54 protein-coding genes and 2 riboswitches (1 of these 56 cut by a window edge) are annotated in these 56,068 nt (G+C 66.2%); of the genes, 29 read left to right on the forward strand and 25 right to left on the reverse strand.

The features are described from left to right. Window positions 1-157 precede the first annotated feature (157 nt). Window positions 158-670, forward strand: coding sequence for a hypothetical protein (locus tag K289_RS0133125; protein ID WP_027555388.1), 513 nt, complete (start codon window positions 158-160; stop codon window positions 668-670). Window positions 671-747: 77 nt separating this feature from the next. On the opposite strand, the gene K289_RS0133130 is transcribed toward K289_RS0133125, so the two are convergent. The 5 genes from K289_RS0133130 to cobU form a co-directional block, all read right to left on the reverse strand. Beyond that, complete coding sequence (locus tag K289_RS0133130) at window positions 748-3,426, reverse strand: hybrid sensor histidine kinase/response regulator (RefSeq protein ID WP_027555389.1); 2,679 nt, start codon at window positions 3,424-3,426, stop codon at window positions 748-750. Beyond that, complete coding sequence (locus K289_RS0133135; protein WP_027555390.1) at window positions 3,423-4,466, reverse strand: ABC transporter substrate-binding protein; 1,044 nt, start codon at window positions 4,464-4,466, stop codon at window positions 3,423-3,425. The genes K289_RS0133130 and K289_RS0133135 overlap by 4 nt, the downstream gene beginning before the upstream one ends. A gap of 107 nt (window positions 4,467-4,573) precedes the next feature. Further along, window positions 4,574-5,206 carry a 5,6-dimethylbenzimidazole synthase gene (gene bluB, locus K289_RS0133140; RefSeq protein WP_027555391.1) on the reverse strand — a complete coding sequence of 211 codons (633 nt, stop codon included), beginning with the start codon at window positions 5,204-5,206 and terminating at the stop codon, window positions 4,574-4,576. Window positions 5,207-5,210: 4 nt separating this feature from the next. Then, on the reverse strand, window positions 5,211-5,996 hold the full coding sequence (gene cobS, locus K289_RS0133145; RefSeq protein ID WP_027555392.1) for an adenosylcobinamide-GDP ribazoletransferase: 786 nt from the start codon (window positions 5,994-5,996) through the stop codon (window positions 5,211-5,213). Next, entirely contained in the window at window positions 5,993-6,496 is a 504-nt protein-coding gene (cobU, locus tag K289_RS0133150; protein ID WP_027555393.1) for a bifunctional adenosylcobinamide kinase/adenosylcobinamide-phosphate guanylyltransferase, read from the reverse strand. Before cobU ends, cobS begins: the two co-directional genes overlap by 4 nt. A gap of 128 nt (window positions 6,497-6,624) precedes the next feature. Between cobU and cbiB the strand changes: the two genes are divergently transcribed. Beyond that, a complete protein-coding gene (gene cbiB, locus K289_RS0133155) occupies window positions 6,625-7,566 on the forward strand; it encodes an adenosylcobinamide-phosphate synthase CbiB (RefSeq protein WP_027555394.1) in 942 nt (313 codons plus the stop codon). An 11-nt stretch (window positions 7,567-7,577) separates the two neighbouring features. Continuing rightward, a complete protein-coding gene (cobD, locus tag K289_RS0133160; protein ID WP_027555395.1) occupies window positions 7,578-8,543 on the forward strand; it encodes a threonine-phosphate decarboxylase CobD in 966 nt (321 codons plus the stop codon). Window positions 8,544-8,547: 4 nt separating this feature from the next. Here cobD and K289_RS0133165 read toward each other — a convergent pair whose 3' ends face one another. Continuing rightward, window positions 8,548-9,996 (reverse strand): cobyric acid synthase, encoded by a 1,449-nt coding sequence (locus tag K289_RS0133165; protein WP_027555396.1) that lies wholly within the window; start codon window positions 9,994-9,996, stop codon window positions 8,548-8,550. Between the two features lie 13 nt (window positions 9,997-10,009). After that, window positions 10,010-10,645, reverse strand: coding sequence for a cob(I)yrinic acid a,c-diamide adenosyltransferase (gene cobO / locus K289_RS0133170; RefSeq protein ID WP_027555397.1), 636 nt, complete (start codon window positions 10,643-10,645; stop codon window positions 10,010-10,012). A 40-nt stretch (window positions 10,646-10,685) separates the two neighbouring features. Further along, window positions 10,686-10,906: riboswitch (cobalamin riboswitch) on the forward strand. A gap of 89 nt (window positions 10,907-10,995) precedes the next feature. On the opposite strand from cobO, the gene K289_RS0133175 reads away from it, so the two are divergent. From K289_RS0133175 to cobJ, 7 genes are read left to right on the forward strand one after another with little or no spacing between them, the layout of a single operon-like run. Continuing rightward, entirely contained in the window at window positions 10,996-11,370 is a 375-nt protein-coding gene (locus tag K289_RS0133175; RefSeq protein ID WP_027555398.1) for a DUF1636 domain-containing protein, read from the forward strand. Continuing rightward, window positions 11,367-12,401 carry a cobalamin biosynthesis protein CobW gene (gene cobW, locus K289_RS0133180; protein ID WP_027555399.1) on the forward strand — a complete coding sequence of 345 codons (1,035 nt, stop codon included), beginning with the start codon at window positions 11,367-11,369 and terminating at the stop codon, window positions 12,399-12,401. The genes K289_RS0133175 and cobW overlap by 4 nt, the downstream gene beginning before the upstream one ends. Beyond that, window positions 12,401-15,649, forward strand: a complete 3,249-nt coding sequence (gene cobN, locus K289_RS0133185) for a cobaltochelatase subunit CobN (RefSeq protein WP_027555400.1) — start codon at window positions 12,401-12,403, stop codon at window positions 15,647-15,649. The genes cobW and cobN overlap by 1 nt, the downstream gene beginning before the upstream one ends. Further along, window positions 15,646-16,809, forward strand: a complete 1,164-nt coding sequence (gene cobG, locus K289_RS0133190) for a precorrin-3B synthase (RefSeq protein WP_027555401.1) — start codon at window positions 15,646-15,648, stop codon at window positions 16,807-16,809. Before cobN ends, cobG begins: the two co-directional genes overlap by 4 nt. Beyond that, window positions 16,809-17,438, forward strand: a complete 630-nt coding sequence (locus tag K289_RS0133195) for a precorrin-8X methylmutase (RefSeq protein WP_027555402.1) — start codon at window positions 16,809-16,811, stop codon at window positions 17,436-17,438. Before cobG ends, K289_RS0133195 begins: the two co-directional genes overlap by 1 nt. Window positions 17,439-17,440: 2 nt before the next feature. Continuing rightward, window positions 17,441-18,172, forward strand: a complete 732-nt coding sequence (locus K289_RS0133200) for a precorrin-2 C(20)-methyltransferase (protein WP_027555403.1) — start codon at window positions 17,441-17,443, stop codon at window positions 18,170-18,172. Next, window positions 18,169-18,903 carry a precorrin-3B C(17)-methyltransferase gene (gene cobJ, locus K289_RS0133205; protein ID WP_027555404.1) on the forward strand — a complete coding sequence of 245 codons (735 nt, stop codon included), beginning with the start codon at window positions 18,169-18,171 and terminating at the stop codon, window positions 18,901-18,903. The genes K289_RS0133200 and cobJ overlap by 4 nt, the downstream gene beginning before the upstream one ends. On the opposite strand, the gene K289_RS0133210 is transcribed toward cobJ, so the two are convergent. Beyond that, complete coding sequence (locus tag K289_RS0133210) at window positions 18,879-19,625, reverse strand: cobalt-precorrin-6A reductase (protein ID WP_027555405.1); 747 nt, start codon at window positions 19,623-19,625, stop codon at window positions 18,879-18,881. The two genes, cobJ and K289_RS0133210, sit on opposite strands and share 25 nt — an antisense overlap. Between K289_RS0133210 and K289_RS0133215 the strand changes: the two genes are divergently transcribed. From K289_RS0133215 to cobT, 7 genes are read left to right on the forward strand one after another with little or no spacing between them, the layout of a single operon-like run. Beyond that, window positions 19,624-20,805 carry a bifunctional cobalt-precorrin-7 (C(5))-methyltransferase/cobalt-precorrin-6B (C(15))-methyltransferase gene (locus tag K289_RS0133215; RefSeq protein ID WP_027555406.1) on the forward strand — a complete coding sequence of 394 codons (1,182 nt, stop codon included), beginning with the start codon at window positions 19,624-19,626 and terminating at the stop codon, window positions 20,803-20,805. The two genes, K289_RS0133210 and K289_RS0133215, sit on opposite strands and share 2 nt — an antisense overlap. Further along, window positions 20,802-21,170 (forward strand): cobalamin biosynthesis protein, encoded by a 369-nt coding sequence (locus tag K289_RS0133220; RefSeq protein ID WP_027555407.1) that lies wholly within the window; start codon window positions 20,802-20,804, stop codon window positions 21,168-21,170. The genes K289_RS0133215 and K289_RS0133220 overlap by 4 nt, the downstream gene beginning before the upstream one ends. After that, window positions 21,167-21,949, forward strand: coding sequence for a precorrin-4 C(11)-methyltransferase (cobM, locus tag K289_RS0133225; protein ID WP_027555408.1), 783 nt, complete (start codon window positions 21,167-21,169; stop codon window positions 21,947-21,949). The genes K289_RS0133220 and cobM overlap by 4 nt, the downstream gene beginning before the upstream one ends. After that, the gene (locus K289_RS0133230) at window positions 21,949-23,259 is read left to right on the forward strand and encodes a cobyrinate a,c-diamide synthase (RefSeq protein ID WP_027555409.1); all 1,311 of its coding nucleotides are present in this window, start codon (window positions 21,949-21,951) and stop codon (window positions 23,257-23,259) included. The genes cobM and K289_RS0133230 overlap by 1 nt, the downstream gene beginning before the upstream one ends. Then, window positions 23,256-23,990, forward strand: a complete 735-nt coding sequence (cobA, locus tag K289_RS0133235) for a uroporphyrinogen-III C-methyltransferase (RefSeq protein ID WP_027555410.1) — start codon at window positions 23,256-23,258, stop codon at window positions 23,988-23,990. Before K289_RS0133230 ends, cobA begins: the two co-directional genes overlap by 4 nt. Next, window positions 23,984-24,733, forward strand: coding sequence for a precorrin-6A synthase (deacetylating) (cobF, locus tag K289_RS0133240; RefSeq protein ID WP_027555411.1), 750 nt, complete (start codon window positions 23,984-23,986; stop codon window positions 24,731-24,733). Before cobA ends, cobF begins: the two co-directional genes overlap by 7 nt. Before the next feature lie 14 nt (window positions 24,734-24,747). Continuing rightward, window positions 24,748-25,800 (forward strand): nicotinate-nucleotide--dimethylbenzimidazole phosphoribosyltransferase, encoded by a 1,053-nt coding sequence (cobT, locus tag K289_RS0133245; protein ID WP_027555412.1) that lies wholly within the window; start codon window positions 24,748-24,750, stop codon window positions 25,798-25,800. Between the two features lie 3 nt (window positions 25,801-25,803). Here cobT and K289_RS0133250 read toward each other — a convergent pair whose 3' ends face one another. After that, entirely contained in the window at window positions 25,804-26,376 is a 573-nt protein-coding gene (locus tag K289_RS0133250) for a histidine phosphatase family protein (protein WP_027555413.1), read from the reverse strand. 70 nt (window positions 26,377-26,446) lie between these two features. Beyond that, window positions 26,447-26,648: riboswitch (cobalamin riboswitch) on the forward strand. 115 nt (window positions 26,649-26,763) lie between these two features. Here K289_RS0133250 and K289_RS51845 point away from each other — a divergent pair. Further along, entirely contained in the window at window positions 26,764-29,118 is a 2,355-nt protein-coding gene (locus K289_RS51845; RefSeq protein ID WP_027555414.1) for a TonB-dependent siderophore receptor, read from the forward strand. Between the two features lie 10 nt (window positions 29,119-29,128). Next, window positions 29,129-30,547 (forward strand): PepSY domain-containing protein, encoded by a 1,419-nt coding sequence (locus K289_RS0133260; protein ID WP_027555415.1) that lies wholly within the window; start codon window positions 29,129-29,131, stop codon window positions 30,545-30,547. Here K289_RS0133260 and K289_RS0133265 read toward each other — a convergent pair. Next, the gene (locus tag K289_RS0133265) at window positions 30,534-31,667 is read right to left on the reverse strand and encodes an MFS transporter (RefSeq protein ID WP_027555416.1); all 1,134 of its coding nucleotides are present in this window, start codon (window positions 31,665-31,667) and stop codon (window positions 30,534-30,536) included. The two genes, K289_RS0133260 and K289_RS0133265, sit on opposite strands and share 14 nt — an antisense overlap. Window positions 31,668-31,908: 241 nt before the next feature. After that, a complete protein-coding gene (locus K289_RS45985) occupies window positions 31,909-32,826 on the reverse strand; it encodes a DMT family transporter (RefSeq protein ID WP_035686729.1) in 918 nt (305 codons plus the stop codon). 116 nt (window positions 32,827-32,942) lie between these two features. Between K289_RS45985 and K289_RS0133275 the strand changes: the two genes are divergently transcribed. The 3 genes from K289_RS0133275 to K289_RS45990 all read left to right on the forward strand — a co-directional run bounded on the left by K289_RS0133275 (window position 32,943) and on the right by K289_RS45990 (window position 34,194). Further along, a complete protein-coding gene (locus K289_RS0133275; RefSeq protein ID WP_156918326.1) occupies window positions 32,943-33,122 on the forward strand; it encodes a hypothetical protein in 180 nt (59 codons plus the stop codon). A gap of 96 nt (window positions 33,123-33,218) precedes the next feature. Continuing rightward, window positions 33,219-33,494: a LysR family transcriptional regulator gene (locus K289_RS53160; RefSeq protein WP_371260885.1), complete on the forward strand. Its 276-nt coding sequence runs from the start codon at window positions 33,219-33,221 to the stop codon at window positions 33,492-33,494. 7 nt (window positions 33,495-33,501) lie between these two features. After that, window positions 33,502-34,194 (forward strand): LysR substrate-binding domain-containing protein, encoded by a 693-nt coding sequence (locus K289_RS45990; protein WP_371260886.1) that lies wholly within the window; start codon window positions 33,502-33,504, stop codon window positions 34,192-34,194. Window positions 34,195-34,226: 32 nt separating this feature from the next. Here K289_RS45990 and K289_RS0133285 read toward each other — a convergent pair whose 3' ends face one another. The 11 genes from K289_RS0133285 to K289_RS0133335 all read right to left on the reverse strand — a co-directional run bounded on the left by K289_RS0133285 (window position 34,227) and on the right by K289_RS0133335 (window position 45,096). Then, the gene (locus K289_RS0133285; protein ID WP_027555418.1) at window positions 34,227-34,514 is read right to left on the reverse strand and encodes a YciI family protein; all 288 of its coding nucleotides are present in this window, start codon (window positions 34,512-34,514) and stop codon (window positions 34,227-34,229) included. Between the two features lie 61 nt (window positions 34,515-34,575). After that, on the reverse strand, window positions 34,576-35,553 hold the full coding sequence (locus K289_RS0133290; RefSeq protein WP_027555419.1) for a sugar ABC transporter substrate-binding protein: 978 nt from the start codon (window positions 35,551-35,553) through the stop codon (window positions 34,576-34,578). A gap of 43 nt (window positions 35,554-35,596) precedes the next feature. Next, a complete protein-coding gene (locus tag K289_RS0133295; RefSeq protein WP_027555420.1) occupies window positions 35,597-36,574 on the reverse strand; it encodes an ABC transporter permease in 978 nt (325 codons plus the stop codon). Then, window positions 36,571-37,521 carry an ABC transporter permease gene (locus K289_RS0133300; protein WP_027555421.1) on the reverse strand — a complete coding sequence of 317 codons (951 nt, stop codon included), beginning with the start codon at window positions 37,519-37,521 and terminating at the stop codon, window positions 36,571-36,573. The genes K289_RS0133295 and K289_RS0133300 overlap by 4 nt, the downstream gene beginning before the upstream one ends. Then, a complete protein-coding gene (locus K289_RS0133305) occupies window positions 37,514-39,040 on the reverse strand; it encodes a sugar ABC transporter ATP-binding protein (protein WP_027555422.1) in 1,527 nt (508 codons plus the stop codon). The genes K289_RS0133300 and K289_RS0133305 overlap by 8 nt, the downstream gene beginning before the upstream one ends. Beyond that, a complete protein-coding gene (locus K289_RS0133310; protein ID WP_027555423.1) occupies window positions 39,037-40,431 on the reverse strand; it encodes an FAD-linked oxidase C-terminal domain-containing protein in 1,395 nt (464 codons plus the stop codon). Before K289_RS0133310 ends, K289_RS0133305 begins: the two co-directional genes overlap by 4 nt. 61 nt (window positions 40,432-40,492) lie before the next feature. Continuing rightward, a complete protein-coding gene (locus K289_RS0133315) occupies window positions 40,493-41,380 on the reverse strand; it encodes an intradiol ring-cleavage dioxygenase (RefSeq protein ID WP_027555424.1) in 888 nt (295 codons plus the stop codon). Window positions 41,381-41,395: 15 nt separating this feature from the next. Continuing rightward, window positions 41,396-42,298 carry an NAD(P)-dependent oxidoreductase gene (locus tag K289_RS0133320; RefSeq protein ID WP_027555425.1) on the reverse strand — a complete coding sequence of 301 codons (903 nt, stop codon included), beginning with the start codon at window positions 42,296-42,298 and terminating at the stop codon, window positions 41,396-41,398. Window positions 42,299-42,318: 20 nt separating this feature from the next. Further along, window positions 42,319-43,692 (reverse strand): amidohydrolase family protein, encoded by a 1,374-nt coding sequence (locus K289_RS0133325; protein ID WP_027555426.1) that lies wholly within the window; start codon window positions 43,690-43,692, stop codon window positions 42,319-42,321. 4 nt (window positions 43,693-43,696) lie between these two features. Then, window positions 43,697-44,776 carry a maleylacetate reductase gene (locus K289_RS0133330; protein ID WP_027555427.1) on the reverse strand — a complete coding sequence of 360 codons (1,080 nt, stop codon included), beginning with the start codon at window positions 44,774-44,776 and terminating at the stop codon, window positions 43,697-43,699. Then, complete coding sequence (locus K289_RS0133335; protein ID WP_027555428.1) at window positions 44,773-45,096, reverse strand: Dabb family protein; 324 nt, start codon at window positions 45,094-45,096, stop codon at window positions 44,773-44,775. Before K289_RS0133335 ends, K289_RS0133330 begins: the two co-directional genes overlap by 4 nt. 108 nt (window positions 45,097-45,204) lie before the next feature. Between K289_RS0133335 and K289_RS0133340 the strand changes: the two genes are divergently transcribed. The 6 genes from K289_RS0133340 to mdlC all read left to right on the forward strand — a co-directional run bounded on the left by K289_RS0133340 (window position 45,205) and on the right by mdlC (window position 52,931). Further along, window positions 45,205-46,128 carry a LysR family transcriptional regulator gene (locus K289_RS0133340; protein WP_027555429.1) on the forward strand — a complete coding sequence of 308 codons (924 nt, stop codon included), beginning with the start codon at window positions 45,205-45,207 and terminating at the stop codon, window positions 46,126-46,128. A gap of 49 nt (window positions 46,129-46,177) precedes the next feature. Continuing rightward, window positions 46,178-46,645 (forward strand): MarR family winged helix-turn-helix transcriptional regulator, encoded by a 468-nt coding sequence (locus K289_RS0133345; protein ID WP_027555430.1) that lies wholly within the window; start codon window positions 46,178-46,180, stop codon window positions 46,643-46,645. A gap of 46 nt (window positions 46,646-46,691) precedes the next feature. Beyond that, window positions 46,692-48,401, forward strand: a complete 1,710-nt coding sequence (locus K289_RS0133350) for an FAD-dependent oxidoreductase (RefSeq protein ID WP_027555431.1) — start codon at window positions 46,692-46,694, stop codon at window positions 48,399-48,401. A gap of 79 nt (window positions 48,402-48,480) precedes the next feature. Further along, on the forward strand, window positions 48,481-49,806 hold the full coding sequence (locus K289_RS0133355) for an MFS transporter (protein WP_027555432.1): 1,326 nt from the start codon (window positions 48,481-48,483) through the stop codon (window positions 49,804-49,806). Between the two features lie 28 nt (window positions 49,807-49,834). Beyond that, complete coding sequence (locus tag K289_RS0133360) at window positions 49,835-51,283, forward strand: aldehyde dehydrogenase (protein WP_027555433.1); 1,449 nt, start codon at window positions 49,835-49,837, stop codon at window positions 51,281-51,283. A gap of 40 nt (window positions 51,284-51,323) precedes the next feature. After that, window positions 51,324-52,931, forward strand: a complete 1,608-nt coding sequence (gene mdlC, locus K289_RS0133365) for a benzoylformate decarboxylase (protein ID WP_084788816.1) — start codon at window positions 51,324-51,326, stop codon at window positions 52,929-52,931. Window positions 52,932-52,942: 11 nt separating this feature from the next. Here mdlC and K289_RS0133370 read toward each other — a convergent pair whose 3' ends face one another. Further along, window positions 52,943-53,761 (reverse strand): helix-turn-helix transcriptional regulator, encoded by an 819-nt coding sequence (locus K289_RS0133370; protein ID WP_027555435.1) that lies wholly within the window; start codon window positions 53,759-53,761, stop codon window positions 52,943-52,945. Between the two features lie 116 nt (window positions 53,762-53,877). Here K289_RS0133370 and K289_RS0133375 point away from each other — a divergent pair, with 116 nt between their 5' ends. Then, the gene (locus tag K289_RS0133375; protein ID WP_027555436.1) at window positions 53,878-55,329 is read left to right on the forward strand and encodes an MFS transporter; all 1,452 of its coding nucleotides are present in this window, start codon (window positions 53,878-53,880) and stop codon (window positions 55,327-55,329) included. A gap of 86 nt (window positions 55,330-55,415) precedes the next feature. Here the strand turns inward: K289_RS0133375 and K289_RS0133380 are convergent, their stop codons facing one another. Beyond that, entirely contained in the window at window positions 55,416-55,922 is a 507-nt protein-coding gene (locus K289_RS0133380; RefSeq protein ID WP_027555437.1) for a YkgB family protein, read from the reverse strand. A 41-nt stretch (window positions 55,923-55,963) separates the two neighbouring features. After that, window positions 55,964-56,068, reverse strand: the 3' end of a protein-coding gene (locus K289_RS0133385; RefSeq protein ID WP_027555438.1) for a carboxymuconolactone decarboxylase family protein. The gene runs 432 nt beyond the window's last position; only the last 105 of its 537 coding nucleotides appear in the window; its start codon lies beyond the right edge, outside the window — the gene reads right to left on this strand; its stop codon occupies window positions 55,964-55,966.

Here is a 56,068-nt window from a genome sequence, read left to right on the forward strand (position 1 = left end):
CAACCCCGTTGCCCACGTCACGAGGGCCGCGTAACATTCATTCCGGCAACGTCGGCCCGACCTAGTTCAACAGCGATCGGGACATCCCCTTCGGCGCGCGCAAAGGATACAGTGTTTTGATTTCGGTTGCTGCCTTTCCGCGTATCAGGAGGAAACGATGCGGTTGCCCGTTGCGCTCTCTATCGTGCTGATTCCGGTCACGTCGGTTATTGCGCGTGAGCAGGATCAGACCGTGTCCATTGGACCATGGACGATAGCAACCTTTTTCAAGGCGGAGAAGTTTGACAGGTGCACGATGAACCGATCCGCCAATGATCTCGACATAACGTTTGCAAGATCGGATAACGGCTTGCTCCTGTCTCTTGATTCATCGAAATGGAAGCTCGAGAGAGGCAAGACGTACGATGTCACCCTCGCGGCGGGTGCGCGATCGGTTCAGGCAAAAGCGTTGGCGGATGCGAGGAGCGTAACGATCACTCTATCGGACCGCCCGCTCGGCGAGAGAATGCGCACGGCCAATGTTCTCGAAGTGAGAGGAGAAGGAGCGACGTTGAAGGTACCGCTCGACGGAAGTACGGCGGCCCTTGAACGCCTCGATTCATGTTTCGAGAAAAACAGCCACGCCGGAGTTGAGAGTAACCCGTTCGTCGCCCCCAGTCGGAAGCCTTAGCACTTAAGCAGTCGATGCCGGCCAAGCCGCGCGACTTTCATTTTGCTCTCGAAAGCTGACGTTTATGAGTGCACGTCCTACTCGGCGGGCAGGATCAGGCCACTCAACGCGTCCATCGATGCCCCCTGAAGCGCGGCCAGTTCGCGCACGGCATCTCGGCACTCGGCAGGAGACATCGCGGAAGCCGTTAGCTCGATCCCGCTGCAGCGCTCGAACAGGCGGACGAGCCCGAGCGCGCTGGCGGCGCTGCCGAGCTGGTGCGCGGACCGCGCGAGCTGCGCACGGTCACCCGCTGCCGCCGCCTTGACGATATCCTCGATCAGCGTCGCGCCGGTCTCTTCCAGCAACCGGTGCAGCCTGGCGATCTGCGAGGCGCCCAGCAGCTCCGTCTGATCGTCGAGAAAAGCGCGGTCGATCAAGGCGCCCGCGGCCAGTTGTGCTGCGGCCGGTTCTCGCGGAGGATCGTCTTCGATCGCCTCGCGCAGGGCGTTGATCAGGATCGGCTTGCCGACGACCTTGGCGATACCCGCGCTTGCGAGCCGCTCTCGGGCAGTCCCCGAGACATCGGCGGTGACGGCGATGATCCGCGGGGTCCGTTGCAATTGGAGCCGCCGGATTTGCGCGGCCGCCTCCACGCCGTTCATGTCAGGCATGTGCAGGTCCATCAGGATGACGTCGAACGGCTGGGTGCGCGCGAGCTCGATGGCCGAGGCGCCATTCCTTGCGATCGTGGGATGATGGCCGAGCCGGTTCAGCATGGCTTCGCCGACCTCACAATTGACGGGATCGTCATCGACCAGCAGCACGCGGAGCTGGCGCGAAGGGGCGCGCTCGGCTCGCTCTGAGATGTCGTTCCCGGCATGTCCGAGCGGCACGGTGAGCGTGAACACGCTGCCGTTGCCCGGCGAGCTCTCCACTGTCAGCTCGCCGCGCATCAGGCGCGTGAGGCGCTGCGCGATCGCGAGGCCCAGTCCGGTGCCGCCGAACCGTCGCGCGATGCTGTCGTCGGCCTGGACGAAATCTTCGAAGATGCGCTCGTGCATGTCGGGTGCAATCCCGATGCCGGTGTCCTGAACGATGAAGCGAAGCCGCGTCTGGTCCTGTTCGGGCATGGCGGCCGCCTTCAGGGAGATCCCGCCGTGTGGGGTGAACTTGATGGCGTTGCCGATCAGATTGAGCAGCACGCGATTGAGCCGGACCGGATCGCCGTGGACTGACACGTTGACCGTCGGATCGCACGAGAGATCGAAGGTCAGCCCCTTGGCCAGCGCCTGGGGGCGCATCAGGTCGGCGGCGGCCTCGATCAATTGGTCGAGGCGGAAGTCGCGGGGCTCCAGCGTCTCGGCGCTGGCCTCCAGGCGCGCATATTCCAGGATGGCATCGACCAGCGCGATGAGCGTCTCGCCTGAGGCGGCGGCGGTCGCGAGGTAGCGGCGCTGGGCCTCGTTGAGGCTGCCGTCGTCGAGCAGTTGCAGCACGCCCATGACGCCGTTGAGAGGCGTGCGCAACTCGTGGCTGACGACGGCGAGAAAGCGCGACTTGGTTTCGTTGGCCGCAACGGCGGCGCTCCGGGCGCGCTCGGCGGCGTCATGCTCGGCAAGCGCATGGTCGCGGGCCTTTTCCAGTTCGGCGGTTCGCTCTGCGACCTTGCGCTCCAGCGTCGCGTAGGATTCGCGAAGGTGCGCGGCCATGTTGTTGAACTGGTCGCCGAGCGCCTCGAGTTCATCGCCGGTCTTGATTGCGAGCCGCAGGCCGAGATCGCCGCTTCCGATCCGCTTTGCACCCTGCGTCAGCATCTGGATCGGCACGGTCATGCGCCGGCTGAGCAGGAACGAGACCAGCACCGCGCAGGCCAGCAGCACCAGCAGCAGAAACGCCGAGCGCCCGATCGATGCATAGATCGGCGCATAGGCTTCGCTGAGCGGGAGCTCGACGAACACCAGCCAGCCGAGCGAAGGTACCGTTGCATAAGTCGACAGCACGCGCTGACCGGCCAGGTCCTCCTTCATCACGCCGCCTGCCTGCGGCGGCGCGCCGTCGAGCGCGGCCCGCACGTCGGGATTGCCGGAGAGATCGGTGTGGCGCAGGGCCGGCCACAGATCGGGATGCGCGATCAGTTGTCCCTTGCGATCGACTACGTAGGCCTTGCCGGTGCTGCCGACCTTGATCTTGGCAACGAGGTCCCAGATGAAGCGCAAATTGACTTCGGCGATCGTGACGTCGGGATCGCGTCCGGCGCCGCGGATGGCGAGCGTCATGAAGGGTTCGGTGTCGCCGAAGAAATAGACCGGCCCGTAATAGATCCCGTTCGCCTTGGCAGCCTGGAACGCCGGCAAGGCGGAGAGATCGACATTGCTGCCGACCCTGTCGGCCACCCGGCGCGACACGCGGACCTGCTCGCTGCCGGCGGAATTGAGCTGCGCGATTTCCGCGATCGCGGGCGACAGGCGCAGAAGACGGATGGCGTTCAGTCGCTCGTCTTCATGCGTCGACAGATCGGGGGGCAGGCGCGACAGCCATTTGAGCTGGTTCTCGATCTGGCCGATGAACGCGCCGATCTGGATGGCGGCCGAGGCGGCCTGTTCGCTCTGGATCGCTGCGAGAAGCTGCTTCTGTTCGCGATAGGAGAAGCCGACGTCGAAAGCGGTGTTGACGGCGAGCGCGGTGAAGGCGAGCGCCACGATCGAGTAGAGATATTTGCGGAACAGCCGGCCGGGGGGCGTGCGCGAATGACCCTGGTCGGCCGGCTCGTTCACTCGCGGATCTCGTCCGCACGCGCGAGCAGCGTGGCCGGAAGCTTCAGGCCGAGCGCGTCGGCGGCCTTGCCGTTGATGAGGAGCTCGTATTTCCGCGGCGATTGCACCGGCAGGTCACCGGCCTTGGTGCCGCGCAGGATGAGGTCGACGTAGTCGGCCAAGCGGATTTCCAGCGCGGCGCCGTAGCTCATCAGCCCGCCCGCGTCGATGAAATAGTGGAAGGGATAGATCATCGGCACGCGGTGCTTTGCCGCTGCTGCGACGACCGCTTGACGGTTGACCACGAGGAACGAGTCGACCAGCGCAATCATTCCGGCGGGAGGAGAGCCCGAAAAGCCGGCGATGGCCTCGTCGATCATCGATGCTTTCTGCACCGGGGCCGGTATCAAGGTGACGCCCGCGGTCTTGGCTTCCTGCTCGATCGCATCGAGGAAGAAGCGTCCGCCGCGCGGCGTCGTGACCGGATTGAAGATGACGCCGACGCGCTCGATCGCGGGAACGGCTTCCTTCAGGAGCTGCAGCCATTTGCTGCCCATCTCCGCGGTGCTGTTGGTGAAGCCGGTGACGTTGCCGCCCGGATGCGCCAGGCTCTCGACGAAGCCGTTGCCGACGGGATCGTTCGCCGTCGCAAACACGATCGGGATCGTCTTGGTGGCCGCCATGACGGCGGCGGTTTCGATCGTCGAGGCCGTCACGATCACGTCGGGGTTGAGGTCGACAGCCTCCTGAACCGTGGCCTTGAGCTTCTCCGGCCCTCCGAGGGTCGAGTGGATCTCGACGCGGACGTTGACCCCGTCGACCCAGCCGCGCTGGTTCAGCCCCTGGACGAGCGCGCTCAGCCGCGACGCCGCGGTTTCGTTGGTCGTCTTGGCTGCCAAGGGATCGCTGAGCGGAAGCCCGGACAGCAAGCAGACAATCCGAACCCGATCCGGCGATGCCCCTAGCGCGAGCCATCCCGCAGCACTTGCACCCGCAAGACGCATGAAGCCGCGGCGGTCGACCGCCGTGGGGGCGGAGTTGCGCGCAGACTGCTTAGTCATGAAATGGATTGCACGATGGCCCTGTCCCAAGGTGCTTGGATAGCGCGAAAGCTGGGTAATCACAATTGATGAAAAGGGCGCCTGTGAATGCTCGTTCGCAGCCTGTGTTAGCGCCGCAACGTGAATTCCTCTGCGCCCCGCCGATGTTCCCATTTCGCCTGCTCGAGCTCGGGCTGGTCGCACGCGGCCTCGGGATAGCCGACGCAGAGATAGGCGATGAATTTCCAGGAGCTTGGCACGTCGAGAATGGTGTGGATGCGATCCGGATTGAGGATCGATACCCAGCCGAGCCCGATACCCTCGGCGCGCGCGGCGAGCCACATCGCAATGATCGCCGCGACCACGGAATATTCGGTCGTCTCGGGCATCGTCGCGCGGCCGAGGCCGTGGCCGATATCGCTTGCCTTGTCCGCGAACACGGCGAGATGGCCGGGCGCCTGTTCGAGTCCGGAGAGTTTCAGCGCCGCGTAGCGGCCAGCGCGCTCGCCGGCATAGGACTTCAGCGCATCATCGTTGCACGCCTTGAAATCGTCGATCACGGCGCGGCGTCTCGCGCCGTCCGCGACGATGACGAAGCGCCAGGGTTGGCTGAGGCCGACCGAGGGTGAGAGGCACGCCGTCTCGATCAGCCGCTCGATGGCGCCGTCCGGCAGCGGATCGGTCCGGAAACGGCGCACGTCGCGGCGCCACACGAACAGCTCGTGCAATTGCCGGCGGAAGAGGTCGTCGAACTCGACCATTGGGTCATCGTACCATGTGCAGGGCCGAGGCGGCCAGCAGCAGGATCGCGATCTCGCCGATCTGCTCGAACGCGCCGAGGATATCACCGGTCTGCCCGCCGATCTGGCGCGTGGCGAGCCGCGCCAGGATCAGCCCCGCCAGCGACAGCAGGATCAGGCCGATCAGCGCCTTCCCGGGGCCGAGCGCGATGACGAGGCCGAAGGTGCCGAGACCAAAGGCAACGGCCACGCTCGGGCCCGCTGGCTGGCCCGCACCCGCCGACAGTCCGTCCGGCCGTGCCGACGGCACCAAGGACATGAAGGCCGGCAGGCCGGCGCGCGAGGCGACATGCGCGGACGACAGCGCGAGCGCCACCAGCCACGGATCGGCGATGGCTGCGAGCGCGCTCCAGCGCAGGCCGAAAGACAGGATCAGCGCGCAAACGCCATAGGTCCCGATCCGGCTGTCGCGCATGATCTCGAGCTTGCGCTCGCGCGTCCGTCCGCCGCCGAGCCCGTCGGCAGTATCGGCAAGCCCGTCCTCGTGCAGCGCGCCTGTAATGAGGACAGTCGAAGCGAGCGCCAGCAGGGCGGCCGCGACAGGCGGCAATCCGGCCCGGCTCGCGATCGCGTAGGCGGCCGCGCCTGCAAGGGCGACCAGCAGGCCGGCGACGGGCAGCGCCCAGCTCGCGCGCGCCATCGCGCCATCGCCGGCGGGCTTGGATGGTCCCACCGGCAGGATCGTGACGAACGACGCCGCGATCCGCAGGTCCGTGACGACGTCGTGCAGGAGCTCGGTGCGCAGCATCATTTCAGCTTCATCGGTAGTCCGGCGACGACGAACTCGACCTCGTCGGCGACCGCAGCAATGGTCTGGTTCATGATCCCGGCGGCGTCGCGGAAGGCGCGCGCCAGCGCGTTGTCTGGCACGATCCCGAGGCCGACCTCGTTGGTGACGATGACGACCGGACTCTTGAGGCGGGGCAGGGCATCGGCGAGCTCTGCCACCTCGCGCGACCAGTCTCGCTCCGCATGGAGCAGGTTGGAGAGCCACAGCGTCAGGCAGTCGACGAGCCTTGCGCCGCCGCCGTCGGTCTCGCTCAGCGCCCGCACGAGATCCAACGGCTCCTCGCGCTCGCGCCAGTCGGTTCCGCGCCGCGCGCGATGGAGGGCGATGCGCTCCGCCATTTCGGCATCGAGCGCCTCTGCCGTCGCGATGTACACGGGCTGCCCCGGAAAGCTGCGCGTGCGCGCCTCCGCACGGCGGCTCTTGCCCGATCGCGCTCCGCCCGTGATCAAAATGACGGCCATCGAAGTCTCCTGTCGGCCAGCACTAATCACCAATCGCGGGCAAAGACAAAGCCGAAATCAGGCGGGCAGGGGCTTGCGCTCGGCCGGGGTCTTGCGCATCAGGGGGCGGGTCGAGACAGGAGAGGTGTGTGGGTTTTGCGGGCGCGATGGTGGTGGCGATGGCGGTCGATGCGCTGGTGGGCTGGCCGTCGCCGCTGTTCGCCCGGATCGGCCATCCCGTGACCTGGCTGGGCCGGTTGATCACCGCCATTGATACCGCCTGGAATCGGCCGTCCGATCCGCCGTCGCTTCGCCGCGTCGCAGGCATTGCCGGCGCACTCACCGTAATCGCGCTGTCCGCCGCGCTCGGCTGGGTGCTTCAGTCCATGCTCTCCTCGGGCTGGATTGCGGTCGTGCTGGCGGGCGTGCTCGCCTGGCCGCTGGTCGCGCTGCGTTCGCTGGGCGACCATGTGGCGGCTGTCGCGGGACCTTTGCAGGCCGGCGACATCGCCGGTGCGCGCGCAGCCGTCTCGCGCATCGTCGGTCGCGATCCGGCAGCGCTCGATGAGGCCGGTATCGCGCGCGCGGCGATCGAGAGCCTGGCGGAGAACGCCTCCGACGGCATCGTGGCGCCGGTGTTCTGGGGCGCACTGCTCGGCTTGCCCGGCATCCTCGGCTACAAGGCGATCAACACGCTCGATTCGATGATCGGCCATCGCACCGAGCGGCACGAGGCCTTCGGCTGGGCTGCGGCACGCATCGACGATGTCGTCAACTTCATTCCGGCGCGCCTCACCGGCTTTTTGTTCGTGTTGCTGGCGCCGCGGCCGTCGGAGGCGCTGTCATGCATGACGCGGGATGCGCGTCGTCATCGCTCGCCCAACGCCGGTTGGCCGGAGGCTGCCATGGCCGGTGCGCTCGGCGTGCGGCTCAGCGGTCCGCGCATCTATCACGGCAGCATCACCAACGAGCCCTGGCTGAACGCGGGCGCGCGCGATCCGATTCCAGCAGACCTCATGCAGGGACTGACGATCTATCGCCGAGCCATGCTGCTCCTCGCCGGCGTCCTTGCGATCCTCGCCTTCGCGTGAAAGAAGGGGACATGCGTGAGCATGGTGGCAATATCGATCAGGCCCGGCAGCGTTTCGGCGGCCGCGCGGAGGACTGGATCGATCTCTCGACGGGGATCAACCGGCTGCCTTATCCGGCGGTCGAGGTGAGCTTGCCGCAGTGGAGTGCTCTGCCGTCGCGATCCGAGATTGAAGCCCTGCATCAGGCGGCACAGCATGCCTATGGCACGACAGCGCCCATTGTCGCGCTTGGCGGCGCGCAGGCCGTCATTCAACTGCTGCCGCAACTTGCGCCGCTTGGCCGCGCCCGCATCCTCGCGCCGACTTACAACGAGTATGCTCCAGTCCTTTTGGCCGCCGGTTGGGAGGTCGAAGAGGTCGGCGAGCTGGATGCACTCGCAGGCGCGGATCTCGCCATCGTCGTCAATCCCAACAATCCCGATGGCCGGTGCCACAAACCCCGCGAGCTGCTGGCGCTGCTGCCACGCGTCGGCCGCCTCGTGATCGACGAGAGCTTTGCCGACGCGCTTCCGCACCTGTCGCTCGCGGGCGAAGCCGATCGGCCGGGGCTTTTGATCCTGCGTTCGTTCGGAAAGTTCTACGGGCTTGCCGGCCTGCGGCTCGGCTTCGCGGTTGGCAATGCCACTGACATTGCAGCACTCGCGGCGATGTCCGGCCCGTGGCCGGTCTCGGGCGCCGCGATTGCCATCGGGCAGCGTGCCTTGCTCGATGACGCCTGGGCCAAGGCGACCTCAGTGCGGCTTGCGCGCGACAGCGTTCGGCTCGACGCCATGGTGCAGCAGCAGGGCTGGCGGCTCGTCGGCGGCACGCCGCTGTTTCGTCTCTACGAGACCGGCGACGTGTTGGCCGCGCAGGACAAGCTTGCGCGCGGTCAGATCTGGTCACGCGTCTTCGCGCAGAAGCCGACATGGTTGCGCCTGGGACTCCCCGGCAGCGAGACGGAATGGACGCGGCTCGCGGAGGTCCTTTCGCGCTGAGCGCTCAGCGCGCCAGCGCGAGCAGCCCTTTGACATCGAGATGTGTCTCGATGTGATCGGCGAGCGCATCGAGCGCGCTCTCGACCCTGGCATGGTAGGGCTCGTCGCCTGCGGGAATGTCGAGCTTTGCGAGAAACGCCTTGCGAAAATCGTCCGAGGTGAAGAGGCCGTGCAGGTAGCTGCCTTGGACGCGTCCATCGCTTGAGGTAGCGCCTTCCGGCGCGCCGTCGAGCATAGCAAAGGCGCGCGCGCGATCGGGCCCTTCGGTGCGGCCGATGTGAATCTCATAGGCCTCGATCGGCGCACTCGTCGCCGCATGCACGGCCGACACGCGCGTCAGCGTCTTCTGCGGGCTCATCTCCGTCGTCACGTCGAGAAGCCCGAGGCCCGGCGTCTCGCCCGCAGGCCCTTCGATTCCGTCGGGATCGGCGACGCTGCGCCCGAGCATCTGATAGCCGCCGCAGAGGCCGAGCACATGGCCGCCCCTGCGGTGATGCGCAAGGAGATCGATGTCCCAGCCCTGCGCGCGCAGGAAGGCGAGGTCGCCGCGGGTGGATTTGGAGCCGGGAATGATGACGAGGCGCACGTCGCCCGGGATCGCTTCACCCGGACGCACCATCACGAGATCGACGCTAGCCTCGAGCTTCAGTGGATCGAGGTCGTCGAAATTGGCGATCCGCGACAGCGCGAGACATGCGATCTTGCACTGACCGGGCTTTCGCGCGTCCCGCAATCCGAGCGCATCCTCGGCCGGAAGCTCGCCGGCGCGCGCGAACCAGGGCAGCACGCCGAAACCGCGCCAGGACGTCCTGGCTTCGATCAGCCGGTAGCCATCGTCGAACAGCGTGGGATCGCCACGGAACTTGTTGATGATAAAACCCCGGATCATCGCGGCGTCATCCGGATCGATCACCGTCTTGATGCCGACGAGCTGCGCGATGACGCCGCCGCGATCGATGTCGCCGACCAGCACGACCGGCACGTCGGCCTTGCGCGCAAAGCCCATATTGGCAATATCGGCCTTGCGCAGATTGACTTCCGCCGGGCTGCCGGCGCCTTCGACCAGCACGAGATCGGCGCGCGCCTTCAGCCGCTCAAAACTCTCCAGCACCGCGCCCATCAAGGAGGGCTTCATCGCGGCGTAGTCCCGCGCGCGCGCGGTCGCGATGCGCTTTCCCTGCACGATCACCTGCGCGCCGACATCGGTCTCGGGCTTCAGCAGCACCGGGTTCATGTCGGTGTGCGGCTCGACACCGGCGGCGAGCGCCTGGAGCGCCTGGGCGCGGCCGATCTCGCCGCCGTCGACGGTGACGGCGGCATTGTTCGACATGTTCTGCGGCTTGAAGGGAAGCACGCGCAGGCCGCGCCGCTTAGCTGCGCGCGCAAGGCCCGCGACGATGAGCGACTTGCCCACGTCCGAGCCGGCCCCCTGGATCATCAATGCGCGCGTCATTGCGAAAATTGTCTCAGAACTCGACGCCGGCTTGCGCCTTGATGCCGGAGCGGAACGGATGCTTGACCAGCGTCATCTCGGTGACGAGATCGGCGATCTCGATCAGTTCGTCCTTGGCGTTGCGGCCGGTGAGGACGACATGCGTCATCGGTGGCTTCGAGGTCTTCAGGAAGTCGACGACCTCGGCGATATCGAGATAGTCGTAGCGCAGCGCGATGTTGATCTCGTCGAGCACAACCATGCGCAGCCGCTCATCGGCGATCAGCTCTTTCGCCTTCTCCCAACCCGCGCGCGCCGCGGCGATGTCGCGGGCGCGGTCCTGTGTCTCCCAGGTAAAACCTTCGCCCATCGCATGGAACTGGCAGAGATCGCCGAAATGGCCGGTCAAAAGCCGCCGCTCGCCGGTGTCCCAGGCGCCCTTGATGAACTGCACGACCGCGCAGGGAAAGCCGTGGGCGACGCAGCGGACAATCATGCCGAAGGCCGAGGAGGACTTGCCCTTGCCGGCGCCGGTATGGACGATGATGAGGCCCTTCTCGCCGCTCTTGGTCGCCATGATCTTGTCGCGGGCGACCTTGATTTTCGCCATTTTCGCGGCGTGCCGGGCGTCGGTGTCCTCGGTGCTTTGGGTATCCGGTTCAGGCGTCATCGGACGGGGTCCTTCGGCTTGACAAGTGGCGGCCATGGGCAAATGGTGGGCCCGCGTTGGTTCCTGTCCTACGACAGGCGAAGAGGGAATGCGATAGGGCGCGAATCGGTAAGATTTGAGCCCAAAATGCAGCCGCCCCCGCGACCGTGACCGGAGAGATGCCCGAAGCCACTGATCCCCTGGGGGATCGGGAAGGCGGGGGACGAAGGGACAAACCCTGCTCCGCAAGCCGGGAGACCTGCCAGCGCGGAGTTTGAGACCGGCGGACGGGGTGTTCCGCGACGGGGAAACGGGCCGCCAGAACGGCTCGTGCGCCTCATCGCCTCCGGCCGTCTTTCATGGAAGGGGCGATGACCGTCACGCTTCACGTTTGCATCACCTGCCGTGCCGGCCAGACACTCGCAGAGGGCGAGGTCACGCCCGGCAAGCGGCTGCACGGTGCGATCCTCGACGCCGGGGTGCCCGAGGGCGTCACCGTGGTTCCCGTCGAATGTCTGTCGGCCTGCAGCCAGGGTTGCTCGGTGGCGCTGAGCGCGCCCGGCCGCTGGTCCTATGTCTATGGCCGTCTGTCCGATGTTCATGCGCGCGATGTGATCGCGGGTGCCACGGCCTATGCGGCGGCGCCCGACGGCATCGTGCCCTGGCGCAGCCGTCCCGAGATCTTCCGCAAGCAGTCGCTTGCCCGCATTCCCCCCATTGCTGTCGTGCCGGAGGCCGCTGAATGAACCCGCTCGCAAAAGTCCCGGTCACGGTCGTCACCGGCTTCCTCGGATCGGGCAAGACCACGCTGATCCAGCACCTCCTCAGCAATGCCAACGGCAAGAAGCTCGCGGTGCTCGTCAACGAGTTCGGCAGCGAGGGCGTCGACGGCGAGATCCTGAAGTCCTGCGCCGACGCGAACTGTCCGGAAGAGAACATCGTCGAGCTCGCCAATGGCTGCATCTGCTGCACTGTCGCCGACGATTTCATTCCGACCATGGAGCAGCTGCTGGCGCGGCCTGTGAAGCCCGATCACATCCTGATCGAGACCTCGGGCCTGGCGTTGCCCAAGCCGCTGCTCAAGGCGTTCGACTGGCCCGAGATTCGCTCGCGCATCACGGTCGACGGCGTGATCGCGCTCGCCGATGCCGAGGCTGTCGCCGCCGGCCGTTTCGCGCCGGACCCGGATGCGGTGGACGCGCAGCGCGCGGCGGATGAGAATCTCGATCACGAGACGCCGCTGTCGGAAGTGTTCGAGGACCAGATCGCCTGCGCCGACATCGTGCTGCTGACCAAGGCCGACCTTGCGGGCGTGGCAGGACTCGAAGCGGCCAAGGCGGCGATCGCGGCCGAGATGCCGCGCCGCGTGCCGATGCTGCCGGTCACCGACGGCGCGATCGACGCCCGCGTGATCCTTGGTCTTGGCGCCGCCGCGGAGAACGATCTTGCGGCGCGTCCCTCGCATCACGATGGCGAGGAAGAGCACGAGCATGACGACTTTGCTTCCGTCGTGATCGATCTTCCAGAGGTCACGGACGTCGAGACGCTGGTCGCATCGATCCAGAAGCTTGCGCGCGAGCAGAACGTGCTGCGCGCCAAGGGCTATATCGCGGTCGCGGGCAAGCCGATGCGCCTGTTGCTGCAGGCGGTCGGCGAGCGCGTGCGGCACCAGTTCGACAAGGCCTGGGGTTCGGGCGCACGGCAGTCGAAGCTCGTCGTGATCGGCGAGCACGGCGATATCGACGAGGCCGCAATCAAGGCGGGACTTGGTATCTGATGCATGTCGTCTTCCGCGAGAGCCGCGGTCTGGAGGAGACCGCGACGCCAAGGGACATCGGCCAGGACCCGGCCGATCTCGTGGTGCTCTCGTTCTCGGACTCCGATCTTGCTGCGTTCGCGGCCGGTTGGCGGCGCGGCCGCGACAGCCTGCCGTCGCTGCGGCTTGCGAACCTCGCGGAGCTCCGTCACCCGCTCTCGGTCGATACCTATATCGAGCGCTCGCTGACGCAGGCGCGCGGCATCCTGGTGCGCCTGATCGGCGGGGAGTCCTACTGGTCCTACGGACTCGCGGCCCTGCAGCAACTGGCGAAGGCGCGCGGCATCGTGCTGGCGGTGCTGCCGGCTGATGGCCGCGACGACACGCGGTTGGACGCGTATTCGACCCTGCCGGTCTCCACGTTGCGGCGGCTCAAGGTGCTCTGCGACACCGGCGGTCCCGTCGCGGCCCAAGCCGCGATCGCGCAGCTTGCGCTGGCCTCGGGCCTCTATGCCGGCCCGGTGGTCGGCGAGATGAACGTTCCCGAGAGGGGCTTTTACGATCCCGCGCGCGGCGTGATTGCGGCACTGCCGAGCGGTGAGGGGAAGCCGCGCGCGCTCGTGACCTTCTATCGCGCCTATCTCACCGCCGCGGACACCGGGCCGGTCGACGCGCTGATCGCAGCACTGCGCGAGCGTGGCTTTGACGCCTACGGCGTGTTCGCCACCTCGCTGAAGTCCGCGGGCGTCGCCGATTGGCTGCGCGCGCATCTTGCGCAAGATCCTCCGGCGGCGATCGTCAACGCGACGGCGTTCTCCGCGATCGGCGATGACGGCACGACGCCGTTCGATGCCGCATCGTGCCCGGTGTTCCAGGTTGCGCTGTCCACCGCGCGGCGCGAGGACTGGGCGGAATCGCTGCGCGGCCTGTCGCCCGGCGATCTCGCCATGCATGTGGTGCTGCCCGAGGTCGATGGACGCCTGTTCGCGGGCGTGGTGAGCTTCAAGTCGGCCGCTGCGCGCGATCCCGATCTGCAATTCTCGCATCTCGCGCACCGGCCCGATGAGGCGCGCGTGCGCGCGGTGGCGGCCCGCGTTGCGGCTTGGCGGCAGCTCGCGGAGAAGCCGGCCGGTGAGAAGGGGCTGGCGATCGTGCTCTCGAACTATCCCGGTCGCCCGCATCAGATCGCGCATGCGGTTGGGCTCGACGCGCTTGCCTCGGTCGAAGCGCTGCGGTCGGACCTCGCCGAGGTCGGCTTCGATGTCGTCCCGGTCCAGGCGCTTGGCGAAACGCTGCTGAAGCGGCAATTGACCTGGAGCGTCGCCGACTATCGCGCGGCGCTCTCGTGTCTTTCGAGGGAATTGCAGGACGATCTCGCGCAAGCCTGGGGCGCGCCCGAGGATGATCCGACCTGCCACGAGGGCGCGTTCCATTTTGCCGGCATCGCCTGCGGCCAGTCGATCATCGCAGTGCAGCCGGAGAGGGGTGAAGCGAGCACGCGCGATGCCGACTATCACGATCTCGCCCGAACGCCGCGCCACGCCTATGTCGCGTTCTATCTCTGGCTTCGGCAGGAGGGTATCGACGCCATCGTGCACATGGGCGCGCATGGCACGCTGGAATGGCTGCCCGGAAAATCCGTGGCGCTGTCGTCAGGTTGCTGGCCGGAGGCGCTGATCGGTGACCTGCCGCTCATCTATCCCTTCATCGTCAACGATCCCGGCGAGGCCGCGCAGGCCAAGCGGCGCATCTCTGCCGTCACGATCGGCCATCTGCCGCCGCCGCTCGCGCAATCTACCGTGCCGGAAGGTCTGCGCCGGCTCGAACAGCTCCTCGACGAATATTCGACCGCCGATGGTCTCGATCCGGCCCGACGCCAGCGGTTGATCGCCGCCATCCGCGACGAGGCGCGCGCCGCAGGGCTGGAGGGTGATCTCGGCCTGAATCCTGCGGCCGCGCCGGCGGAAGCGATCCCGCGGATCGATCGCTTCGTCTGCGATCTCAAGGAGAGCCAGTTCGGCGATGGCCTGCACGTGTTCGGCCGCGGCGCCTGCGGTGATTCGGAGCGGGACGCGCTGCGCGCCGCGCTTGCGGGGAGGCGTGTCGCGCCGGGGCCGTCGGGCTCGCCCTATCGCGGGCGCCAGGACGTGCTGCCGACCGGGCGCAATCTGTTTGCGGTCGATCCGCGCGCCGTGCCGACGCCGTCGGCGCATGCGCAAGGAATCAAGCTCGCGGAAGAGCTCTTGCGCCGCCACTTGCAGGATCACGGCGACTGGCCGAAAGGGCTCGTCGTCGATCTCTGGGGCTCGGCCACGATGCGCACCGCGGGTGAGGAGTTCGCGATGGCGTTGCACCTTGCCGGTCTTGCGCCGCGCTGGGATCATGCCTCCGGCCGTGTGACCGGCTACGACATCATCGCACCGGCCGAGCTCGGCCGCCCGCGCATCGATGTCACGTTGCGTGTGTCGGGCCTGTTCCGCGACGTCTTCTCGAGCCTTGCGCAATTGTTCGAAGCCGGGACCGAGGCGCTCTCGGCGCGTGAGGACGAGGGCGATGAGAACCCGTATCGCCATCGCACCTCCCGCGTCTTCGCGCCGCGTCCCGGGCAATACGGCGTCGGCCTGTCATCGATCCCGGATGCCTTCACGCCCGAAACGCGCGAAGCAGCCGGCGAAGCCTGGCTGTCGGCATCATCCTGGGCGTTCTCTTCGGATGGCGCGATGCAGCCCGATCGCGCCGGCATCGAGTCGCGGCTCGCTGCCGCCGACGCCTTCGTCCACGTCCAGGACTTGCCGGAAACCGATCTGCTGCTTGCGGCCGACTACGCCGCGCATGAAGCAGGCGTCGCGGCAGCCGCAGCACATCTCGGCGCGACTGCTCCGTCGCTCTACCATCTCGATGCGACGCGCCCGGAGCAGCCGCATGCGCGCACGCTGACCGAGGAAATCTCGCGTGTCGTCCGCGCGCGCGCTGCCAATCCGACCTGGATCGCCGGCATGATGCGCCACGGTTTTCGCGGCGCGGCCGAGATCACGGCGACGCTGGAGCATATGGCCGCCTTCGCCCATCTTGCCGGCGCGGTGCCGCCGCATCTGTTCGATCTCTATTTCGATGCCACGCTCGGCAATGACGACGTCCGCGCTTTCATGGCGCGCGAGAATCCGGCGGCGCTGGCTGCGATGGAAGCATGCTTCACACGCCTGCATGAGACCTCGCTGTGGCAAACCCGCCGCAATTCGATCGCGGCTGCGCTGCGGGAGGCCTCATGAGCATGATCGCGATCAAGGGCTGGTGCCCCGGCGCACTGCGGCCGATGCAATCGGGCGACGGTCTCGTCGTTCGCGTCCGCCCGTTCGCCGGGCGGCTCGAAGCGATGCAAATTGCCGGCCTTGCCGAGCTCGCCGGGCGCTACGGCAACGGGCTGATCGACGTGACCAGCCGCGCCAATCTCCAGATCAGAGGCGTTGACGAACAAGGCCATCGGCCGCTGCTCGATGGTCTCGCGCGCTTGAACCTGCTCGATCCGGATCAGGCGACGGAATCGCGGCGCAACATCCTGGTGACGCCGTTCTGGGACACTCGCGACGAGACGCAGGCGCTCGCCGCCGAGCTCGAGGAGGCGCTCACCGAGAGTGCGCTCGATCTTCCCACCAAATTCGGCTTCGCCATCGATGATGGGATCTCGCGCGTGCTCGCCGGCGATTCCGCTGACGTGCGCATCGAGCGCGACCGGGCCGGCGGGCTCTTGGTGCGGGCCAATGGCGCGAAACTCGGCCGCTCCGTCGCACGTGGCGAGGCCGTGACGACCGCGTTGGCGTTCGCAGAGTGGTTCATCGCTTCCGGTGGCGTCAAGGGCGGGCGAGGGCGCATGGCCACCCATCTCGCGACCGGCGCGAATTTGCCGGAGACATTGGGCGGCGAGACCGAGCCCGCGCCGATCATGGCCGCAGCGCGTCCCGGCCAATATCCGCAAGGTGCGCTGGTCGGCATCGCCTTCGGCCAATTGCCGCATACGACGCTGCACCAGCTGAGCTCTTGCGGACATGCACTGCGCATGACGCCGTGGCGGATGGTGTTGAGCGAAGGCAAGCGCGAGATGCCGAGCGCGGCAGAGCTCATCACCGAGGCCTTTGATCCTGCGCTGCGCGTCATCGCCTGCAGTGGCGCGCCGCGCTGCCGCGAAGCCCATGCCGACACCCGGGCGCTCGCAGCCGCGCTCGCGCCGCGCATCGGCGCGGGCACACGGCTTCATGTCTCCGGCTGCGCCAAGGGCTGCGCCCATTCCGGCGCGGCCGCGGTCACGCTGGTGGCGACCCGCGCCGGCTTCGATCTCGTCCGCGACGGCTCGACGCGCGATGAGCCGGTCCTGCGCGGCTTGAGCGGCGCCGACATCGTCGGTGATCCCTCCATTCTGGTGGGAGGGCACTGATGCCGCATCTCTATGAGACCGATGGCGCGGCGATCTACCGGCAATCCTTTGCCACCATCCGCGCGGAGGCGGATCTGGCGCGCTTCACGCCTGATGAAGAGCAGGTCGTGGTGCGGATGATCCATGCCGCCGGCATGGTCGGTCTGGAGGCGCACATCCGTTTCACACCCGGCATGGCGACCGTCGCGCGCGTCGCCTTGCAGAAGGGAGCTCCGATCCTATGCGACGCGCGCATGGTGTCCGAGGGCATCACGCGCGCACGGCTCCCGGCCGCCAATGCCGTGATCTGTACACTTGGCGATCCCGCCGTTCCCGCGCTGGCGCAATCCATGCGGAACACGCGGTCGGCCGCGGCGCTGGAATTGTGGCGGCCGCATCTCGGCGGCGCGATCGTCGCGATCGGCAACGCCCCGACCGCGCTGTTTCATTTGCTCAACATGCTGGAGGACCGCGACTGTCCGCGGCCGGCGGTGATCATCGGCTGCCCGGTCGGCTTCGTCGGCGCGGCCGAATCCAAGGCCGCGCTGATGACCGATCCGCCGGCACCTGCGCTGACGGTCGAGGGCCGCCTCGGCGGCTCCGCGATCACCGTTGCTGCCGTGAACGCGCTCGCGAGCCGGAGCGAATAGCGATGGGACGCATCATCTGCTGCGGTCTCGGTCCCGGCGATCCCGATCTGATGAGCGTGCGCGCCGACCGAACGGTACGCGCCGCCAGGCACGTCGCCTATTTCCGCAAGAAGGGCCGCCCCGGCCAGGCCCGCCGCATCGTCGAGGGCATGCTCACAGGCGACGTCACCGAATATCCGATGGAATATCCGGTCACCACCGAGATCGCCTTCGACAGTGCAGAGTACGTCCATCTGCTCGCCGGCTTCTACGACGAGTGGGCGGAGCGTCTGGCGCGGCTGGCGCGCGCGGTCGACGTCGTCGTGCTCTGCGAAGGAGATCCATATTTTTATGGGTCTTTCATGCATCTGCACACGCGCCTGCAAGGCCGCGTCGAGATCGAGGTGATCGCGGGCATCCCAGGCATGGTGGGCTGCTGGAACGCCGTCGGTCAGCCGATCGCGCTTGGCGATGACGTCACGACGGTGCTGATGGGCACGCTGGCTGAGGACGAGCTCGAACGGCGCATGCGCGACTCCGATGCACTCGTCATCATGAAGACCGGTCGCAATCTCCAGAAGGTGTGTCGCGCGCTCGCTGCCGCCGGCCGACTCGAGGACGCCTGGCTGGTCGAGCGCGGCACCATGCCGGGCGAGCGCGTCGCGCGGCTTGCCGACGTCGATGCGGCCGAGTGCCCCTATTTCGCGATCGTGCTCGTGCACGGCAGGGGTCGGCACCTGGACGGCGCCGAATGAGGGGCTCGCTGACCATCGCGGGACTCGGGCCCGGCAGCGACGCGTTGGTCACGCCGGAGGTCTCTGCCGCGCTCGCGGCGGCGACTGACATTTTGGGCTATGCGCCCTATGTCGCGCGCGTGCCGCCACGGGCCGGGCTCAACTTGCATCCGTCGGACAATCGCGAGGAGCTGCAACGCGCGAGCGAGGCCTTGCGGCTTGCCGCCGAAGGCGGGCAGGTCGTCGTCGTCTCCTCCGGCGATCCCGGTGTGTTTGCGATGGCCTCCGCCGTGTTCGAGGCGCTCGAGCAGGCGCCGCAATGGCAGGAGATTCCGATCCGCGTACTGCCCGGGGTGACCGCGATGCTGGCGGCGGCCGCCCGCGCCGGCGCGCCGCTCGGCCATGATTTCTGCGCGATCAATCTCTCGGACAATCTGAAGCCCTGGGCCGTGATCGAAAAGCGCCTGCGGCTCGCGGCGGAAGCCGACTTTGCGATTGCGATGTACAATCCGCGCTCGGCGAGCCGGCCGGAAGGATTTGGCCGTGCGCTTTCCGTGCTGAAAGAGGCCGGCTGCGGCGAGCGCCTCGTGATCTTCGCGCGGGCGGTCAGTGCACCCGCCGAGCGGATCGAAACCGTCACGCTGAACGAGGCGCAGCCCGAGATGGCCGACATGCGTACGCTCGTGATCGTCGGCAATTCGCAGACGCGGCGCGTCGGCCGCTGGATCTATGCGCCGAGGCAGGTCCGATGACCGAGCCATTGCACCACTTCGCCGGCGCTCTCCACCCGCGATCTCTCGGGCAGTTGCGGCCGCGCGATCATGATCACGGGCAGGCCGAGCGCACGTGCCGCGTCGATCTTGGCACGGGCGCCATCACCGCCGGAATTGCGGGCGACGATCCATGCAATGCCGCGCGCGCGCATCATCTCCAGCTCGCTGTCGAACGTGAACGGTCCTCTCGATACGATCACGTCTGCGGCGAAGAGCAGGGGCGCCTCGGGCGGATCGACGAAACGCAGAGTATAAGTGTGCCGTGGCAGCGTCGCGAACGGCGCGATGTGCTGGCGGCCGATGGCGAGGAACACGCGAGTCGGCGTTTGGGGAAGCGCAGCGACCGCCGCGTTGACGTCAGCGACCTCGATCCAGTTGTCACCGGGCGCTTTGGCCCAGGGCGCACGCTCGAGTGCGAGCAGCGGCGTTCCCGTGTCCTTGCACGCCTCAACCGCGTTGCGGCTCATCTCGGCGGCGAACGGATGCGTCCCGTCGATCACATGCGTGATGTTTTCGCGGCGAATATAGTCTGCAAGACCACTCGGCCCGCCAAAGCCGCCAATGCGGGTCGGCAGCGGCTGGTCGGCAGGCGCGCGGGTGCGGCCGCCATAGGAGTACACCGCGTCGATACCTGCGCGCGCGATCTCCGCTGCAAGCAGGCTCGCATCGCTCGTTCCGCCCAGAATGAGGGCGCGCGTCATGGCTGATCCCTGGCTGACCATCATCGGTATCGGCGAAGATGGCCTTGCCGGCCTGTCGGACGCAAGCCGAAAGGCGCTTGTTGAAGCCGAAACCGTCTTCGGCGGTGAGCGTCATCTTGCCCTCGCGGGCATAGCCGACCGCGGTCGTCCGTGGCCGGTGCCGTTCGATGCGGAGGCCGTGCTGAGCCGTCGTGGCCGCCCGACGGTGGTGCTCGCTTCCGGCGACCCGTTCTGGCACGGCGCTGGCGGGAGCCTTGCCGAAAAGCTCGATAGGAGCGAGTGGATCGCGCATTCCGCGCCGTCAACCTTCTCGCTCGCCGCGGCGCGATTGGGCTGGCGGCTCGAATCCGTCGTCTGTCTCGGTCTCCATGCCGCGCCATTCGAACGCCTCGTGCCGCACCTCGCGCGCGGCGCGCGCATCATTTGTCTGGTCCGTGACGGCAAGGCGGCCGGCGATCTCGCAAAGTGGCTGAGCGAGCATGGGTGGGGCGCCTCAACATTCTGGGTTCTCGCTGCGCTCGGCGGACCGCAAGAAAGCGTCGCGCAGCATCGCGCGGAAAGCTTTGCTGGCGATCTCGCTGGAAATCTGGTCACCGTGGCACTGGAGGCGAAGGGAGCGCAGGGCGTTGCTCGCAGCACCGGCCTGCCAGACGACCTCTTCGTCCATGACGGCCAGATCACCAAGCGCCCCGTCCGCGCGCTTGCGCTCTCCGCGTTGGCGCCGCGTCCCGGGGAGAGGCTTTGGGACATCGGCGCCGGCTCTGGCTCGATCTCGGTGGAATGGGCGCTGTGCGGGGGAACGGCGATCGCCATCGAGGCGCGCGAGGATCGTGCGGCGAACATTCGCTCTAACGCCGCCGCATTTGGACTGGCCCATCGGATCACCGTGATCGCGGATAAAGCACCCGAAGCTCTTGCTCCGCTGGACGCGCCGGATGCCGTCTTCATCGGCGGAGGCCTCGACAGTGCAATGTTCGACGCGATCTGGTCCCGGGTCGCGCCCGGCACGCGGCTGGTCGCCCATGCCGTGACCCTGGAGACGGACGCGCTGCTCGGCGAACTGCACCAGCGCCATGGCGGCGAGTTAATGCGGGTCGACATCGCGCATGCCGGCCCGCTCGGCCGCTACCGCTCCTGGGAGGCGGCGCGCCCGGTGGTGCAATGGAGTGCGATCCGATGAAGGTCGCCGGTCTCGGATTTAGGAAGGACGTCTCACTGGCCTCACTTCGCGAGGCGCTCGTTGCGGCGGGTGGTCCCGCGGGGCTGGCGGCCGTCGCAACGGTCAGCGACAAGGCGGACGCGGAGGCGCTCAAGCTGCTCGCGCGCGAATGCGGCGTACCGATCAAGGCCGTTCCGGCCGATGTGCTGGCGCGCATTATCACGCCGACCCAGTCGAAGCTGGTCGCGGAAAAATTCGGCACGGGATCGGTCGCTGAAGCCGCGGCGCTCGCGGCAGCCGGGTCTCGCGCGCGGCTGATTGCGACGCGCGCGGTCTCGCGGGATGGGACCGCGACCGCGGCGATTGCGGAAGGAGACGGCGCATGACGGTGCATTTCATCGGCGCGGGGCCGGGCGCCGCCGACCTCTTGACGCTGCGCGGTCGCGACTTGATTGCTGCCTGTCCGGTCTGCCTCTACGCCGGTTCGCTGGTGCCCGAAGGCGTTCTGGCGCATTGCCCGCCCGGCGCGCGCATCGTCAACACGGCGCCAATGTCGCTCGACGACATCATTGCCGAGATCGCCGCTGCCCATGCGGAGGGCAATGACGTTGCACGGCTGCACTCCGGTGATCTCTCGATCTGGTCGGCGATGGGCGAACAGTTGCGCCGCCTGCGCGCGCTCGGCATTCCCTATAGCGTCACGCCGGGCGTGCCGGCCTTTTCCGCGGCAGCGGCAGCGCTGGAGGCGGAGCTGACGCTGCCCGGTCTCGCGCAGACCGTGGTGCTGACGCGCACCCCGGGCCGCGCCAGCGCCATGCCCGAAGGTGAGAAGCTCGCCGCATTCGCCGCGACCGGCGCGGTGCTTGCGATCCATCTGTCGATCCACCTGCTCGACAAGGTCATCGCCGAGCTCACGCCGCATTACGGCGCGGATTGTCCGGTCGCGATCGTCTGGCGTGCGAGCTGGCCGGATCAGCGCATCGTGCGCGCCACGCTTGCGACGCTCGATGCCGCCGTCGGCGCCGAGCTCGAACGCACCGCGCTCATCCTGGTCGGCAAGACGCTGGGGTCTGCGGATTTCTCCGAGAGCCGTCTCTACGCCGCCGACTATGATCGCCGTTACCGCCCGGTCGGCCCCGAGCCGCGCTTTCCGGAGGCGTCGTGATGGCGGCGGGCCTCGTCATCTCCGCACCTGCCTCCGGCGTCGGCAAGACGACGCTGACGCTGGCGCTTGCGCGCGCCTATAGCGATCGCGGCCTCGATGTGCAGTGTTTCAAGAGCGGACCCGATTATATCGATCCCGCATTCCACGCCGCCGCCACGGGCCGCGCCTCCGTCAATCTCGATAGCTGGGCGATGGACCGGGCGATGATCGCGCACCTCGTCAGCCGCGGCACCAACGCCGATATCGTGCTTGCCGAGGGCTCGATGGGCCTGTTCGACGGCGTCGCGGCGCGCGGCGTCTCAGGCACCGGGGCCACCGCCGATATTGCCGAGATGATGGGCTGGCCGGTGCTGCTGGTGATTGATCCCTCCGGACAGGCACAGACGGCGGCTGCGATCGCCGCGGGCCTGCGCGACTACCGTGCCGGCGTGCGCCTCGCCGGCGTGGTGCTCAACCGCGTCGCGAGCCCGCGTCACGAGGACCTGGTGCGGCGCGCGCTCGGCGATGCCGGCATCGCCGTGTTCGGCGCGCTGCCGCGCCACGCCGAGATCAGCCTGCCGAAGCGGCATCTCGGCCTCGTGCAGGCCGAGGAGCAGGCGGAGGTCGGTGGCCTGATCGGTGAAGCCGCGCGCTTCGTCAGCGAGCACGTCGATCTCGATGCGGTGTTGCGATCGGCCGCAGCATGGTCGCCGCAAGCGGCGGCAAATGGCCTGAACGTGACGCCGCCCGGGCAGCGCATTGCGCTGGCCCGTGACGCTGCGTTCTCCTTCGTCTATCCGCACATGCTGGAAGCCTGGCGCGCGGCCGGCGCCGAGATCGTGACTTTCTCGCCGCTTGCAGATCAGGCTCCCGACGCCGGCGCCGATGTCTGCTGGCTGCCCGGCGGCTATCCCGAGCTGCACGCCGGTCGGCTCGCGGCGAACACGCGCTTTCGCAGCAGCTTGCGCGCCTTTGCCGAGACGCGGCCAGTGCATGGCGAATGCGGAGGCTATATGGTGCTGGGCACGGCCCTGACCGACGCCGACGGTGTCCGCCACGAGATGACGGGCCTGCTCGGCCTGGAGACGAGCTTTGCGAAACGCCGCATGCATCTGGGCTACCGTCTTGCCGAGCTCGCAGCGCCGGTGCCGGGACATCGGGCCGGCGCGCGCCTGCGCGGCCATGAATTCCACTATACGACCATCATCGCGCAGCCCGACACGGCGCTCGCGGTCGTGCGCGACGCCACCGGTGCGGTCATTGCCGAGACCGGCTCGCGCCGCGGTCGAGCCACGGGTACGTTTTTCCATTTGATCGCGGAGGACCGGTGAGCGGCTTCGTCTCTTTCGTTTCCGCCGGTCCCGGCGATCCCGAGCTCCTCACGGTGAAGGGAGCGGCGCGGCTGCGCGAGGCCGACGTCGTGCTCTATGACGACCTTGCCTCGGGCGCGATCCTCGATCTCGCCCGGCCCGGCGCCAATCTCGTTGCGGTCGGCAAGCGGGCGGGGCGTCCCTCGACCAAGCAGCAGCATGTCAATCGTCTCCTGGTCGACTATGCCGCGACCGGTGTGCGCGTGGTGCGGCTGAAGTCGGGCGATGCTGGAATATTTGGCCGGCTCGAGGAGGAGATCGAGACGTTGCGCGCGGCCGCCATCGGCTACGAGATCATCCCCGGCGTCACGTCGGCCTGCGTTGCGGCTGCGGAGGCCGGCATTCCCCTGACGCGGCGCTACACCTCGCGCAGAGTCCAGTTCGTCACCGGAGCTGACGTTACCGGTGAGTTGCCCGCGAATCTCAACTGGGCGGCGCTGGCTGATCCGGAGGCGACGACAGTGGTCTATATGGGCCGGCGGACGTTCCCGGATCTCGCCGCGAAGCTGATCGCGCATGGGCTCGCGGCGAACACGCCGGCGCTATTTGCCGAATCCCTCGGTCGCCCGGACGAGCGGCTCGTGCGTACCACCATCGCTGAGCTGGCCGCGCAGCTCGCGCGGGGCGGCGCGGCCACGACGGCAGCCGTCATCGTGTTCGGTGCGCTGGCGGAGGCCGACCCATCGTGTTGAGGCTCTCGCTGATAGGCATCGGTTGCGGCGATCCGCAGCAGCTCACGCTGGCTGCGATCCGTGCCATCAACGCGGCGGATCTCGTCCTGATCCCGCGCAAGGGGACCACGAAATCCGATCTCGCCGACTTGCGGCGGACGATCTGCGCGGATGTGCTCACCAACGACAGGACGCGCATCGCCGAATTCGATCTTCCGGTGCGTGACGCAAGCGAGGCGGACTACCGCAAGGGCGTCGACAATTGGCACGCTTCCGTTGCCGCAGCCTGGTCGCAGACGATCGCAGATCGTCTTGGAAGCGACGGCCGTGTCGCGCTGCTGATCTGGGGCGATCCCTCGCTCTACGATTCCTCGCTGCGCATTGCGCGCCGGCTCGAACCGCTGCCGAAGATCGAGGTGGTCCCCGGTATCACCTCGATTCAGGCGCTGTGCGCGGCGCATGCGCTGCCGCTCAACGATATCGGCGAACCCTTTCTGGTCACGACGGGGCGGCGCCTACGCGAAGGCGGCTGGCCGATAAGCGCCGATACCGTCGTCGTGATGCTCGATGGCGGTGCGGCGTTTCAGTCGCTCGATCCGCACGGCTTGCACATCTGGTGGGGCGCCTATCTCGGCATGCCTGATCAAATCATCATGTCCGGCGCGCTCGCTGACGTCGGGCCGCGCATCGTCGCCGCCCGGCAGCAGGCGCGCGAACGCCATGGCTGGATCATGGACAGCTACATTCTCAAACGCAGACCGTGACGCAGAGAGGCAGCATGCTTCCCGAATGGGTTTACCGGAAATGCCCCGATATCTCCGCTGTCCATCGCGACGCGGCGATCGCGCGCGAGGCGCAACTGACGAAACCGACCGGCGCGCTCGGCCGGCTCGAGCAGCTCGCGATCGAGCTCGCCGGTCTCCAGGCGACCGAGCAGCCGCGCGCAGGCGGCGTGCCGATCATCATCTTCGCCGGCGATCACGGCATCGTCGCGCAAGGTGTCTCGGCCTATCCGCAAGCGGTGACCATCGCGATGATGGCGAACTTCGCATCTGGCGGTGCCGCGATCTCGGTGCTGGCGCGCGAGCTTGGTTCGAACCTTGAAGTGGTCGACGCCGGCACGCTGGCGGAGGCTGAGATGGCGGGTGTCGTCGCCGACAAGCCGCGCAAGGGAACGCGCGACTTCAGCGTGGAAGCCGCGCTCGAGCCTTCTGAGCTGACGTTTGCTTTCGAAGCCGGCCAGCGCGCGGTCGTTCGTGCGGAGGCATCAAGGCCCGATCTGCTGATCCTCGGAGAAATGGGCATCGGCAACACCACGACGGCGGCGGCGATTGCCGCTAGCCTGCTCGGCGTGAGTGCTGAGGAGATTGCCGGCAGCGGCACCGGCGTCGATGCGGCCGGTCGCGCACATAAGGCCCGCGTGATCGATGCGGCGCTGGCGCGCCACGGGCTTGCTGGTGCGTCGCCCGAGAAAATTCTGTGCGCCGTCGGTGGCCTCGAGATCGCGGCCATTTGCGGCGCGATCATCGCCGCCGCGCAGCGCCGCATTCCGGTGCTGATCGATGGCTTCATCGTCTCGGTTGCTGCGCTGGCGGCTGTGCGCCTCAACCCGTCATGCCAGCCATTCCTGCTGCCGTCACATCAATCGGCGGAGCAGGGGCACCGGCTGGTTCTGCGCGCGCTGAACGTCCAGCCGCTGATCATGCTCGATCTCAGGCTCGGTGAGGGATCGGGCGCCGCGATCGCGCTGCCGCTGGTGCGGCTCGCGTGCAGCCTTCACAACGGCATGGCGACGTTTGCACAGGCCAATGTGCCGGATCGTCCGGCTTGATGTTCAGCCGGAGCGCTGATTGACGGACACGACGCGCCAGCTCGCCGCGAGCCGGTCGATGCGAGTGAGGGAGAGCGGATCGACGACGAAGCGCAAGGCGGCCTGTGGCGCGAGATCAAGTGCGATGCAGAGCGCTGCGCGGATCGTGCCGGAGTGGACCACGAGAATGGCCGGACCGGGTCCGATCTGCGCGAGGCCCTTCCGGACGCGCGCGACCTGATCCTCAAAGCTTTCGCCGCCCGGCGGCCGTCCGCGCGCGGGGTCGTTCCAGAATTGCGCATAGGCGTCGCCACCTGCCGCGGCGAGCGCGTCGTGGCGCTGGCCGGTCCAAGCGCCAAAATCCTGCTCGCCGAATTCGGGAGCAAGCGCCGGATCGAGCCCTAATGCGCGTGCCGTATCGACTGTCCGGCGCGACGGGCTGGCATAGCTCATGGCATCCGGCGGCAGGCAGCGTCGCAGCGCGTCGATCTGCGTGCGGTCACCGAGATCGGCCGGCGTGTCCGGCGCATGGATCGTGCCCGCGATGCCGTCGACAGCCGCATGACGTATCAGCCAGAGGAAGGTCTCGCCTTCCATGTGATGTCTCCTGAAAGCCACTGCGACAACAACGCCGCAGTTCGCGCACATTGACTCCGCCTGCGTCTTAATCCTAGATGGTCCTGACGGTTTCCCCGAAAGGGGATGAAAAGGGAATGCGGTGCGGGGATGTTTCCCCAATGCCGTAGCTGCCCCCGCAACTGTGAGCGGAGAATCCTTCGTCAGAAGCCACTGGGTCCTCGGTCCCGGGAAGGCGACGAAGCGGTCATGACCCGCAAGCCAGGAGACCTGCCGTCAGCCGTGGTCACACGCGAAAATGTCGGTCGGGGAGTACAGACATTCGGCTTCATCGCAAAGGCCCAAAGGGCCGGAGGTGAGACCTGGTTCGCTGTGACGTGCCACTGACGTCACACCGAGGTTCGGACCATGTCTTCCATCCGCGTCGCGCGCCAGCGCAAATTCCTGCTCGCGACCGCTGCTCTCACATCAATTGCATTCGTCGACATGCCCGCGGCTTTCGCGCAGCAGGTCCGCGATCCGCTACCGCCGGTCGAGGTGACCCCCGCCCAGCCCCGCGGGCCGGCCAAGCCCGCGCGCAGCGAGGGACGGCTTGCGCGCCGTGCCGCGGCGACCAGGCCTGCCGCGGTGCCGGCCTCGCAGAAGCCCGCCGTTCCCACCACGGCGCAGACGCCGCTCAACACCAATGTGGTGGCCGTAAGCGCCTCGCGCCTCGGCCTGACCGTGCGCGAGATCCCGGCGACCGTCGAGGTGATCTCGGCCGAGACCATGCGTGAGCAGGGCTATCGCACCGTGTCGGAGGTCTCCCAGGGCGCGGTCGGCGTCACCTCCGGCGATAATCCGGCCGAGCCGTCGGCCTTCTCGATGCGCGGCTTCACCAACAGCCAGATCAACACGCTCTACAACGGCATCAAGATCGGCCCGCAGAACATGACCTCGCGCATCATGGACACGGCCAATCTGGAGGCCGTGGAATTCGTGAAAGGCCCGGCTTCGGTGATGTCGGGCGAGGGCGCCGCCGGCGGCGCGGTCAATGTCGTCACCAAGCAGCCGCATACTGGACCCGTCCTGAACGAGGCGGATTTTTCCTGGGACTCCCTGAACTCGTTCCGCTCGCATTACGGCTCCGGCGGCAGCACCAATGTCCAGGGCCTCGACTACCGCTTCGACATCAGCCGATCCTCGCTCAACGGCTTTGCCGACGATACCAACACCAGGACGCTCGACGTCTCCGGCCAGCTCAACTACCGCATCTCCGACAGCCTCAAGATCTGGGGCGCGATCGAGTATCGCGAGGACCGCGGAAAAGCCTATTGGGGCGCGCCGCTGGTGCCGATCGCCTTCAGCGGCTCGCACGCGACGAGCGGCATCGTCTCCGGCAATTACATCTCGAACTACAACGGCTCGAATCTCGGGGCGGTCACCATCGACGACCGCACCTTCAACACCAACTACAACGTCCTCGACAACCGCAACGTTGCGCAGGAGGTCTGGCTGCGCGGCGGCTTCGAGCTGAAGCTCGCGCCCGGCCTCACCCTGAAGAGCCAAGCCTACGGCTATGGCGCCGAGCGCACCTGGTTCAACAACGAGGTCGAGGCGTTCAACTCTGGCTCGAACCTGGTCGATCGCGAGCGCTTTTACGTCGCGCATAGCCAGCGGCTGGCCGGTAACATCACCGATCTGACCTGGGATACGAATATCGCAGGTTTCGATAATCGCTTCGTCACAACACTTGCGGTGAGCGATCTCGACTTCGTCCGGCCGGGCGCCGCCAATTTCCCCCACGATCTCGTCACGCTGGTCGATCCCGTGCGCGGCTATTACGGCCTGCTCACGACGCAGCAGCAAACCGCGCGCATCGACAACGAGGCGCTGTCGTTCGAGGACCGGCTGAAGCTCACGCGCAGCTTTGCCCTGGTCGGCGGCCTCCGCGTCGAGCATATCGGGCTCGACCGCAACTCGACCGACGTGAATGGCCTCGAGAAGGCGAACTTCCCGTTCTCGAAATCCTGGGTGCCGGTGACGGGCCGCATCGGCTACACTTGGGACGCTGTTCCAGGCCTCACCTTCTTCAGTCAGTACGCCACCGGCGCGGACGTCTCGGCCAACAATATCTTCCTGCTCGTGCCGACCCAGCCGCTCGATCTGACGACCTCGCGCACCTATGAGACCGGTGTGAAACATTTGTTCTGGGACAACAGGGCGGAGTGGTCGTTCTCGGCCTACGACATCCTGCGCAAGAACGTCTATGCCGCGGCCGGCGGCATGCAGCTCAACATCGCCGGGCGCCAGGAGTCGAAGGGCGTTGAACTCGCGGCGTCGGTCCGCCCGATTGATCCGCTGCGACTGTGGGGCAACATCGCCTATGTCGATGCGCGTTACGCCGATTGCAATTTCGTCGGCGGCTCGTTCTCCGGCAACACCCCGCCGAACGTGCCGCGCATCGTCGCCAATGCGGGAGCGTCCTACCGCTTCTTCACACCCTTGCCGGTCGAGCTCGGAATCGTCGGCCGCCATGTCGGCGACCGCTTCAACACCGATGCAAACGTCGTGACGCTGAAGGCCTACACCGTGGCCGACGTCTATGCCTTCGTCGACATTCCCAGGACGGTGTTCAATGCCGTCGACCAGGCGCGCCTGACCTTCCGCGTGCGCAACATCACCGACAAGCGCTATGCGATCTGGGGCGATCCGTTCTACCCCGATCAGATCCTGCTGGGAGCCCCGCGCACCTACGAGATCTCCGCGGCGTTCAAATGGTGAGCTCCGGCGCATGATGGGTACGATCGTCCTCGTGCATCGCTGGCTCGGTATCGCGTTCTGCCTGCTGTTCGCGATGTGGTTTGCGACGGGGATCGTGATGCACTTCGTTCCGTTTCCGTCGCTGACCGAAGCAGAACGATTTGCAGGCCTCGCGCCGCTCGCTCGCACGCGGGTGACGATCGCGGTTGGCGATGTGGTGACCGCCAGCGGGATCGCGGATGCCGGGCGCGCCCGCTTGATTCAGCGGAGCGATGGTCCGGTATACATCGTCGAGGGTTCGTCGCGGTTGCGCGCCGTCCGCGCCTCCGATGGAACGGATGCGACGGTGACCTCGTCCGATGTCGCGCTCGCCATCGCGCAGGATCACGCCCGCGGGCGCGGGCTCGACGCTACGCGCGCGGCCATCGTCGCGCGCGCGGACTACGATCAATGGAGTGTGCCGAACGGGTTTGATCGCCACCGGCCGTTGTTTCGCGTGGCGCTCGGCGACGCCGCCGGGACGGAGGTCTACGTCTCATCCGGCACCGGCGAAATCGTCCTGGATACGACGCGCAGCGAGCGCGGATGGAATCTTGCCGGCAGTGTCCTGCACTGGATCTATCCGACGGTCCTCCGCAGCAACTGGCCGCTGTGGGATCGTGTGGTCTGGACGCTGTCGCTGTTGGCTCTGATCGCCGCCGTACTCGGCGTGGTGCTCGGGATCGCCCGGATCAAGGTGCCTTATCGCGGATGGCACTCCCTACATCACGTCATCGGCCTTGTAGCGATGGTGTTCCTGCTGACATGGATTTTCAGCGGCTGGCTCTCCATGGATCACGGCCGGCTGTTTTCGCGCGGGCAATTGACCGTTGCCGAAGCCGACGCAGCGACCGCCGCGACGAACTGGACCGCCGCCGCATCGCTCGATCGTGTGCCGCCATCGGCCTTCGCCCGCGAGGTCGAATGGCTCTCCTTCAACGGCAAGCTCTATCGGCGCGACCGGATCGCGCTCGATAAGCAGGTCTTGTTCGGGGCGGACGAAGGCGATCGCGATCGGCCGACCGGATTCCTCGGTGTGCACAAAGTTCAGGAATTTGTCGCCCGCCTTGCCACCGGCTGCAACGCACCGTCAGTCCTTGCGCACAATGACGACTATCCCGCTCAGTCCAGCATGCCCGATGCGTCCGTCTATCGGGTCAGCTGCAATGACGTCTGGTTCGACATCGACGGCGCTGACGGCCGTGTGCTGCAGCGGCTCGATGCGTCGCGACGGGCCTATCGCTGGCTCTACAGCGCGCTGCACACGTTCGACTTTCCGATCCTGATGGCGCATCCGTCGCTGCGCGAGGGCTTGATCGTCGGGCTCTGTGCGCTCGGGTTCCTGTTCTCCATCACTGGCATCGTCATCGGGTGGCGCCGGCTGCGTCGCTCCTTCGCTATTTCGCCGTGACCGTGCGCGCCGAAAGCGTGACGAGGCACATCAGCGCTGCGAGCATCCAGAATGCCAGCGGCAGACCGCCGGCATGGGCGATGAAGCCGATTCCGGCGGGGCCGACGAGAATGCCGGCATACCCGGCGGTGGTGATCGCCGCCACCGCGAGCCCGACCGGCATCGCGGTTTGCGTGGCGGAGCGACGGAACAAGACGGGCACGAGGTTCGATGCGCCAAGGCCGATGAGCAGGAAGCCGGCCATCGCAACCGCCGCGACGGGGGCGAGCAGCAACACCGCAAAACCTGCGACTGCAATCAGGCTTCCCCAGACCAGCGTTGCGCGATCGCCGACGCGCGCCACGACGGCGTCGCCGCCAAGCCGTCCCGCCGTCATTGCGATCGAGAACACGATATAGCCGATGCCGCCTTGGGCCTCGCCGACGAGGCCCGCGCCGATGACGAGCAGCGCGCCCCAGTCGAGGATTGCGCCCTCGACCAGGAAGGTGATGGCCGCCAACAGCGCGAGCAGAAGCACGATACCGTGCGGCAGGACGAATAGCGGCCCCTCCTGCGCCTGCGCCGAACGCAGTAGGCGCGGCCAGGCAAGTCCCATCGCGATCAGCATCAGGACCGAGCAGATCAGTGTGCTCATGAGTGGCCCAAGATGGAATGACAGCAGAGTCGTCATCACGGCCGATCCGGCGAAGCCGCCAATGCTGAAGAGCGCATGAAAGCCGGACATCAGCGGCTGTCCCGCCGCTCGCTCGACTTCGACGGCATGGATGTTCATCGCGACGTCGATGGACCCGAGCGCGGCGCCGAAGGCGAGCAGCACCAGGGCAAGCGTCACGGGCGAGCCAACGATCGCCAGCAGCGGCAACACCACAGCGAGACCAACTCCGCCCGCGATGATGATCGGCTTGCTGCCGTAGCGCGCGCTCAAAATGCCGGTCGCGAGCATCGCGACGACCGAGCCGATGCCGAGGCTGAGCAGCAGCAATCCGAGGATGGCGTCATCGACCGCAAGCCGCTCTTTTGCGAACGGCACCAGCGGCGCCCAGCACGCGATGCCGAAGCCCGCGACCAGAAAGGATAGCCGCGTCGCAAGCCGTGTCGCCGGCCGGTCGGCAGAAGTCATCGATGAAACTCCGGGGGAAGGGAGCGCGCGATCGCGGGCGAGGTGAGGCTTAGATCATCAACCAGGAACGGACACCAGGGTTCCGAAGGCGCAGCGAGTTGACGAATTGTGTCACCGTGACATCGCACCTTACGCCGTCATTGCGAGCGCAGCGAAGCAAGGAACCGCGCCACCGGAAACGACCAGGGTGGCGTGCCATCTCGAGGAGCCACCGCAGGGGGTGGACCGGCCTGATGATCGGTTATTTCCTGTCCATGGCGCGGGCCTGGGCTGCGACGATGAGCACGCCGGCCACAACCAGGACGCCGCCGACCGACTGAACCAGTGACATCGTCTCATCGAGCCCGATATATCCCGATACGACGGTGGCGACAGGCCCCAGCGCACTGATCATCGCCACGCGGCTTGCGCCGATCCGGCGCAGCGCCTCGGCCATCATGAAGATCGGCATCACGGTACTGAAGAGTGCCATGCAGAGGGCTAGCCAGTACACCCGCGCAGGCAGTACCAGCGCACTCATCGGGCGGAGCGCCATGAACTGAACGATGCAATAGGCGCTCGCCGCGGCGGTGGCATAGGCCGTGAAACGTATCGAACCGAGCCTCAAGACAACCTCGCCGCTGCCGACGAGATACACCGAGAAGGTCGCCGCGCTCAGCATGACAAGTAGTACCCCGAGCCAAAAATTGTCGCTCGTCTTGTCGAGCTGCCCCGACAGGACGAGCGCGACGCCGGCATAGGTGATGGCCAGCGCGATGAGCTCGCGCCGGGTGATCGGCTTCCGGAGGAAGACCGCCGAGATCACCACAACGATGGTCGGGTACATGAACAGGATCAGCCGGCCGACCCCCGCGGCGATGTATTGCAGCCCGATCATGTCGAGGAAGCTCGACAGATAGTAGCCGACGAAGCCGAGGGCGGCGAGCGCCAGGCCGTCGCGCGCGGTGATCGGCGGAAGCTTCTGGCCGCCTGGCGGACCTCGATACAGGGCAAGCGCGACAATGAAGAAGGGCAGGGAGAAGATCATCCGCAGGGCAAGGAGCGTGACGGGATCGCTCATGTCCTCATAGGCGAGCTTCACGAAGATCGCGCGAAGCGAGAACGCAATGGCGGCGGTGGCCGCCAGCAATACGCCGACGATGTTGTGCGTCCTGGACACGCTTGCGACGGGAGGTTTCGGCGCTGGTCCGGGCGGCTGGGGGATTGCGTGCTGATCTCCTTCGGAGATTTCGGCCATAGTCCGTCTCACCGACTTTGCGGGTCGTGACAGAGATGATGAGCGCTGCAGCCGAAAAGCGCCAATTTCATTTCGGCAAGGCCCCCTTCGCGTTCGACGAAGCTCCACTCCAGCAGGACAGAATCTGCGATATCGACGATCACCGTTGGTTTGACGACGGCTTGGATGGTCTTTTCGACCTTGACCCGGGAGCCGTTGATCAGGCTTACTTAAGGTAGTGAAAGCCAACCGCCCCGCTAAGGGCGGTGCGGCCGGGATCGGTTCGCGGGTCTCGGGCAAGTCTAAAGAACGGACACGTTCCCGCGGATCGACAGATGCGGCAATTCAATCATCTCATCCGGCGCATCGACCTGACCTCGCTTCAGCTCTTCGTCGCCGTGTGCGAGGAGGGTACGCTGACGCGGGCGGCGTCACGGGAGAACATTGCTCTGAGCGCGGTGAGCAAGCGCCTGGGGGAGCTCGAGGAGGCGCTCGGCACCGATCTCTTCATCCGGCACCCGAAGGGGATGATGCTGGCACCGGCCGGAGAATCCTTGCTGCACCACGCGCGAGCGATGCTGGGCAGCGTCGAGAAGATGGGAGCTCGATGAGTACCGCATGGGCATCAGGGGACACATCCGGATGCTGGCCAATGTCTCGGCCACGGTCGAATTCCTTCCCGACGACCTGCCGGCCTTTTTCTCGATGCACAATCTGGTCAAGATTCATCTTGAGGAGAGGCTGAGCGCCGGTGTCGTCAAGGGTGTCGAGGAGGGATACGCGGAGATCGGCATCTGCGTCTCCACGACCGACAGTCGCGACCTCATGACCCATCCTTATCGCAGCGACCGGCTCGCACTGGCGGTGCCGCAGGACCATCCATTGGCCGGGCGGACATCGATCGATTTCGTCGAGAGCCTGGATTTCGACCATATCGGCTTCCACGCGGACAGCTCCATCTTCACCGTCTCGCGTGCGGCCGCCGCCCGGGCCGGGAAGGCGGTCAATCTGCGGATCAACGTGCCGAGCTTTGATGCCATCTGTCGCATGGTGCAGTGTGGCCTCGGCGTCGGACTAATCCCGGACCGGGCGTTCGAGGTGCTCGCCTCCGGAATGGGCATCAAGGCGATCCCGCTCAGAGACGACTGGGCTCGCCGGAACTTGAAGATCGTGACGCGCGATCCCGCCGGGCTCTCGACGGTAACCAGGATGCTGGTCGAGCACCTGGTGCAATCCGGTCATCGCATCGACGAGGCCGTGCCGGCGATTGCGGCTTCGGCGTCAGCGTCCGGTCACCGCGAGCGCGGATGACCCCGACACTTCGAGATTGAGCGTCTGGTGGCTCAGCCCTGGCGGCGCAGGAAGCCCGTGATCGTGACCTTTTCCCAAATGCCCGCGGCGGCGAAGGGATCGGCACGGTTGAAGGTTTCGACCTCGGCGCGGCCGGGGGCCTCGATCAGGAACAGGCTGCCGATCATGGTCTGGCCGTCGTCGGAGACGAGGGGACCCGACATCACGATCTTGACGCCGAAGCGCGAGGTGTCGCTCAGAAAGGCCTTGTGGGCATCGTAGTTGGAAAGCCGGGTCGGCAAGGCGCCGGCGCGGTCGAGAGCATGAATTGCGAACAGCATGATGTCTCCTGTCTTGAGGGCGGCCGCGCGAACGGCCGCCCCGAGCTTTGTGATTGGCCGTCTATTTGCCGCCGAGCTTGCCGGCTTCCTCGAAGGTCGGGCAGCTCCGCTGCTCCAGCGGGACGTCGAACGGCTTGTAATTGTCCTTGGTGATGACAGTCGGCTTCAGCACGATCTCGTTGATGACCGGCTGGTCGCGCAGGGAACGGATCGCCATCATGGTGCCGAGGCAGCCCTGCGCAAAGCCGTTATAGTCGCCGCTGGCGAGCAGCTTGCCCGACTTGATGGCGTCGATCGCTTCCTTGGTGCCGTTGATGCCGATCACCTGTGCCTTGCGATTGGCGCCGTCGAGCGCCTCGATCGCGCCGACCGCCATGGCGTCGTTGGCGGCGAGCACACCGTCGATCTGCGAATTCGACTGCATCAGGTTCTCCATGACCTGGAGCGCCTGGAGCCGCTGGTAGTTGCCGGGCTGCGAGGCCAAGAGCTTGGCGCCCGGAGCCTCCTTGATGGCGTCGTTGAAGCCGCGGACGCGGTCGACATTGGTCAGCGAGCCCTTGACGCCCTCGATGATGACGATGTTGCCCTTGCCGCCGAGCGTCTTCAGCAGATAGCGCGCGGTCTCGAGGCCGAGGCTGTAATCGTCGGCGCCGATGAAGGAGACGAACTTGCCGCCGGCGGAGCGGTCGGTGATGTTGACCACGGGGATCTTTGCGTCGTTGATCTTCTCGACGCCCGGCACCATCGCCTTGTAGTCGACGGGGATGAACACGATCGAGCTCGGCTTCTTGACGACGACGTCCTCGATCTGACTGAGCTGCTCGGGGATCGAGTCCGGCTTGGTCGGGATGTAGTGCAGCGTCTTGGCGTTCATCGCCTTCGCCGCGACGTCCGCGCCGATCCGCACGGTCTGGAAGTACGGGTTGGTCTGGTTCTTGGTGAAGACGGCGATGGTCTCGCCGTCGGCGCGGGCCTGCGTGGTGCACGCGGCCGCTAACAGAATCGGAAGTGCCAGGTAGCCCAGTCTATTTTGTCTCATGTCGTCTCCATCCCTCATTTTGCTTTGTTGGATTCTCGAGAAATCATTGCGCGCGGCGGCGGGTCTTCATGTCCAGCCAGACCGCGAGAATGACGATGATTCCGGTCACGAGCGGCTGCCAGTTGGCGCTGACCGACAACAGGTTCATGCCGTTCAGCACCAAGGTCAGGATCAGCGCGCCGACAAAGGTGCCGAACACGGTGCCGACGCCGCCGAACAGCGAGGTGCCGCCGATCAGCACGGCCGCGATCGCCGGCAGCGTCAGGCTCTCGCCGATATCGGCCTCGGCCGAATTGAGCCGCGACAGGAAGATGATCGAAGCGAGCCCCGCCATGGTACCGGAGACCGCGTAGACCAGCAGCAGGCGGCGTGCGACCGGAATGCCGGAGAGCCGGGCCGCGACCGGATTGGCGCCGATCGCATAGATCTCCTGGCCCCAGATCGTGCGCTGCGCGAACAGCGTGCCGATCGCGAGGAAGACGACGAGCAGATAGACCGGGATCGGCAGGCCGAACAGATAGCCGCTGCCGATCTGGCGGAAGCCCGCAGGGAAGCCGTGAATGGTGTCGCCGGCCATGTACCAATAGGTGAGGCCGTTCAGCACCCAGAGCATGCCATAGGTGGCGATGAAGGAAGGAATACGCAGCGCCGTCACCATGATGCCGTTAAGCAGGCCAACGACGCCGCCGGCGACCAGCGCGGTAAGAATGCCGAGAGCGGGCGAGCCGGTCTGATGGATCACGGTGCCGGCGAGGCAGGCGGACAGCGCGACATTGGCGCCGACGGAGAGATCGAGGCCGGCGGTCAACACCACCAGCGTCAGCCCCGAGGCGATGAAGAAGGTCAGGCTCGCCTGGCGCAGCACGTTGAGGATGTTGCCGAGGCTCAGGAAGGAATCGCTGAGCACGGCAAGCACTGCGCAGATCAAGAACGCGGCGAGCAGACGATAAAACAGCTGGATCGCATCCTGCGACAGGAAGGAGCGGGGCGGCGCGATGGCCTCTTTGGCGATGTCGCTCATGCCCGGCTCCGAAGCCCGTCGAGGAACAGCGCGACGATGACGAGGACGCCGACGCTTGCGACCTGCACCGAGGACGGCAGCGAGATCAGGTTCAGTCCGTTGCGCAGCACGCCCACCGCGATGACGCCGAGCACGGTGCCGAGCAGCCAGCCATTGCCGCGCTCGAACGAGGTGCCGCCGACCGCGACGGCCGCGATGGCGTCGAATTCGAGGCCGAGTCCCGCGGTGGGATGGCCGGAATTCATGCGTGCGGTCATCAGCAGGCCGGCAACGCCGGCCATGGTGCCGCCGAGCGCGTAAACCGCGATCAGGAGTCGGTTCGGCGAGAGGCCGGCATAGCGCAGGGCCTCGCGATTGCCGCCGAGGGCAAAGATGTAGGTGCCGAAACGCGTATGATAGAGCAAAGCGTGGAAGGCCGCATAAGTGACGAGCGCCATCACGATCGGGACGGGCACGCCCAGAAGCGTCGCGGAATAGATGTCACGCACGCTGTGGGGGATACCGACCACGCTTTGGCCGTCGCTGACGATCAGCGACAGGCCTTGGGCCATGCCGAGCGTGCCAAGCGTCGCGACGAACGGCGGAATGCCGAGGATTGCGACCAGCCAGCCGTTGACGGTGCCGAAGGCTGCGCCGACCAGCAGGCCGGCGCAGAGCCCGAGCAGCATCGATTTGGTCGCGAGCGACACGATCGCGACGCAGAGCGAGGTCAGCGTCAGCACCGCGCCCATCGACAGGTCAAGCCCCTCGGTCATGATGATCAGCGTCATCGGCAGCGCGAGCATGGTCAGGATCGTCGACTGCACCAGCACATTGGAGAGGTTGGCGACCGAAAGGAAGCCGGGCGCGAGCACGCCGAACAGCGCGATCAGGACGATCAGCACGATCGCGACGCCGGGAATGCGCTGCAGCGGATTGGGTTGTGACGCGACCGCGGCCTCACGCATGATGCATCCCCAGCCGCACGATGTTTTCCTCCGTCAGCTCATTGCGCGCAAGATGCCCGGCGATGCGGCCCTCGCGCATCACATAGGCGCGATCGCAGACATGGCAGATCTCGACCTGCTCGGACGAGATCATCAGCGCCGCCGCGCCTTCGGCGACCAGGCGATCGATCAGCGCGAAGATCTCGGACTTGGCGCCGATGTCGATGCCGCGTGTCGGCTCGTCGAAGATGAAGAGCTTTGCGCCGGCGGCCAGCCATTTGCCGATCACGACCTTCTGCTGGTTGCCGCCGGACAGCAGTCCCACGGTCTGCCGCGCGCTGGGCGTCGCGATGCGGAGCTGCCGGATCAGGCCGTCGGACGTACGCAGGGCGCTGCGCTGGTCGAACAGCCCGCTCGGAAAGAGCTTTCGCAGCGCCGAGACGACGAGATTGTCGCCGACGGAGCGGAGCAGCGCGAGTCCTTCGCTCTTGCGGCTCTCCGGGATCAGGGCGATGCCGCTGCGTGCCGCGATGTCGGGCTCTCCGGAGATGGCCTTGCCGTCGAAGATGATCTCGCCGGACGTCACGGGATCCGCGCCGAAGATGGCGCGCGCGACCTCGCTGCGCCCGGAGCCGACGAGGCCACACAGGCCGACGATCTCGCCCCGGCGGACCTCGATGTTGATGTCGGAAATGCCGTTCGGCGAGGTCAGGTCCTTGACCCTGAGCAGCACCTCGCCGGGCTTGTCGGCAAAGTTGCGCGGATAGGTCATGTCGACATTGCGGCCGACCATCATCCGGACGAGCTGGTCCGGCGTGACGTCGGCGGGGCGCACGCCGTCGATGCGGCGGCCGTCGCGCAGCACCGTGATGCGGTCGCCGAGCGCGAACACCTCGGCCATGCGGTGCGAGATGTAGACGATGGACACGCCATCGGCCTTCAGCCGCGCGATCAGCGCGAACAGGAGCTCGGTCTCGCGATCGGACAGCGCCGCGGTCGGCTCGTCCATGACCAGGATGCGCGCATTCTGGCTGATCGCTTTCGCGATCTCGACCATCTGCTGCTGCGCAACGCCGAGCCTGTCGACGGTGATGGAGGGATCAATGTCGAAGCCGATCGTGTCGAGCACGCGCCTGGCGTCGGCCAATATCCTGCGGCGGTCGATCGTGCCGGGAATACGCCCCTCCGGCTCGCGGCCGAGGAAGATGTTTTGGGCGATATCGAGATGGGGGACGAGCGAGAATTCCTGGAAGATCACGGCAATGCCGAGCTTCTGCGCGTCGGCGGTCGAGCTGATCGCGACCTTTTCACCCTTGTGGTAGAACTCGCCGGCGTCGGCGCGATAGGCGCCGCACAGCACCTTCATCAGGCTCGACTTGCCGGCGCCGTTCTCGCCGAGCAGCATATGGACTTCGCCGGGGAAGACGGCAAAGGACACGTCGTCCAGCGCCTTGACGCCGGGAAAGTCCTTGCTGATGCCGCGCAGCTCGAGCAGCGGCGTCGGCGAAGGAGTCTGAATGGGCAATGCCGCGGTGCTCATCCCCGCGCTCCGCTTGCGAAGATCTTTCCGGGATTCATCAGGCCGTTCGGATCGAGTGCCTGCTTGATCGACCGCATCACATCGACGGCCTCGCCGAGCTCGTCGGCGAGATAATCGATCTTGCCGAGCCCGATGCCGTGCTCGCCGGTGCAGGTGCCATCCATGGCAATGGCGCGGGCGACCATGCGCGCCTGCAGCGCCTTGGCGCCTTCTGCCTCCTCCGGCTTTGCGGGATCGATCAGGATCAGCATGTGGAAATTGCCGTCGCCGACATGGCCGACGATCGGAGCCGCAAAGCCGTGCTCGTCGGCGTCCCGTCGCGTCTCGGTCAGGCATTCCGCCAGCCGCGAGATCGGTACGCAGACATCGGTGATCACGGCGCGCGCGCCGGGCCTCAAGCCCAGGCCCGCATAGAGCGTGTCGTCGCGGGCGTGCCAGAGCCGGCTGCGGTCTTCCGGTGCTTTCGCCCAGGCAAACCCATGACCGCCATGGTCGGCGGCGATCGCCTGCGCCGCCTCGGCCTGCTCGGCGACCGAGGTCTCGGAGCCATGGAATTCGAAGAACAGGGTCGAGGCTTCGCGATAGCCGAGCTTTGCGTAGGCATTGATGCCCCGCATCATGACGTCATCGAGCAACTCGATGCGCGCCACGGGAATGGCGGACTGGATCGCGGAGATCGCCGTGTCGACGGCGTCGTGCAGCGTATCGAAGCTGCAGACCGCGGCCGAAATCGCCTGCGGCAGGGGATGGAGTTTGAGCGTGATCTCGGTGATGACCCCGAGCGTGCCTTCCGCGCCGACGAACATCCGGGTCAGATCGTAGCCGGCGGCCGATTTGCGCGCGCGCTGCGCTGTGCGGATCACGCGGCCGTCGGCCAGAACCACCTCCAGCGCCATGACATTGTCCTTCATGGTGCCGTAACGCACCGCCATGGTGCCCGAGGCGCGGGTCGATGTCATGCCGCCGATCGAAGCGTCGGCGCCGGGATCGATCGGGAAGAACAGGCCGGTGCTGCGCAGCTCCGCATTGAGCTGCTTTCGCGTGATGCCGGGCTGCACGACGACGTCCATGTCGCTCTCATGCACCGCCAGCACCTTGTTCATGCGCGCGAAGTCGAGACAGACGCCGCCTGCGATCGATGCCGCGTTGCCTTCAAGCGAGGTTCCGGCGCCATAGGGCACGATCGGCATGCCCGCGCCGGCGCACATTTTGACGATCTCGGCGATCTCGTGCGTCGTCTCCGGGAACACGACGATATCGGGCGGCAGGTTGCGATAATGGGATTCGCTCTGCCCATGCTGATCGAGCACGCCGCGCGCGACACTCGCGCGCGGACCGATCATTCCCGCGAGGCGATCGGCCAAAGCTGCCGTGCTAACCCGTGGTCCCATCCTTGCTCCCTGTCTGCCTCCGGCGCCGGACTCTTGTGGGTCCGTTGCGTTATCGTCCGGCTTAAGCGGCTTGTGCGTTGCTCGCAACCTGCTTCAGGCCGAAATCGTAGTTGAGGTGAAAATACTCACTGTCCACCATGCGACCATCCGGCGCACGGCCGGCCGGGTTGCGGACGAAGTCGCGGATCAGGCTGTCCTTGACGCCGAACACCACGTCAGAGTCGAGATACCGATCGCCGGCGACGAACACATGCGTCACGAGCTGTTCGAAGCCGGGCGCGGAAATCATGAAATGGACATGCGCCGGACGCCAGGGATGGCGGCCCTGCGCCTCCAGCATCTCGCCGACCGGGCCGTCATGCGGAACCGGATAGGCGGCCGGCTTGATCGACCAGAAATGGAAGCGGCCGTTGGCATCGGTGTGGAAGCGTGCGCGCATGGCGAGATCGCCGCCGATGTCGTCGAGCTGCTGCACGTCGTAATAGCCGTCATCGTCGGAATGCCAGACGTCGACAGTGGCGCCCGCGAGCGGCTGTCCGTCGACGGTCGAGACGGAGCCCGTGACCAGCATCGGGTCGCCCTCCATGGGGCCCGAGATATCCGCGCCGCTGTCCTTCTGCGGCGCAGCCTGGACGAAGAACGGCCCGAGCACCGTGGTCTCGGTTGCGCCTTCCGGCATCGAATGGTTGATCGCATCGACCAGCATGGAGACGCCGAGCGTGTCCGACAGCAGGATGAACTCCTGGCGCTTGTCGTCGCACATGTGACCGGTGCGGGTCAGGAAATCGATGCCGTATTCCCATTCCTTCTGAGTCGGGCGGACCTCACGGACGAAGGCATGAAGATGGCGCACCAGCGCTTCGCTGACCTGTTTGATGCGTGGATCGCTTGCGTCCTTGATCCGCTCCAGCACCGCGTCCGTGATCGTGTTCTCGTTGAAGTTACGCATATGTGGCTCCGTGGATCAGAGTTTGGGCTCGCCGAGGCCGGACAGCCGCTCGAGATGCTTGACGGTCGCGATGAAGTCAGTCTCAGCGTCGCCCTGCGCGACTAGCGAGCCATAGGTCTCGCGCACCTGGGCCGCGAGCTGCAGCGGCACGCCGACGGCGTGGCCGGCGCCGAGGATGAGGTCGAGATCCTTGGCCATCTGCTTGCAGGAGAAAGTGGACTCGAAATCGCGGGTCCGGAGCGGCGCGGTCTTATACTTGACCATGGGGGAGGCGACCGCGCTGTCGTCGAGCACCTTGAGAATGTCCTGCCAGGCGATGCCGCCCTTGCGCGCCAGCGCAAGGCTCTCGGCCATCATGGCGGCCGACACCGCAATCATCAGATTGACCGCGAGCTTTGCGTAGCGCGCCTCTTCGCCGGGCCCGAGATAAGTCTGGGCGCGGGTGAACGAGGCGAACAAAGGCTTGGTGCTCTCGAAGGCGTCCTTGGGGCCGGAAACAAAGCAGGTCAGCGCGCCGGTGTGAACGATGCTGGCGTTGCCGGAGACCGGCGCGCGCAGATAGAGAACGCCGCGCGCCTGCGCGGCAGCGTCGACTTCGGCGGATGCCTCGGCGCTCACGGTGCTGGTCTCGATCAGCACGACGCCAGGCGCCATCGCGCCGATGAGGCCGGTCGGGCCGAGCAACACGGCGCGCAGGGCCGCGTCATCGGGCAGGGACGTGACGACTGCGGCTTTGCCGTTCACGGCTCCGGCGAGCGAAGCGGCGGTCGAAATGCCTTGTGCGCGTGCTTCGTTGAGCCGCGCCGCGCTCTGGTCGAAGGCGGTCACGGCGTACCCGGCCTTGGCAACGAGCACCGACATCGGCAGACCCATCTTGCCGATCCCGATAAAAGCTACAGTCTTCGAAGCGTCTGTCATTGTTGTTGTCCGTTGCGCCTTCAGGCGGCGCGTCCCTGTCGTTCGATGTCCTGCACCAGCCGCTGGCCCGATTGCGCGAGCAGCTCTTTCTTCGTCTCCAGCCCTTCAACCAGCAGACGCCCGTTCCGTTTCTTCCAGGTGCCGCCGATCATGACGGCCTCGATGTTGGCGAGGCTCGTCTGCATCACGACGGTGGAAACGGGATCGTGCACCGGGAAGAGGTTGAGATCGGAGGCGTTGATGATGACGAGGTCGGCGAGCTTTCCTGGCGTCAGCGAGCCGATCTGATCCTCGCGGCCAAGCATCCGCGCGCCCTCAGTCGTGATCCAGCGCAGTGCCTCGCGCGCTGGAATCGTGGTCGTTGCCGGAATGGTGCCGCTGGCCTTGCGCGTCTCTGCGTTATCGAGTGCCCGCTGCATCGACAGCGCGACTCGCGCGGCGGAGAGGAGATCGCCGGCCAGCACGGATTCCAGATCGATGCCGATCGTCGGGCGCACGCCGCGCTTCAGCAGCCGTCCGGTGATCGGGAAGCCGTGGCCCTGGATCATCTCGTTTTCAGGCGTCACCGAGAAGGACACGCCGAGACCGACCAGACGATCGAGGAGATCGTCGGGCAGATCGTTGCCGTGAACGATGTTGACGCCGGCGCCGACAAGGCCGGCCTCGATCAGCTTCTCCCAGCCGCCGGGCGTCTTCGCCGGACCGCCGCCCTGGTGCATCGATGCGATCAGCTTGAGCTCGCGCGCCAGGCGGAAATCGTGCACGGCAACGTCTAGCGTCGAATAATGCGGACCGAGAATGGCCAGCCCCAGCGTGACGAGGCCGTCGCGATCGGCGAGGGGACCTGCGAGCAGCCGCTCGACCTCGCGGCGTGGGTGCGGGATCTCGGAGAAGTGCGGCTCGCCCGGTTTTGGCTCGGGCTTCGGCGAGCCGTGGAAGAATGCGGCGCGAATGCCGCTCTCGATCAGGCCGCGGACAGCGGCGTCGGTATGGTCAGGCGTCGGATTGTTGTGGCACCAGTCGACCAGCGTCGTGGCGCCGCAATTGATCTGGTTCAGCGCGCCGACCAGCGTTGCGATGTAGATGTCCTCGGGCCGGAACACGGTTGCGAGGCCGGCATGCATGCGTCGGAAATATTCGAGCAGCGTCCAGTTCGCGGCATAGCCGCGGAGCGCTGTCTGCCAGGTGTGCATATGCGCGTTGATGAGGCCGGGGATGAGGATGCGGCCCGTGCCGTCGACGATCTCGATGTCGGCTGCGCCGCCGCCGACATCGATCGATGGACGCACGTCAAGGATACGGTTGCCCTCGACCAGCACATCGCCGGTGCGGAGGTCGCCAATCGCATCATCCATGCTGATGACAACAGCGGATTTGATCAGCGTGCGTGTCATCGGATCAAGCCGCCGCCTTGGCCGGGCCCGGCGGCTCTCCGGCCCAGGCGCGCGCGATCAGGTCGCGGATGGCGTTGCGCTCGAGCGGGCGCGGATTCCAGTAGGCGTTGGTGACGGCGAGATCGGCCGCCTTGTCGATGCCGCTCTCGGGCATGCCGACGTCGCGCAGCGCAAGCTTTGCATTCAGCCGCTTCGCAAGATCGTACAGACCCCGCGATGCATCGGCAGCGCCGATCGCGCGCGAGATGCGCGCCATCGCATCGGGCACGGCGGGCGCGTTGAAGGCCAGCGCATGCGGCAGCACGATGGTGTGGGTCTCGGCGTGCGGCAGATCGAAGGTGCCGCCGAGCGTATGGCAGAGTTTGTGATGCAACGCCATGCCGACGGTGCCCAGACAAACACCGCACAGCCAGGCGCCATAGAGTGCCTCGGTGCGGGCCTCGTGGTCATCGCTTTTCGCGGCAATGGCAGGCAGGGCGCGGGCCAATGCGCGAATGCCTTCCTCCGCCATCAGCGACGTGACGGGATTGGTGTCGCGGGCGTAAAGCGCTTCCACCGCATGCGCGATCGCATTGATGCCGGAGGTCGCGGCCAGGCTCGCCGGCAGCGTCAGGGTGAGATCGACATCGTAGATCACGGTCTCCGGCAGCACGGCGGCGTCGCGCACCGTGGTCTTCAGGCCGTTCTCGGTCTGGCCGACAATCGGCGTCATCTCCGAGCCGGCATAGGTGGTGGGAATGCAGAGCTGGTTGACGCCGGTGCGCAAGGCCAGTGCCTTGCCAAGACCGGTGGTCGATCCGCCGCCGAGCGACACGACGCAGTCGGCATCGCACGCCTTCATCGCCGCGAGCGCCTGCACGGTGACCTCGACCGGCGTATGCATGGTGGCGCCGGGGAATAGTCCTGCGTAGAGCGGGCCGAGCGCCGTGCCCAAGCTCTTGCCTTGTGTCTCCTGCTGCGGCGTCGTCAGCACCAGCGCGCGCTTGCCGCCGAGCCGTTCGACTTCGGCTTTGGCCGCAGCAAGCGTGCCGCTGCCGAACACGACGCGGCAGGGGAGGTTATCAAAGGTGAACGAACCGATCATGCGCCGGTCTCTATGATGGGATAATCGACCTGGAAGCGTCCAGTCCGCAAGTCGCCCAGCGCCTCGCGCACGCGCAGATGTTCCGGATGGGTGGCATAGGCAGCAAGCGCGGCCTGATTGGCGAATTCGGAAAACAGGACCACGTCGCAGGCATAATCGACATCGCTGACGTCGAGGCCGACCTCGATGTGGGTGAGGCCGTCGATCCGGCCCTTGAGGCCCTCGAACAGGGTTTTGACCTTGAGTCGGGCGGCGGAGCGCTCCTCGGGGGTCTCCCCACGCAGCCGCCACATCACGATGTGCCTGATCGGGCCCGACATTTCCTGATTTCCTCGCCTGCTGTCTTGCTTGTCTTGAGGCCATTTTGGCTTGCAGGATGCGGAAATAAAGGCCAATATTTGTAAGTCTCTTTTTCTATAAGTGAAAAAATGGACCGCTTGCTGCAATTGGAGGTCTTCTCCAAGACGGCCGAGCTCGGCAGCCTGTCCAAAGCTGCCGAGGCGCTGCGCATGTCGAATGCGGCGGCCAGCCGCTACCTCAGTGCGCTGGAGGAGCGCCTTGCAGTCCGGCTGATCGAGCGCAACACCCGCCGATTGTGGTTGACGGAGGCGGGACAGGAACTGCTCGAGCGTTGCGGTCCGGTTCTGAATGAATTGGCGGAAGCCGAGGACATCGTCAGCGATCGTGCCTTGTCGCCTCAGGGCACGTTGCGGGTTACGAGCTCGCTCTCCTTTGCTGTGATCTATCTGGCCCCGATGCTGCCGGCGTTTCGCGCGCGTTACCCAAAACTCAATCTGCAGATCACGACCGCGAACCGGTATCCGGATTTCATCGAGGCGGGTATCGATGTGGCTATCCGGACCCGCGAGCACGAACCGGATTCGAACATCGTCGTCCGCCGTATCGGCCAGATGCGCCGCGTGCTGGCGGCCGCGCCGTCATATCTCGCAAGCTGCGGCAAGCCGGAGCAGCCCGCCGATCTCGCGCGGCACAACATGCTCGTCTACAACCTCGCCAACGATCCCTATTCGCTGCGTCTGCGGAAGGGTAATGGCGCGCAGACCGTCCGTATCACGCCGACGCTCGACAGCAATGACGGCCAGGTCATCCGCGGCGCGGCGCTGGCAGGCCTCGGCATTCTCATCCAGCCGCTCTACATCGTGCAGAGCGACATCGCGGCGGGCCGTCTCGTCCCGGTGCTGATGGAGTGGGAGCTGCCTCTGCTCACCATGAACATCGCCTATCAGAACCGCGCCGGGCTGCCCGCCAAGATCAGGGTCTTTTCGGACTTCCTGGTGAGTTACATCCGCGAGCATTCGGAGCCGGGGATCTGGATCGACACGACGAAGTGAGCGATACACACGCTCGAGCTCTGACTGCTTCCGAGAAGGCGCACATCCATTGAAAGCAAGGACATCCGGGACCGCGTGGCGACATGCCAACATTGGCCGCCTGCTCAACAATGCAGTGCGGCGCTTCGAAGGTCGCGTGCTCGAATTGATGAGCGACAGGGGACACGACGAAACGCGCATCGCGCATGTCAGCCTCACCCGCAATCTCGATGTGGAGGGGACAAGGCTCACGGAGCTCGCCCGCCGCGCATCCATGAGCAAGCAGGCGATGGGCGAGCTGGTCGATCAATGCGCTGAGCTCGGCCTCGTCGATCGCATTGCCGATCCGACTGATCGGCGCGCCCGCATCGTCACATTTACGCCGGCCGGGCTCAAATGGCTCGACGCGTTTCGCGATGCCGTCGATGTCGCCGAGCAGGAGATGCGCGCCGACCTCGGCAAGGCCACGATGGACGCGATCCTGAAGGGGTTGGCGGTCTATGGCGCGAAGTTCGACACGCTCGATGATGTGAATTAGTCAGGCTACTTGACGATATCGTCAGGCTACCTTACCATGCAAGATAATGCTGGTAGGGAGAAGCGTCTTGGAGACACGTCTGACGGCCTCGGTGCTCATCGTGGGCGGGGGGCCATGCGGGTTGATGCTGGCCAACGAGCTCGGCCGCCGCGGCGTGTCCGCGATCCTCATCGATGAAAAGCCTGGCACGGCCTTCAATCCGCAGGCCAATGCGACGCAGGCGCGCTCGATGGAGCATTATCGGCGGCTGGGTTTCGCCGACGAGATCAGGCGGGAAGGCCTACCCGCCGACTATCCGACCGACGTCGCGTACTTCACCCGCTACACCGGCTATGAGCTGGCGCGGTTTCAATTGCCGTCATCGTCACGCGCGGGCGAGCTCATCAAGGGCTTGTCCGGCTCCTGGAGCGCCGCCGAGCTGCCGCACCGCGTCTCGCAGAAATATGTCGAGGCGGTGCTGCGCCGGCATGCCGAACGGCTTCCTGGAATCCAGCTCAACTATGGCCATCGTCTGATCAACTACGTCGAAAGCGATGAGGGCATCGTCGGCGAAATCGAGTGTCTCGATGACGGTCGCCGCTTTGAAGTTCGAGCCGACTACATGGTCGGCGCCGACGGGCCGCGTTCGCAGGTCCGGCAATCGCTCGGGATCGTCTATGGCGGCGAGACCGGAACGCAGCGCGATTTCATGGGCGGACGGATGCTGGCCGTCTATCTCCGTTCGCCTGATTTCTACGCGAGCATCCCGCACGCCAAGGCGTGGATGTACAACTGCTTCAACGGTGACCGCCGCGCCTTCATGGCGTCCGTGAATGGCCGCGACGAATTCGCGTTCCACACGCAGCTGCGGCCGGGCGAGGACGAGAGCGCGATCACGATCAACGAGGCCAAGGCCGCGTTCCAGCGCGCATGCGGTGCGCCGATCGAATGCGAGGTGCTCTCGTTCCTGACCTGGACCGCGGGTCACGCGCTGGTCGCGAATGGAATGCAGCGGGGCAGGGTCTTCCTCGGCGGCGACGCGGCGCATCTGTTCACGCCAACGGGGGGCCTCGGTTACAACACCGCGATCGAGGATGCGGTCAATCTCGGCTGGAAGCTCGCAAGCGTCGTCAAGGGCGTGAGCCCGGCTGCGCTGCTCGACAGCTACGAGGTCGAGCGTCGTCCGGTCGCGCTCCGCAACACCGATTACGCGCGCCGCTTCGCCGACTCGCTCGGTCTGTTCGCGCCCGCGACCGAGATCGAGGACGCCACGGAAGCCGGCCGCGAGGCGAGGCGAACCGCCGGCATCTATCTCGAACAGCACGCCCGCGCCGAGTTCAACATTCCCGGCGTCACCTTCGGTGGCCGCTACGACGCCTCGCCGATCATCGTCTCCGACGGCAGCCAGCCGCCGCCCGACGCTGCAAATGTCTACGTTCCCAGCGCCTGTCCCGGCGGCCGCGCGCCTCACGCGTGGCTGGAGGACGGCGTGTCCTTGTACGACCTGTTCGGGTTCGAGTGGACACTGCTCCAGTTCGGCGAGGTCGCGTCCGCTCACGCTCCGCTTGCTGAAGCCGTCAGGACGATTGGCGTCGAGGTGAAACTCGTCGCGCTGCCGAAATCCTTGCGCGATCTCTATGAGGCCGACCTCGCTCTCATACGTCCCGACCAGATCGTGGCCTGGCGCGGTAGCGCATCGCAGGCGGGGACGCTCGGGCGCGTTCTTGCCCGCGCGCTCGGGCATAGTGCGAGCAGCGGCGCACGTCTGGCAAGCTGATCGATTCCCGCCGCCGCGTCCGACCTGCGGCCGTGTGGGCACTAACAACAAAACGACAATGACACCGGAGGAGGACACAGTGACGACAGGAACACTCGGGGGCTACGGCGATCGTGCGGCCACTGTTGCCGGCGGCGAGCAGACCGCAAGCAGCCGCCGGCGCATTCTGATCGCCGGCACGATCGGCACCGCGATCGAATGGTACGATTTCTTCATCTACGGCCTGATCGCGCCGCTGGTGTTCGATCAGCTGTTCTTCCCGAAGTTCGATCAGCTCACGGCGACCATCGCGGTCTTCGCGACGTTTGCCGTCGGATTCCTGGCGCGCCCGCTCGGCGGGATCGTGTTCGGACATTTCGGCGATCGCCTCGGTCGCAAATCCGTCCTGTTGTGCACGCTGCTCACGATGGGACTTGCGACCATGTCGATCGGGCTGTTGCCGACCTACGCCAGCGTGGGCCTGATCGCGACGATCGCGCTCGTTCTGCTGCGCTTCCTTCAGGGCTTTGCGCTCGGCGGCGAGTCGACCGCGGCGATCCTGATGGCGATCGAAACGGCGCCCGGTCACCGGCGCGGCTTCTCTGCTGCCGTGATCCAGGCCGCAGGGCCCGTTGGCGTGGTGCTCGCCTCGTTTGCCGCGCTCGCGATCTCGCGGCTGCCGGAGGCGGAGCTGCTGTCATGGGGCTGGCGCGTTCCGTTCCTGATCAGCGCGGTGCTGGTCGCGCTCGGCGTCTACATGCGCCTGCGCATCGAGGAGAGCGCGACGTTCCGCGCGGCGGAGGTGGCTGAAGCAGTACCTGCCGTCGAGGCGGTGAGGGGGCATTGGCGACCGATCCTCATCGTGTTCTTTGCCGAGATGGCGCAAACATCCTATTTCTATTTGACCGCCATCTTCACCATCTCCTTCGCAACGCGCCAGCTCGGCGTCCAGAAGGACGTGATCACGCAGGCCGTGCTGTTCGCCAATCTCGTGGGCCTCGTTGCGATGCCGCTCATCGGCGCGTGGTCCGACCGGATCGGACGGAAACGGCTGTTCCTCGCCGGCGTCATGCTCGCAAGCTTCTCGATGTTTGCGTTCTACGGTGCTGTCGCAAGCCGTGACACGATGCTGGTGACGGCTGCGGTGATCCTGGCCGCGGGCGTGATCCATCCTTTGATGTTCGGCACTGAAGGAAGCTATTTCCCGGAGCTGTTTCCGACCCGCATCCGTTTCACCGGCGTGTCGATCGGAAAGCAGCTCGGGACGGTGCTCGGCGGTGGCATCGCGCCGCTCGTCGCCACCAGCCTGTTTGCGCAGACGGGCTCCACCTACGCCATCACCGGATATTACCTCGCCCTCGCGGTCGCGGCGGTGATCGCGCTCGGTTTCGCGCGCGAAACCAGCAAATCGCGGCTGCTCGGCTAGGTCCAGCGCCAACACAAGGGAGGTTCTCATGGACGTCAATCTTCTGATCAACGGGCGGGATCAGGCCGCTTCCGGCGGCAAGGTGTTCGAGCGGCGCAATCCGCTGTCACAAGAGGTCGCGAGCCGCGCGGCGGCCGCGACAGTGTCGGACGCCGATGCCGCAGTGGCGGCGGCCTCCGCCGCGCTGGCGCAGTGGTCGGGACTTGGCCCGAATGCGAGGCGCGGTCTGCTGCTCAAGGCGGCCGATGCGCTCGACGCCAAGCGCGACGCCTTCATCCGGATCATGATGGCCGAGATCGGCACCACAGAGGTCTGGTCGGCCTTCAACGTGAAGCTCGCGACCGGCATGCTGCGCGAGGCGGCCTCGCTGACGACGCAGGTCGCCGGCGAGGTGATCCCGTCCGACAAGCCGGGATGCCTCGCGATGTCCGTTCGTCAGCCGGCCGGCGTGTGCCTTGGCATAGCGCCTTGGAACGCCCCGATCATTCTCGGCGTTCGCGCAGTGGCGACGCCGCTGGCCTGCGGCAACACGGTGGTGCTCAAGGCGTCCGAGATCTGTCCTGGAACGCACCGACTGATCGGAGACGTGTTCAGGGATGCCGGCTTCCCGCCGGGTGTCGTGAATGTCGTGACCAATGCGCCGGCGGATGCGCCGGCCGTGGTCGAGCGCCTCATCGCCAATCCCGCCGTCAGGCGGATCAACTTCACCGGCTCGACCCGCGTCGGCCGCGTCATCGCCGAACTCGCCGGACGCCACCTCAAGCCGGTCCTGCTCGAGCTCGGTGGCAAGGCGCCGCTCGTCGTGCTCGATGATGCCGACCTCGATGCCGCGGTCGCAGCCGTGGCGTTCGGCGCCTTCATCAACCAGGGCCAGGTCTGCATGTCGACGGAGCGCGTGATCGTCGATGAGAGCGTGGCCGATCGCTTTGTCGAAAAGCTCGCCAAGAAGGCGGGCGCGCTTCCGGCGGGCGACCCGCGCTCCGGTCCGGTCGTCGTCGGCTCGATGATCGACGAGGCCCCGGCCAAGCATGTCGTTGCCCTGATCGAGGACGCGATCGGCAAGGGCGCCGCCAAGCTCGCGGGCGGAGAGCGCGCCGGCACGGTCGTTCCGGCAACGGTTCTCGATCGCGTCGTGCCCGGCATGCGCATTTACACCGAAGAGAGTTTTGGCCCCGTCGTCTCGGTGATCCGCGCGCGTGGCGTGGATGATGCGGTGCGTCTTGCCAACGACACCGAGTACGGTCTCTCGGCCGCGGTGTTCGGCAAGGATGTCGCGCGTGCGCTGACGGTCGCGCAGCGCATCGAAAGCGGCATTTGCCATGTCAATGGACCGACCGTGCATGACGAGGCGCAGATGCCGTTCGGCGGCATGAAGGGATCTGGCTACGGCCGCTTCGGCGGCCAGGCCGGGATCGCCGAATTCACCGATCTGCGCTGGATCACGATCGAGACGCAGCCCCAGCACTACCCCTTCTGATCGCGCCACGACACGGCGAAGCATGCCAGGAAATCAGTCCATGAATTCGAAAGTCTTGACGGTTCGGGAAGCGACCCTCGGTGTGCTTCGTTCCTTCGGCGTCGACCGCGTCTTCGGCAATCCAGGCTCGACCGAGCTTGCCTTTCTCGGCGATTGGCCGGATGACATCGACTACGTGCTTGGCCTGCAGGAAGCTTGTGTCGTCGGCATGGCCGATGGTTATGCGCAGGCCACAGGACGTCCGGCCTTCGTCAACCTGCATTCGGCGGCCGGGCTCGGCCATGCGCTCGGTAATCTCTTCACCGCGTTTCGCAACAAGACGCCGATGGTGGTGACGGCCGGGCAGCAGGCGCGCAGCCTGCTGCGGATGCGGCCTTATCTCTTCGCGGAGGACGCCGAACAGTTTCCAAAACCGTATGTGAAATGGAGTTCGGAACCTGCGCGCGCCGAGGACGTCCCCGCGGCCATTGCGCAGGCCTTCTTAACGGCCATGCAGCATCCGCGCGGCCCGACATTCGTGTCGGTGCCTTCGGATGATTGGGCGCGGCCTGCGGTCGCTCCGCCGGTCCGCAACATCGCGACGGAGTTTGCGCCGGATCCGGCGGCGATCGTTCGGCTCGGCGCGGCGATTACGGCAGCCAAAAGACCCGCATTCGTGGTCGGGCCCGAAATTGATCGCAACGGCTGCGTCGATGCGATGGTCGCGGTGGCCGAGCGGGCGAGGGTGGCAGTGTTTGCAAGCCCGATGTCGAGCCGGTCGAGCTTTCCGGAATTGCATCCGCAATTCGCGGGCTTCCTTCCGGCCGCGCCAGGTGGGCTCGCCCGCGCCTTGCACGGCGCCGATCTGATCGTCGTGGTCGGGGCGCCCGTGTTCACCTTCCACGTCGAGGGACAATGTGAACTGCTCGACGGCGGAACGCCGGTCTGGCAGATCACCGACGATCCGACCGAGGCAGCGTCCGCTGCTGCCGGCGACACCATCATCAGCACGCTGCCGAAGGCGCTTCCTGCACTGCTGGCGGCGCTGCCTGACGTCGCGAAGCGCGATGCGCCGGCTGCGCGCCCTCAGCCCGCAATTCCCGCCGCGAAAAATCCGATCCCTCCGGCCTATGCGCTGAGCCGGCTCTCGGAGCTGATGCCGCGCGATGCGATCGTGGTCGAGGAGGCGCCGTCGCATCGTCCCGCCATTCAGCAATTCCTGCCGCGGCCGGGCGCGGACAGCTTCTACACCATGGCGAGCGGCGGGCTTGGTTACAGCCTGCCGGCCTCCGTCGGCGTGGCGCTGGCACGGCCGGGCCGACGTATCGTGGGGCTGATCGGTGACGGATCGGCGATGTACTGTGTCCAGGCGATCTGGACCGCGGCACAACGCAAGCTGCCGATTACGTTCGTGATCATGAACAATTCCGGCTATGGCGCGATGCGCGCCTTCAGCCAACTCATGCAGGCGCATCGCCCGCCCGGGATTGATCTGCCCGGGCTCGACTTCGTGGCGCTTGCCAAGGGTCTTGGCTGTCCGGGCAAGCGCGTGACCGATGTCGGCGAGCTCGATCGCGTTCTTGCCGAGGCTCTGGCGTCAAGCGGCCCCGCGCTGGTTGATATCGCAGTCGACGACGCCACGACGGACCTGTTCAGCCATTCGCGCTAGTCCTTGGCGTGCTAGAGCCGCGGCGCCCTGCAGGCGCCGTCCGGCGGCGTAAAGGTGACCAGGCGCAGCTCCGATGCTCCCTCGACCAGGAACGTGGTGTAGGCGAACTCGACTTCTCCCCAAGTCTCGTGCCTGAAGCGCTTAATTCCTTCGCTTCGCTCTGTCACGTCTTGCCGCGGCCACCAATGTCGGAATTCGACGCTGGCCGCCCTTAGCGCCTCAACAAGTGCATCGAAGGCGGGATCGCCGTTGGCCTGGCTGTGGTCGAGGCGAAACTTGGCCAGAGCCTGGCGGGCTCCCTGTTCCCAGTCTGGCCTCATCTGACGGTAACGGGGGTCGACGAACGTCAGCCAAAGACTGTTGCGTTCATTCGGAGGCATCAGGGCATAGTCGCCGAACAGCGCGACCGCGGCCGAGTTCCAAGCCACCACATCCCACCGCGGCGTCTTGAGGTAGGCTGGGTTGGGCAAGCTATCGAGAAAGGTTTGCAGGACCGGCGAGACGGTTGGGACGTTCGGCGTGGCCGCGAGTGGCGGCCGGTGCTGCGCCAAGGCGTAGAGGTGTGCGCGTTCCGCAGTGTCAAGACGCAGCGCTCGACATATCCGCTCAAGAAAATCGGCGGAGACCTGAATAGCGCGGCCTTGCTCGAACCAAGTGTACCACGTGACGCCGACCCCGGCGAGATGGGCAACCTCCTCACGCCGCAGCCCTGGTGCACGACGACGAGGTCCTCCCGCCAGTCCAACTTGTTCAGGCGCAATGCGGGAGCGCCGATCACGCACGAAATCGGACAGTGCTCGGCGGTCGTCGGTGCGCTGTAGATTTGTCACGGTCCATCACGCTGTTGTTCGAACTAATAGGATAACGACTTACATTTTTCACTATAGCGAATTGCTTCACTCTCCGACAGGGACAGCCAAAATATCGTCACCTGCCGGAGCTTCAGATGGACGACCTCACCACCTCCGTCACCCATGCAAACCAGTCGCGGCCATGGCTTACTCTGTCCGTGGTGCTGGTCGGCCCGTTCATGACCGTGATGGACATGATGATTGTGAATGTCGCCATCCCAGATATCCGGCGCCAGCTTGGGGCGAGCTTTGGACAAGCCGAACTGGTGATCGCTGGCTACGGCTTGGCCTATGCGGTGATGCTGATTACTGGCGGCCGGCTGGGCGACCTGTGCGGTCGCCGGAGAATGTTTATCCTTGGGCTGGCTGGCTTTACCGTTGCGTCGGCACTGTGCGGCCTCTCGCCAACCGCGACGACACTGATCTTGGCTCGATTGCTGCAAGGTCTCACCGCGGCCGTCCTATTCCCGCAGGCGCTCGCGCTGATCCACATGACCTTCGCAGAGAGCGCAATACGTACCAAAGCCTTTGCGGCGCTTGGGATTGTATTGGGACTGGCCGCGGTCACAGGCCAGGTGCTGGGTGGCATGCTGGTCAGTATTGATCTGTGGGGTCTGGGCTGGCGAACGATCTTCCTGGTGAACATCCCGATCGGTTGGCTGGCGATCCGAGCGGCGCTACGCCTGATCCCGATGGACACAGTGTCGGCCGGTCAACGGCTCGATGTCACGGGGGTTGCCTTAAGTGCTATTGGCCTCGGACTGTTGCTCTATCCGTTAGTGGAAGGACGGGAGGCGGGATGGCCGGTCTGGTCGGTGGCAATGCTTTGCGCTGCCGTCCCGGTCCTGGCCGGGTTTGCTTGGCATCAATATGGCAAATCCAGTCGAGACGAATCGCCGTTGTTGCAGATGGGTCTGTTCGGCAATCGATCCTTCACGATTGGCGTTGTGTTGGTGCTGGTCTACTATTCTACTCATAGCTCCTTCTTTCTCGCCTACGCGTTCCTGGTGCAGGTTGGGCTTGGTCGATCGCCACTGGCCGCCGGCATCATTCTTTCCGCAGTACCCGTTGCATTCATGATTGGCTCGACAATCGCCGGGCGAGCAGCAGTCGAGCACCGATGGAATGTACTCGCGGTCGGCTCTACGATTAAAGCGATCGGCAACGGCGCGGCGGCCGGCACGGCGTTTTTCGGGGCGCCCATGCAGGCCGAAGCGCTTATCCCGAGTCTGCTGCTCGTCGGATTTGGCCAAGGCCTGTTGGTGACGCCGCTTTTCAATACCATTCCCGGCGGCATTCCTCATCGCGACATCGGATCGGCCTCGGGCATGCTCAGTACCACGCAGCAAGTGGGGGGTGCCTTCGGCGTCGCTCTGGTCGGCAGCTTGTTTGCCGCCGTGCTTGTCCATGCCCGCGGGGGAGGGGCGGCCGAGGTGGAAGCCTATGGCAGCGCCTTCGCAGCGGCCAGCGCCTACGCCGCGCTGATGGGTCTGGTCATGCTTGTCCTGCTGTTTGCCCTACCGTTGGAGCGCAGGGAGCGTGTCTGACGCGACGAGGAGGCCGGCCAGACCCGCAATCGCCGGCGAGCTGGAAAGCTCGCCGGCGACGCATCGCCGTCAGCAGGAGTACCACCCTATTGCCGCGTCAGGCGAACCAGGTCCTGTCGCAGGAGGTAGAAGGAGACTGCGAGCAGCACGACGTCCTTCATCAGGAAGGGCACGTTTCCGGTCATCGCGGGGAAGCCTCCCGCCGCGATGTCCCAGCCTTCCGGCATGAAGGGAATGATGGTGACCGTCGCGATGAAGGTGCCGGTCGAGCCGAGGGCGCCGAGAACGCCAAGACGCTTGTCCCAGAAGCCCGCAAGCAACAGCGAGCCGAACGTCCATTCCGAGACGCCGAGGAAGTAGCTCGCGCCGGCATGGCCGAACACAGGATAGAGCCACCAGATCAGCGGACCGTTGCTGATGAACGGGACCAGTCGTTCGAATTCGTACGGAAACCACTTCTGGTAACCGAAGAAGAAGAACATGATCACCATCGAGGCGCGGACGGCATGATAGTCGAGATCCTCGGCGAGCAGGCCTGATCTCTCCAGCACGCGGACGAGAGGGTTTTGAGCCGTATTGGCAAGTGTAGTCATGGTCGTGATCCCTTTGAGATGATCGATGCGGCGCGGTCGCGTTACGCGACGGCCGGGAAGTCGATCTCGGTGTCGTTGATGCGGTTGAAGACGTTGGTGAAGACCGTGGTCGCGAAGGCGAGGCTGATCTCCACGAGCTGCGCGTC

The organism is Bradyrhizobium sp. Cp5.3 (assembly GCF_000426265.1).
Lineage (GTDB): Bacteria > Pseudomonadota > Alphaproteobacteria > Rhizobiales > Xanthobacteraceae > Bradyrhizobium > Bradyrhizobium neotropicale.

Excerpts from the sequence above, each read along its gene's own strand:
- K289_RS0133125 (WP_027555388.1), top strand. The coding sequence starts at position 158 with ATGCGGTTGCCCGTTGCGCTCTCTATCGTGCTGATTCCGGTCACGTCG.
- K289_RS0133135 (WP_027555390.1), bottom strand. The coding sequence starts at position 4,466 with ATGACTAAGCAGTCTGCGCGCAACTCCGCCCCCACGGCGGTCGACCGC.
- bluB (WP_027555391.1), bottom strand. The coding sequence starts at position 5,206 with ATGGTCGAGTTCGACGACCTCTTCCGCCGGCAATTGCACGAGCTGTTC.
- cobS (WP_027555392.1), bottom strand. The coding sequence starts at position 5,996 with ATGATGCTGCGCACCGAGCTCCTGCACGACGTCGTCACGGACCTGCGG.
- cobU (WP_027555393.1), bottom strand. The coding sequence starts at position 6,496 with ATGGCCGTCATTTTGATCACGGGCGGAGCGCGATCGGGCAAGAGCCGC.
- cobD (WP_027555395.1), top strand. The coding sequence starts at position 7,578 with ATGCGTGAGCATGGTGGCAATATCGATCAGGCCCGGCAGCGTTTCGGC.
- K289_RS0133165 (WP_027555396.1), bottom strand. The coding sequence starts at position 9,996 with ATGACGCGCGCATTGATGATCCAGGGGGCCGGCTCGGACGTGGGCAAG.
- cobO (WP_027555397.1), bottom strand. The coding sequence starts at position 10,645 with ATGACGCCTGAACCGGATACCCAAAGCACCGAGGACACCGACGCCCGG.
- K289_RS0133175 (WP_027555398.1), top strand. The coding sequence starts at position 10,996 with ATGACCGTCACGCTTCACGTTTGCATCACCTGCCGTGCCGGCCAGACA.
- cobW (WP_027555399.1), top strand. The coding sequence starts at position 11,367 with ATGAACCCGCTCGCAAAAGTCCCGGTCACGGTCGTCACCGGCTTCCTC.
- cobN (WP_027555400.1), top strand. The coding sequence starts at position 12,401 with ATGCATGTCGTCTTCCGCGAGAGCCGCGGTCTGGAGGAGACCGCGACG.
- cobG (WP_027555401.1), top strand. The coding sequence starts at position 15,646 with ATGAGCATGATCGCGATCAAGGGCTGGTGCCCCGGCGCACTGCGGCCG.
- K289_RS0133195 (WP_027555402.1), top strand. The coding sequence starts at position 16,809 with ATGCCGCATCTCTATGAGACCGATGGCGCGGCGATCTACCGGCAATCC.
- K289_RS0133200 (WP_027555403.1), top strand. The coding sequence starts at position 17,441 with ATGGGACGCATCATCTGCTGCGGTCTCGGTCCCGGCGATCCCGATCTG.
- cobJ (WP_027555404.1), top strand. The coding sequence starts at position 18,169 with ATGAGGGGCTCGCTGACCATCGCGGGACTCGGGCCCGGCAGCGACGCG.
- K289_RS0133215 (WP_027555406.1), top strand. The coding sequence starts at position 19,624 with ATGGCTGATCCCTGGCTGACCATCATCGGTATCGGCGAAGATGGCCTT.
- K289_RS0133210 (WP_027555405.1), bottom strand. The coding sequence starts at position 19,625 with ATGACGCGCGCCCTCATTCTGGGCGGAACGAGCGATGCGAGCCTGCTT.
- K289_RS0133220 (WP_027555407.1), top strand. The coding sequence starts at position 20,802 with ATGAAGGTCGCCGGTCTCGGATTTAGGAAGGACGTCTCACTGGCCTCA.
- cobM (WP_027555408.1), top strand. The coding sequence starts at position 21,167 with ATGACGGTGCATTTCATCGGCGCGGGGCCGGGCGCCGCCGACCTCTTG.
- K289_RS0133230 (WP_027555409.1), top strand. The coding sequence starts at position 21,949 with ATGGCGGCGGGCCTCGTCATCTCCGCACCTGCCTCCGGCGTCGGCAAG.
- cobT (WP_027555412.1), top strand. The coding sequence starts at position 24,748 with ATGCTTCCCGAATGGGTTTACCGGAAATGCCCCGATATCTCCGCTGTC.
- K289_RS0133250 (WP_027555413.1), bottom strand. The coding sequence starts at position 26,376 with ATGGAAGGCGAGACCTTCCTCTGGCTGATACGTCATGCGGCTGTCGAC.
- K289_RS51845 (WP_027555414.1), top strand. The coding sequence starts at position 26,764 with ATGTCTTCCATCCGCGTCGCGCGCCAGCGCAAATTCCTGCTCGCGACC.
- K289_RS0133260 (WP_027555415.1), top strand. The coding sequence starts at position 29,129 with ATGATGGGTACGATCGTCCTCGTGCATCGCTGGCTCGGTATCGCGTTC.
- K289_RS0133265 (WP_027555416.1), bottom strand. The coding sequence starts at position 31,667 with ATGACTTCTGCCGACCGGCCGGCGACACGGCTTGCGACGCGGCTATCC.
- K289_RS0133275 (WP_156918326.1), top strand. The coding sequence starts at position 32,943 with ATGAGCGCTGCAGCCGAAAAGCGCCAATTTCATTTCGGCAAGGCCCCC.
- K289_RS53160 (WP_371260885.1), top strand. The coding sequence starts at position 33,219 with ATGCGGCAATTCAATCATCTCATCCGGCGCATCGACCTGACCTCGCTT.
- K289_RS45990 (WP_371260886.1), top strand. The coding sequence starts at position 33,502 with ATGGGCATCAGGGGACACATCCGGATGCTGGCCAATGTCTCGGCCACG.
- K289_RS0133285 (WP_027555418.1), bottom strand. The coding sequence starts at position 34,514 with ATGCTGTTCGCAATTCATGCTCTCGACCGCGCCGGCGCCTTGCCGACC.
- K289_RS0133290 (WP_027555419.1), bottom strand. The coding sequence starts at position 35,553 with ATGAGACAAAATAGACTGGGCTACCTGGCACTTCCGATTCTGTTAGCG.
- K289_RS0133295 (WP_027555420.1), bottom strand. The coding sequence starts at position 36,574 with ATGAGCGACATCGCCAAAGAGGCCATCGCGCCGCCCCGCTCCTTCCTG.
- K289_RS0133300 (WP_027555421.1), bottom strand. The coding sequence starts at position 37,521 with ATGCGTGAGGCCGCGGTCGCGTCACAACCCAATCCGCTGCAGCGCATT.
- K289_RS0133305 (WP_027555422.1), bottom strand. The coding sequence starts at position 39,040 with ATGAGCACCGCGGCATTGCCCATTCAGACTCCTTCGCCGACGCCGCTG.
- K289_RS0133310 (WP_027555423.1), bottom strand. The coding sequence starts at position 40,431 with ATGGGACCACGGGTTAGCACGGCAGCTTTGGCCGATCGCCTCGCGGGA.
- K289_RS0133315 (WP_027555424.1), bottom strand. The coding sequence starts at position 41,380 with ATGCGTAACTTCAACGAGAACACGATCACGGACGCGGTGCTGGAGCGG.
- K289_RS0133320 (WP_027555425.1), bottom strand. The coding sequence starts at position 42,298 with ATGACAGACGCTTCGAAGACTGTAGCTTTTATCGGGATCGGCAAGATG.
- K289_RS0133325 (WP_027555426.1), bottom strand. The coding sequence starts at position 43,692 with ATGACACGCACGCTGATCAAATCCGCTGTTGTCATCAGCATGGATGAT.
- K289_RS0133330 (WP_027555427.1), bottom strand. The coding sequence starts at position 44,776 with ATGATCGGTTCGTTCACCTTTGATAACCTCCCCTGCCGCGTCGTGTTC.
- K289_RS0133335 (WP_027555428.1), bottom strand. The coding sequence starts at position 45,096 with ATGTCGGGCCCGATCAGGCACATCGTGATGTGGCGGCTGCGTGGGGAG.
- K289_RS0133340 (WP_027555429.1), top strand. The coding sequence starts at position 45,205 with ATGGACCGCTTGCTGCAATTGGAGGTCTTCTCCAAGACGGCCGAGCTC.
- K289_RS0133350 (WP_027555431.1), top strand. The coding sequence starts at position 46,692 with ATGCTGGTAGGGAGAAGCGTCTTGGAGACACGTCTGACGGCCTCGGTG.
- K289_RS0133360 (WP_027555433.1), top strand. The coding sequence starts at position 49,835 with ATGGACGTCAATCTTCTGATCAACGGGCGGGATCAGGCCGCTTCCGGC.
- mdlC (WP_084788816.1), top strand. The coding sequence starts at position 51,324 with ATGAATTCGAAAGTCTTGACGGTTCGGGAAGCGACCCTCGGTGTGCTT.
- K289_RS0133375 (WP_027555436.1), top strand. The coding sequence starts at position 53,878 with ATGGACGACCTCACCACCTCCGTCACCCATGCAAACCAGTCGCGGCCA.
- K289_RS0133380 (WP_027555437.1), bottom strand. The coding sequence starts at position 55,922 with ATGACTACACTTGCCAATACGGCTCAAAACCCTCTCGTCCGCGTGCTG.